Source organism: Acidovorax sp. 22279 (assembly GCF_052045435.1).
Classification (GTDB): Bacteria; Pseudomonadota; Gammaproteobacteria; order Burkholderiales; family Burkholderiaceae_C; genus Acidovorax; species Acidovorax delafieldii.
Window position 1 is genome coordinate 163344 of record NZ_JBQEOV010000004.1, and the last position, 56511, is coordinate 219854.

Genomic DNA, 56511 nt, shown 5'->3' on the forward strand with positions numbered 1-56511 from the left:
CGCCGTTGCCGGGTCAAACTGCCCCGGCGCCAGGGACTCCTGCAAATGGGCCAGCGCCTCGCGCACGGGCGGCCACAGGGCCAGTGCACGTGGCGTGGGCTCCACCCCCTGGCCGCTGCGCACCACCAGTTCATCGCCCACCACATCGCGCAGGCGCCGCATGGCATTGCTGACGGCCGGCTGGGTGATAGAGAGCTTGTGCGCAGCCCGGGTGAGGCTGCGCTCGGCCATCACTTCGTCAAAGACGCGCAGCAGGTTCAGGTCCAGGGAGCGGAAGTTCAAGGGAGTCATGGTCACCCGAGAGCATATTCATCACTGATATGAATATCAATGATTCAAAATATAAACTTGAACATGCAAAGGGTAAACCCTAGTATCACCGTATCGCCCGGCAATCTCGCCACAAGCGTTAGAAAAGGGAAACCGAAATGACCGCCTTTGCACACGTTGAGTACCCCACCGAACACCCCGGCGTTGTCCGCGCCGAAAACGCCGCTGCCGCTCTGAAGAGCGCTGCCGCCCATTTTGACGGCGCGCGTGGCGCAGCCTCCCTGCTGTTGGCCGCCGTGGTCTCCGCGCTGCTGGTGGTGGCCAACCAAGTCATCGACACCTGGACCGAAGGCCACCTGCTGGCTGCCTGGATGGTGCTGTGGCTAGTGGCCTTTGCGGCCCTGGCGCTCCTGACCAGCCCCGCGCGCCGCGCCGGTGTTGTGCTACGCGGCACTGCGCTGGCATGGGCTGAAAGCCGCCGCCGCGCTGCTGAAGATCAGCGCACCTGGCAAGTTGCCCTGAAGGACCCACGGATCATGGCTGAACTGAACCATGCCATGGGCATTCCCACGGTGAACAGCATCCGCAAGTACTACTGAAGCTTTTGCGCGGCGCACGCTGCGCAGAGACTCCGATTCAAAGCCGTGGCCAACGCCACGGCTTTTTTTATGCCCCGTTGCGCGCCGTGCAGTGTGCTTTTGCAGTGTCCGCACGCGAAAAAAAGCCGCCCCGCAAGAGCGGGACGGCTTTGAATGGTCAGCTTCCTTGACTCAATGTCGTAGCGTCAGGCTGCCAAACGCTTTTGCAGTTGCGCCTTGGTATCGAGCAACGCCTTTGGCAGGTGGTAAGCCAGCTGTTCGAAGTGCGCATCGTGCAGCTTGAACTCTTCGGCCCAGGCCGCCTTGTCGATGCTGGTCACGGCGTCAAACTTCTGGGCGCTGAAGTCCAGGCCCGTCCAGTTGATCTCTGCGTACTGCGGGGCCACGCCGAACATGGTTTCCTGGCCTTGGGCCTGGCCTTCGATGCGGTCAATCATCCACTTGAGCACGCGCATGTTGTCGCCATAACCGGGCCAGACGAACTTGCCGGCCTCGTCCTTGCGGAACCAGTTCACGCAGAACACCTTGGGCAGCGCCTTGCCGGTGGCGGCAATCTTGCCTTCCATGTTGAGCCAGTGCTGGAAGTAGTCGCTCATGTTGTAGCCGCAGAACGGCAGCATGGCAAACGGGTCGCGGCGCACCACGCCCTGGGCGCCAAACGCAGCGGCAGTGGTCTCGGAGCCCATGGTGGCAGCCATGTACACACCTTCGGTCCAGCTACGGGCTTCGGTCACCAGGGGCACCGTGGTCGAGCGACGGCCGCCGAAGATGAAGGCATCGATGGCCACGCCATTGGCGTCATCCCACTGGGCGTCCAGTGCGGGGTTGTTGGTGGCAGCCACCGTGAAGCGCGAGTTGGGGTGGGCGGCCTTGGCGCCAGTTTCCTTGGCGATCTGGGGCGTCCAGTCCTTGCCTTGCCAGTCGATCAGGTGGTCGGGCAGCTTGCCCGTGTCCTTTTCCATGCCTTCCCACCACACGTCGCCGTCGTCCGTCAGGGCCACGTTGGTGAAGATCACGTCCTTGTCCAGGCTGCGCATGCAGTTGGGGTTGGTGTGCATGTTGGTGCCGGGAGCCACGCCGAAGTAGCCAGCCTCGGGGTTGATGGCGTACATCTTGCCATCGGCATGGGGCTTGATCCAGGCGATGTCATCACCGATGGTGGTGACCTTCCAGCCGGCAAAGCCCGCCTCGGGAGGCACCAGCATCGAGAAGTTGGTCTTGCCGCAGGCGCTGGGGAAGGCCGCTGCCACGTGGTACTTCTTGCCGGCGGGGTTGGTCACACCCAGGATGAGCATGTGCTCGGCCAGCCAGCCCTGGTCGCGGCCCATGGTGGAAGCGATGCGCAGGGCCAGGCACTTCTTGCCCAGCAGCGCGTTGCCGCCGTAGCCCGAGCCATAGGACCAGATCTCGCGCGTTTCAGGGTAGTGCACGATGTACTTGACCTTGGGGTTGCAAGGCCAGCTGGTGGTGTCCTTCTCGCCTTCGGCCAGGGGCGCGCCCACGGTGTGCATGCAAGGCACGAACTCGCCTTCCACACCCAGCACGTCGTACACGGCCTTGCCCATGCGGGTCATCAGGCGCTGGTTCACGGCCACGTAGGCGCTGTCGGTCAGCTCCACGCCGATGTGGGCGATGTGGCTGCCCAGTGGGCCCATGCTGAACGGCACCACGTACATGGTGCGGCCCTTCATGCAGCCGTCAAACAGTGGCTGCAGCGTGGCGCGCATTTCAGCGGGAGCCATCCAGTTGTTGGTGGGGCCGGCGTCTTCCTTGGCGGCCGAGCAGATGTAGGTGCGGTCTTCTACACGGGCCACGTCCGATGGGTCAGACCAGGCCAGGAAGCTGCCGGGGCGCTTGGCGGGGTTCAGCTTCTTGAAGGTGCCAGCATCGACCAGCTGCTGGCACAGGCGGTCGTACTCTTCCTGGGAGCCGTCGCACCAGTAAATGGTGTCGGGTTTGCACAGGGCGGCCATGTCGGCCACCCAGGCGAGCAGCCGGGCGTTTTTGACGTAAGCGGGGGCGTTGAGATTCAGGCCCTGCATCGTGGGTGCGTTCATCGGGGAGCTTCCTAAGTTGAAAAAACGTTTTTTCAAAGGAAGCGGACCGGGCGGGTCACGGCGAGGCCTGGCGCAGTTGCGGTGCTGAGCGCTGCCTTTGAAAAAACGGCTTTCGTGCTCAGTCGGCGGGCGGGAGCGTGTGTCAGCCCCACGGGTGGAGGCTAGTTCCACGGATTCCGCGGGTCGGCTGGGATGTCAATTTTATGAATCTGCCGCCGGTTTGTCTGTCAGACAGGGGTCAAAACCATGCAAAAATAACATAGGTTTATGCATGGTTCTTGCCCCATATCCCTGGGCTCTGGGGCTAGGCGGTCGTGGCACCGTTCCAGCGTTCATAGCCGGTCTTGCGCAGCGCGCATGCCGGGCAGGTGCCACAGCCGTAGCCCCAGGCATGCAGCGTGTCGCGCACGCCGTGATAGCAGGTGTGCGAGTCGTTCACGATCAGATCGACCAGTGCCTGCCCGCCCAGCGACCGGGCCAGCTCCCAGGTCTCGGCCTTGTCCAGCCACATCAGCGGGGTATCGAAGGTGAAACGCTGTCCCATGCCCAGCGACACCGCGACCTGCAGCGCCTTGAGCGTGTCGTCACGGCAGTCGGGGTAGCCCGAAAAGTCGGTCTCGCACATGCCGCCCACCAGGGTGTGCAGGCCACGCCGGTAGCCCACGGCGGCCGCCAGCTGGAAGAACAGCAGGTTGCGCCCGGGCACAAAAGTGTTGGGCAGGCCGGCGGCGGTCATCTGGATCTCGGTGTCGCTCGTCAGCGCCGTGTCGCTGATGTGGCCCAGGACCGCCAGGTCCAGCATGTGGTCATCGCCCAGCCGGGCGTTCCACTGTGGAAACTGCGCGCGCAGCGATGACAGCACCGTCTGCCGCGCCTGCAGTTCGATATGGTGGCGTTGGCCATAGTCAAAGCCGATGGTTTCGACATGGACAAAGTTCTCCAGGGCCCAGGCCAGGCAGGTGGTGGAGTCTTGGCCTCCGGAAAAGAGGACGAGTGCGTGTCCGGGTCTCATGGGGGTTCTCCAGGTCAAACGAGGATGGGAGTGGGGGCTGGACGAAAAAAAAGCCCCGCACTGCGGGGCTGTGGTGGAGGCCTGCCGGAGCGGTCAGGCCATCATCACGGCGATGAACGCCAGCAGGAACATCATGATGCCGCCCACCACCGGCAGCACCACGGGGACCACGTGAACGACGTTTTCCACAGGGTCGTTCGATGGTGTTGCGGGGGCGTGCGAGGTGTTGTGGTCAGACATGGGGGGCTCCAGATGCTTAAAACTTGCGCAATTCTAGCCGCGAGAACCTGTGCAGGGACAAAACCCTGTGGTCTCTATGAACAGGCTCTCAGATCAGGTCGGCCTGCATGCCTGCCGCCCGCAACTGCCCCAGCACCTCATCCACATGGGTCTTGCCCCGGGTTTGCAGCACCAGTTCGATCTCCACGTTCTGCGCGGCCAGCATGGTGAAGGCGCGCTGGTGGTGCACCTCCTCGATGTTGGCCCCCGCGTCGGCCACGGTGGCGGTGATGCGCGCCAGCACGCCGGGCACATCGCGCGCGCTGACCTTGATGCGCGCCAGGCGCCCCGAGCGCACCATGCCGCGTTCGATGATCGCCGCCAGCAGCAGCGGGTCGATGTTGCCGCCACACAGCACCAGGCCCACGCGCTTGCCCTGGAAGCGTTCGGGGTAGCGCACCAGCGCCGCCAGGCCGGCGGCGCCTGCGCCTTCGACCAGGGTCTTTTCGATCTCCAGCAGCATCAGCACCGCCTGCTCGATGTCGCCCTCGTCCACCAGCACCAGGTCGTCCACCAGGCGCTTGACGATCTCCTGCGTGATCTTGCCCGGCGTGCCCACGGCAATGCCCTCGGCGATGGTTGATGTGCCCTGCGGGTGGTGCGTGCCCTTGACCGCGTTGACCATGGCCGGGAAGCGCATGGTCTGCACGCCGATGACCTCGATGCCGGGCTTGATCGCCTTGGCCGCCGTCGCCACACCCGAGATCAGCCCGCCGCCGCCCACGGCAATCACCAGCGTGTCCAGGTCGGGCACGGCTTGCAGCATCTCCAGGCCCAGCGTGCCCTGGCCGGCGGCCACGCCTTCATCGTCATACGGGTGCACAAAGGTCAAGCCCTGCGCATCGGCCAGCGCGTAGGCGTGGGCGCGTGCCTCTTCCAGGGTGTCGCCATGCAGCACCACCTCGGCGCCAAAACCGCGCGTGCGCTCCACTTTCACACCGGGGGTAAAACGCGGCATCACGATCACGGCGCGCAGGCCCAGTCGCTGCGCGTGGTAGGCCACGCCCTGCGCATGGTTGCCCGCACTCATGGCCACCACGCCGCGTGCGCGCTCAGCGTCCGTCAGCAGCGTGAGCCGGTTGCAGGCGCCGCGCTCTTTGAAGGACGCGGTGAACTGCAGGTTCTCGAACTTGAGGAAGACCTGCGCGCCCACGATCTGCGAGAGCGTCTTGGATTCCACACAGGGGGTGTCCAGCACCTGGCCTTGCAGGCGGGTGGCGGCGTCGCGGATGTCTTGGAGGGTCAGCATGGGCCGATTGTGGCGCAACGCGGGCCGGTGGAGCACTGTGGCGGGTGCCGGGCAAGAAATTGAATGAAAAGTGCCGCAAGCGCTAGAAATTCATGCACTGTTTGCTATCAATTTTGATTGTCTATTTGATTCCCAGCCTGCGCGCCAGTTTGTGCAGGTTGCTCGCGTCCACCTCCAGCGCACGCGCGGCCTGGGCCCAGTTGCCCTGGTGGCGCGCCAGGGCCTGCGTGATGGCGTGCCGTTGGCAGGCATCCACGGCATCGCGCAGCGGGCTGTCGGCGGTGTTTGTGGTGGTGGCGGTCGCGGGCAGCTCTGCCGCCGGGGTGGGGGCGCTGGTGTTCAGCGGGGCATGGGCCGCGCTGGCCGCGTCGGCGTCCAGGTCGAGCAGCGCGGGCTCCAGCGTCACGATGTCGGCGCGGCTCACGCCCCGGCTCAGGGCCTTGAGCGCCGCGCGGCTGACTACATGCTCCAGCTCGCGGATGTTGCCGGGCCAGGGGTAGCGGCGCAGTGCGTCCTGCGCGCTGGCAGACAGCCGCAGGCTGCGCAGGCCCAGGCGGGCACGGTTCAGTTCCAGAAAGCGGCCTGCCAGCAGCAGCACATCGTTGCCCCGTTCGCGCAGCGGCGGGATGGGCACGGGGTACACCGATAGCCGGTGGTACAAGTCAGCGCGGAACGCGCCGTCGCGCACCTGGTCGCGCAGGTTGCGGTTGGTGGCGGCGATCACGCGCACGTCCACGCGGCGCGGGCGGTCGGCGCCCAGGCGCTGGATCTCGCCGTTCTGCAGCGTGCGCAGCAGCTTGGCCTGCACGGCCAGCGGCAACTCGCCCACCTCGTCGAGGAACAGCGTGCCGCCCTCGGCCGCCTCGAAGCGCCCTGGCCGGTCGGCCACCGCGCCGGAGAACGCGCCGCGCACGTGGCCGAAGAGCTCGCTCTCGGCCAGTGACTCGGGCAGCGCCGCGCAGTTCACGTGCACCAGGGGCTTGGTGCGGCGCGTGGACTGGCGGTGCAGCAGGCGCGCGAACAGCTCCTTGCCCACACCAGTTTCGCCCAGCAACAACACGGGCAGGTCCGAGCCCGCCACCACCTCCAGCTCGTGCAGCAGGCGCAGCAGGGGCTCGCTCTGGCCGACGATCTCCATGTCGCCATCGCCCGCGCGGGTGGTGCGCTCGTCGTCGGCGCTGCGGGTGTGTGGGGCGCTGCGCAGCGCCTGCACCTCGCGCTCCAGCCGCGAGATGCGCACGGCCGCCTCCACCAGCACCTTGCAGTCGGCCAGCGCGGCGCGTGCGGCCTCGCCGAAGGTGCCGGTTTGCAGCGCGTCGAGCGTCAGCACGCCCCAGGCCTTGCCGTCCACCCACAGGCTCACGCCCATGCAATCGTGCACGGGCAGGGGCTCGCCCACCAGGGTGTCGAGCAGGCCGTCGTAGGGGTCGGGCAGGGTGCTGTCGTGGTCGAAGCAGGTCACCTCGCGCCGCGCCAGGATGGCCGCGAGCCGGGGGTGCTGGCTGACCACAAAGCGCCGGCCCAGCGCCTCGCGCACCAGACCCTCCACGGCCACGGGGCGCAGGTGGTCTTCTTCCAGCTGCAGCAGGGCCACGGCGCCGCAGTGAAAGCGGGTGCGCAGGTGGTCCACCAGCCGCTGCAGGCGCACGGCCTGGGGCAGGTCGGTGGCCAGGTCGGCCAGCAGGGGGCTATGGTCCATGGTGATATTTACCTTTAATGGGTGAATTAAACCCCATTTGAGAAGGGTCAAATAAACCATGACCGGTGTAAGTGGTTGATTTGATAGGCCGGCAGCCCTGGCCCGGCGCTTGCGATGTGGGCAGTGACACCGATTCACCCGTTCCAAAAAAGCCATGACCACAAGACCCCGACCCCATGCCGCCAGCGCACGCTGGCGCCGCCCCTTCATTGTTGTTCTGTTGAAGCAGGAGGCCCGCCATGGGTAACTACCGCAAGCTCTGGTTCACGCTGATCGGCGTGCTCATCGTCACCTTCAGCCTGCTGGGCTACTACGGCGCCGAGGTCTACCGCACCGCGCCCCCCATCCCCGCGAAGATCGCCACGGCAGGGGGCGAAGTGCTTTTCACCCACGACAGCATCCTCGACGGACAGACCGCGTGGCAGTCGGTGGGGGGCATGCAGCTGGGTTCCATCTGGGGCCACGGCGCCTACCAGGCGCCCGACTGGACGGCCGACTGGCTGCACCGCGAGCTGCTCAACTGGCTTGACGTCGCCGCCGAGCGTGCGCACGGCAAGCCCTTTGCCGAGCTCGACGCCCCAGCCCAGGCCGTGCTGCGCGACCGCATGAAGACCGAGTACCGCACCAACACCTACAGCCCCGAGACGGGTGTGGCCACGGTGTCCTCGGTGCGGGCCGACGCGATCGCGATGACCGCGCTGTACTACGACCAGCTTTTCAGCGACGTGCCCGCGCTGCACAAGACCCGCGAGCACTTCGCCATGAAGGAGAACACCCTGCCCAGCGCCGAGCGGCGCGCGCAGATGACGGGTTTCTTCTTCTGGACGGCCTGGGCCGCCGCCACCGAGCGCCCCGGCACCACGGCCACGTACACCAACAACTGGCCGCACGAGCCACTCATAGGCAACAAGCCCACGGCCGAGAACATGGTCTGGTCGGTGATGAGCGTGGTCGTGATGATGGCGGGCGTGGGCTTCCTCGTGTGGGGCTGGTCCTTCCTGCGCAAGCACGACGAGGTGGAACCCACGCCACCCCAGCACGACCCGCTCTCGCGTGTGCCGCTCACGCCGTCGCAGCGCGGGTTGGGCAAGTATTTGTTCCTCATCGTGGCGCTGTTCAGCTTCCAGGTGCTGCTGGGCGGCTTCACGGCCCACTACACGGTGGAAGGCCAGCAGTTCTACGGCATCAACGTATCGCAGTGGTTCCCGTATTCGCTGGTGCGCACCTGGCACATCCAGAGCGCGCTGTTCTGGATCGCCACGGGCTTCCTGGCCGCCGGCCTGTTCCTCGCGCCGCTCATCAACGGCGGCAAGGACCCGGCCTACCAGAAGCTCGGTGTGGACATCCTGTTCTGGGCGCTGGTCGTGGTGGTCGTGGGCTCGTTCACGGGCAACTACCTGGCCATCGCGCAGATCATGCCGCCCGAGTGGAACTTCTGGCTGGGCCACCAGGGCTATGAATACGTGGACCTGGGCCGCCTGTGGCAGATTGGCAAGTTCACCGGCATCGCCTTCTGGCTGGTGCTCATGCTGCGCGGCATTGTGCCGGCGCTGCGCACCCGCGGCGGCGACAAGAACCTGCTGGCGCTGCTGACGGCGTCGGTGGTGGCCATCGGCCTGTTCTACGGCGCGGGCTTCTTCTACGGCGAACGCACCCACCTGTCGGTGATGGAGTACTGGCGCTGGTGGGTGGTGCACCTGTGGGTGGAGGGCTTCTTCGAGGTCTTCGCCACCACGGCGCTGGCCTTCATCTTCTCGACGCTGGGGCTCGTGTCGGTGCGCATGGCCACCACGGCCAGCCTGGCCTCGGCCTCGCTGTTCATGCTGGGTGGTGTGCCCGGCACCTTCCACCACCTGTACTTTGCAGGCACCACCACCCCGGTGATGGCGGTGGGCGCGGCCTTCAGCGCGCTCGAAGTGGTGCCGCTGGTCGTGCTGGGCCACGAGGCCTGGGAACACTGGCGCCTGCAGCACCGCACGCCCTGGATGGCCCGCCTGCGCTGGCCGCTGATGTGCTTCGTGGCCGTGGCCTTCTGGAACATGCTGGGCGCGGGTGTCTTCGGCTTCATGATCAACCCGCCCATCTCGCTGTACTACGTGCAGGGCCTGAACACCACGCCGGTGCATGCCCACGCCGCGCTGTTCGGGGTGTATGGCTTCCTGGCGCTGGGCTTCACGCTGCTGGTGCTGCGCTACATCCGGCCGCAGCTGGTGTTCAGCGAGCGGCTCATGAAGACGGGCTTCTGGTGGCTCAACGCCGGCCTGGTGCTGATGATTGCCACCAGCCTGCTGCCCATCGGCTTGTTCCAGTTCCACGCCAGCGTGAGCGAAGGCCTGTGGTACGCCCGGGGTGAGGCCTTCATGCAGCAGCCTTTCATCCAGACGCTGCGCTGGGTGCGCACCTTCGGCGACGTGGTCTTCATTGTCGGCGCGCTGGCCATGGCCTGGCAGGTAGTAAGCGGCGTGTTTGGCTCGCGGGCCCCTGCTGCCAACGCTGGCGCCTACCTCGCGGAGACCCGCCGCTGATACGCCACCGACCTGCGCCGCGCGCCGCCACCCCTCGGCGGCAGCGCAGGTCCTTCATTCATCCCACAAGGACTGACCGTGAACCTCGACAAATTCAAGCACCAGCACACCAACATCCTGCGCAGCATCGCCACCTTGCGCGCCCTGGCCCACGCAGGCGTGGAGGCCAACGCCACGGCCATCGCCCAGGGCATTGTGGCGATGAGCGGCACCATCAAGCTGCACTTGGCCGTGGAAGACCAGGTGCTCTACCCCGCGCTGCAGCGCGGCGGCAATGTGGAACTGGCGCGCTTGGGCCGCCAGTACCAGAGCGAGATGGCCTCGATTGCCAGCGCCTACGACGCCTTCGCGCGCCGCTGGAACACGGCCGAGAACGTGCGCCGCGATGCGCAGGGCTTTCGGGACGAGGCCAATGTGGTGCTGCGCCGGGTGTTCGAGCGCATGCAGCGCGAAGACCATGACTTCTATCCCCGCATCGAGGAGGAAGAAACCGCCGCCTGCCATTGAGCTGCAGCTCTTCTACCCCACCGCAGCCAAAGCATGCACGTGAACCATCGGTAAGTCCTGCACGGATCTTCCTTGCGCCGGTCTGTACGCGGCTTTCTTTGCTTGCTTGCCGCGCAAGCCACGTTCGGTCGAACTGCCCACAGGGCTGATTAGGTGGGTTGCAGCCGATAGGTTCGGCGCTGCTCTACATCTGGCCCCACAACCCCACTAAGACGCCATCCTGGGTGTGAATTGCGGTTGCGGGTATTCCGACAGCAGGGCGCGCAGCCGCGCGGTGCGATTTGGCCAATGCGCAATCTGCTGACGCGACCCCAGGCGCTATAGGCATGCTGGGACCACCCCAGAGCACCCTGTGCAGTCACTCCATCAAAGGCGGACAGATGGAACTAATAATTGGTCCCCTTTTCACTTTGCAGGCAATAGAGTCGTGGCCGGGCTATATTGCCGCGCGCCAATCGGGCTTAGTTGAGAGAACCGCCAGTCGCAATGTTCTCCATGTGAAGCCGAAGCGCAGGATGTTCAATCGCAGGCTGTTGCTCGTCCGATTTGTAGACGAGGCCCGTGCCTACGCCCTGCGGAGTTGTCAGTCTTCGGATAGACAGGAGCTGTTGAGTTCCGGTACCTGAGCGCTGGGAATAGCCTTCGCCTTCATTCACGCTGTAGGCGAACACATAGGATCTTTGCAATTGGCCTTGCGCATTGATCTTGATACACAGCACGTTTCCAGCCAATCCACCAGAGGTTTGGTGTTCGCACCCGAAAAGTCCGTCCGAGGTTGCGACTAGGCCATTTCCGGTGGAGGTAGGGCCCAAGTTGCTAGTCAGCTGCACGGCATCCGCGATAAGCCCCTCCGAGCCCAAAGAGGTCAAGGCCCAGATTCCAACAAGGCTGGATGCTGCAAAGGCATATCCGAAATTGAACCGGGAGATGGCTTTCTCGGATTCACCCGGGAGAGTGATGTAGCCCGTGGCTCCGCTGGTGAAACGGAACCGTACCGTGCCAACGGTTCCCGCCTCTTTCCCTGACAGCGGGCCGCTGCCCAGGTAGCGCCCCCCGGTGTAACGAATCAAGGGCGCTGCGACCTGGTCATTCGCAATCTTGCCTGTTGCCAAATAAAAGGTGGGCTGTCCGCTGCTTTCATAGGCATACATCTGCATCACGAATGTGTCGTTCTGAACGTCGATCGCCAGCCCCCGCCCTGGTTTGCCATCCAGTTCCGAGCTCACGACCCAGGTCCCTGCTTGTGGTGCGAACGCTTGCGCCAGGCCCGCTCCCGACAGCAGCACAACAGCCATCAATTTCTTGGAATGCATCCCTCTCTCCCTCTCTTGAATACAGCAGTGGTTATTGAAAAATCCGATTGAATGTATCTCTTTTCGGTGGGCAAGCAACAAACTAAATTGCCAGCAGATTCAGGGCGATGTGCGTCACGGGCGTGACAGAAATCAACGACCTTCCACCACCCTAAGTACCTCTACCCCATACGCATCCAGCTTCTTCGCCCCCATACCGCTGATGCCCTGCAAGTCATCCAGCGACCCTGGGTTGCGCTCGGCAATCGCCGCCAGGGTGGCGTCGTGAAAAATCACATACGCAGGCAGGTTGTGCTCGCGCGCCACCTCGGCGCGCCAGGCCTTGAGGTTGATGAAGCGCACCTGTGCATCGGGGCCCAGATTGGCGGCAGCGGCTGGCGGTGCGCTGCCCTTGCGGGTGCGCTTGGCGGGGGCGGGGGCGGACGACACCGATTCGCGCAGCTGCACCGGCACCTCGCCCTTGAGCACGGCACGCGAGCCCTCGGTGAGGCACAGGGTGTCAAAGCTGTGGCCGCTGTCCAGCATCACCTTCTGCAGGCCCAGTGCGCCCGTGGCGATCAGCTGACGCAGCACGCCGCGCAGCTGGGGCTCGGTCAGGTTCGCGCCAATGCCGAAGGTGGAGATTTTTTCGTGCCCGAACTGCGCGACCTTCTCGGTCTTCTTGCCGCGCAGGATGTCCATGATGTGCCCCGTGCCAAAACTGATGCCGCTGGCCTGGTTCACGCGGTAGATGGTGGACAGCAGCTTGCGGGCGGCATCGGTCGCATCCCACACGGCGGGCGGGCTGATGCAGTTGTCGCAGTTGCCGCACGGCGTGGACTGCTCGCCAAAATAGGCCAGCAGCCGCACGCGGCGGCAGTCGGTGGCCTCGGCCAGCGCCAGCAGCGCGTCGAGCTTGCCGCGCAGCGCCTGCTTGAACTCCTCGCCAGCCGGGCTCTCGTCGATCATGCGGCGCTGGTTGACCACGTCGTTCAGGCCGTAGGCCATCCAGGCATCGGCATTCAGGCCGTCGCGGCCCGCGCGGCCGGTCTCCTGGTAGTAGCCCTCGATGTTCTTGGGCATGTCCACGTGGGCCACAAAGCGCACGTCGGGCTTGTCGATGCCCATGCCGAAAGCGATGGTGGCCACCATCACGATGCCCTCCTCGCGCAGAAAGCGGTCCTGGTTCTTCTGGCGCACCTTGGTGTCCAGCCCCGCGTGGTAGGGCAGGGCGGTGATGCCCGCGTCGCTCAGGGTGGACGCCAGCTCCTCCACGCGCTTGCGCGACTGGCAATACACCACGCCCGCCTCGCCCGCGTGCTCGCGCTCGATGAAGCGCAGCAGCTGGGTGGTGGCGTCCTTCTTCTCGACGATGGTGTAGCGGATGTTGGGCCGGTCGAAGCTGCTGATGAACAGCCGCGCATCTTCCAGCTGAAGCCGCTCGATGATGTCGGCGCGTGTGAGGTCGTCGGCCGTGGCCGTGAGCGCAATGCGTGGCACGCCCGCATAGCGCTCGTGCAGCACTGTGAGCGCGCGGTATTCGGGGCGGAAGTCGTGGCCCCACTGGCTCACGCAGTGCGCCTCGTCGATGGCAAACAGCGAGAGGTGACCGCCTTCGTACAGGCTATCGAGCAGGCCCAGAAAACGCGGCGTATTCAGCCGCTCGGGCGCGGTGTACAGCAGGGTGATGTCGCCAGTCTGCAGGCGCAGCTCCACATCCTGCGCCTCGTCAAAACTCAGCGTAGAGTTCAAAAAGGCCGCATCCACCCCCGCCTCGTGCAGTGCCCCTACCTGGTCGTGCATCAGCGCGATCAGCGGAGAGACCACGATGGTCACCCCGCGCCCCTGCCGCTGGCGCACGATGGCCGGCACCTGGTAACACAGGCTCTTGCCGCCGCCGGTGGGCATGAGCACCAGCGCATCGCCACCGGCGATCACGTGCTCAACAATGGCCTGCTGCGGGCCGCGAAACTGCTCGTAGCCAAAAACGTCCTGCAAAACGGCATGGGCAGGGGACAGCGCGGGAGACGGGCGAGAGGACAAGCGGATACTCTGAAATAGATAGCTACAAGCGCATATAAATCCAGCGCTTGGTGCCGATACGGCCAGTATTTTCTGGCGCGCCAGGGCTTGGCCCTGAGCGCGGCAGGCGCATATTGTGCGCTGCAAGGGCTTAGGGGCCGCACTTTCTACAATAGGGGCCTATGCAAGCCCTCCACTACACCCGCGCCGCGCAACTGCCCGACATCCTCGCCCAACGCATCGTCATCCTTGACGGCGCTATGGGCACCATGATCCAGCGCTTCAAGCTGGGCGAGGCGCAGTACCGGGGCGAGGGCTACACCGGGCCGGATGGCGCGGGGGACCGGTTCAAGGATTTTGCGTACGACGTGAAGGGCAACAACGAGCTGCTCAGCATCACCCGGCCCGACGTGATCCGCGACATCCACGAGCGCTATCTGGCCGCTGGCGCCGACCTCATCGAGACCAACACCTTCGGCGCAACCACCGTGGCACAGGAGGACTACCACATGGCCCACCTGGCGCGCGAGATGAACCTGCGCTCGGCCCAGCTGGCGCGCGCTGCCTGCGACAAGTATTCGACGCCCGATAAGCCCCGCTTCGTCGCCGGCGCTCTGGGCCCCACGCCCAAGACGGCCAGCATCAGCCCCGACGTGAACGACCCCGGCGCCCGCAACATCGACTTTGAAACCCTGCGCGCTGCCTACTACGAGCAGACTGAGGCGCTGGTCGAAGGCGGCGCCGACGTGCTGCTGGTCGAGACCATCTTCGACACCCTGAACGCCAAGGCGGCGCTGTTCGCGATTGACGAGTTCTTTGAGAAGAGCGGCGAGCGCCTGCCGCTGATCATCAGCGGCACCGTGACCGACGCCTCGGGCCGCATCCTGTCGGGCCAGACCGTCACCGCCTTCTGGCACAGCGTGCGCCACTCGCGCCCGCTGGCCATTGGCCTGAACTGCGCTCTGGGCGCCACGCTGATGCGCCCCTACATCCAGGAGCTGAACCGGGTGGCCGAGGACACCTTCATCAGCTGCTACCCCAACGCCGGCCTGCCCAACCCCATGAGCGACACCGGCTTTGACGAAACGCCCGAGATCACCAGCCGCCTGGTGCACGAGTTTGCGGCCGAGGGGCTGGTCAACATCCTGGGCGGCTGCTGCGGCACCACGCCAGACCACATTGGCGCCATTGCCAGGGCGGTGGCCGATGTGCCCACGCGCAAGATGTTCTACCCCGCAGAAGCCTGAATTTGAGTCGAATTGGCTGCTAGCGCCTGTTCCATATGCGCTGGTAGCTATAAAAATAGTAGTCAATGCCGTACCAGCGCAGTGCGGCAGCCCATTGCAAGGCGCCGCTGGGTGCGGCAACCTTGCAATCCCCCCTTCATTGCGCCATCCCGTTTCGCCGTCTGGTCCGTCCATTCCATGCTTGATACCGCCACCCCGCCCGCCTCTTCCTTTGTGGAGGGCGACGACGACGCTGCCGCAGCGGCTGCCAAGGCTGCCGCCCACGCCGCGCTCAAGCTCGAAAAGCGCCTGGTGCGCCAGGTGGCCCAGGCCATCACCGACTTTGGTCTGATCGAAGACGGCGACAAGGTCATGGTCTGCGTCTCGGGCGGCAAGGACAGCTATGCCATGCTCGACGTGCTGCGCATGCTGCAGCAGCGCAACGGCCACAAGTTCGAGCTGATCGCCGTCAACCTCGACCAGAAGCAGCCCGGCTTTCCGGCCCACGTGCTGCCGGAGTATCTGACGCAGGTCGGCGTGCCGTTTCACATCGAAACGCAGGACACCTACAGCGTCGTCAAGGAGCACATCCCCGAAGGCAAGACCATGTGCAGCCTGTGCAGCCGACTGCGCCGGGGCATCCTGTACCGCGTGGCCGACGAGCTGGGCTGCACCAAAATAGCGCTCGGCCACCACCGCGACGACATGCTGCAGACGTTCTTCCTCAACATGTTCTTTGGCGGCAAGCTCAAGGGCATGCCACCCAAGGTGCAGAGCGACCGCGGCGACCACCTCATCATCCGCCCCCTGGCCTACGTGGCCGAGGACGACCTCACGCGCTGGGCCGAGCACCGACTGTTCCCCATCATTCCCTGCACCCTGTGCGGCAGCCAGGAGAACCTGCAACGCAAGCAGATCGGCCAGATGCTGCGCGACTGGCAGCAGCTCTACCCCGGCCGCATCGAAAACATGGCCGTGGCGCTGCGCAACCTGGTGCCCTCGCACTTCATGGACCCGCGCCAGTTCGACTTCAAGGGGTTGGTACCCAATGGCGTGGCGGATGCCGATGGCGACAAGGCCTTTGATGCCGAAGAACTGCCTGCGCAGGCCGTCGGCATGCTTGCGGGCTTGCCGCTGATGCCTGCCGCGCCCCGCTGAACCTGACCCCGACGATTTTTAGATTGGGCCACCCCATGACCACCCTCAAAGCCCCCGAACTGCTCCTGCCCGCCGGCTCGCTCGACAAGATGCGCGCCGCCTACGACTTTGGCGCCGACGCGGTGTACGCAGGCCAGCCGCGCTACAGCCTGCGCGCGCGCAACAACGAGTTCCGCCTGGAGCAGATCAAGCAAGGCATTGACGAGGCCCACGCACGCGGCAAGAAGTTCTTTGTGACCAGCAACCTGATTGCGCACAACGACAAGATCCGCACCTACCTGCGCGACATCGAGCCCGTGATCGACTGCCAACCCGACGCGTTGATCATGGCCGACGCGGGCCTGATCATGATGGTCAAGGAAAAGTGGCCCGAGCAGGTGGTGCACCTCTCGGTGCAGGCCAACACCACCAACTGGGCGGCGGTGAAGTTCTGGCAGAAGATGGGCGTGGAGCGCGTCATCCTCTCGCGCGAGCTGAGCCTGGACGAGATCGAGAAAATCCGCCAGGAATGCCCCGACATGGAGCTGGAAGTGTTCGTGCACGGCGCGCTGTGCATCGCGTACTCGGGCCGCTGTTTGCTAAGCGGCTACTTTAACCACCGCGACCCCAACCAAGGCACCTGCACCAACGCCTGCCGCTGGAACTACGCCACGCACGACGCCGACATCGACCCGACCACCGGCGAAGCCATTGCCCAGAAGATGGAAGGTGACTTCAACTTCGAGGCCGCGCAGCAGAAGGCCGAGCAGTCCTTTGCATCGACCATCGGCAACGGCGAGCGCCACCCCAAGGCCGACAAGGTCTACCTCATCGAAGAGGCCGGCCGCCCCGGGCAGATGATGCCCATCATGGAAGACGAGCACGGCACCTACATCATGAACAGCAAGGACCTGCGTGCGGTGGAGCACGTGGCGCGCCTGGCGCAGATCGGTGTCGATTCGCTCAAGATCGAAGGCCGCACCAAGAGCCTGTACTACGTGGCCCGCACCGCTCAGGTCTACCGCCGCGCGATTGACGATGCCGTGGCGGGCCGCCCCTTCAACCCCGAGCTGCTGATCGAGCTGGAAGGCCTGTCCAACCGCGGCTACACCGGCGGCCTGCTGGAGCGCCGCCCCAGCAACGACTACCAGAACTACATCAACGGCCACTCGGCCACGCAGCGCAGCCAGTATGTGGGCGAGGTGCTGGGTGCCGAAGGACAGGCCGATGTGGGGCTGTCTGGAGAATGGGTACAGGTCGAAACCAAGAACCACTTTGCCGTGGGTGACCTCATCGAGGTGGTGCACCCCAGCGGCAACACCACCGTGCGCCTGCAGGAAATGCGCAACGTGGAAGGCCAGCCCGTGCAGGTCGCCCAGGGTAGCCCCGTGCGCGTGTGGATTCCGCTGCCTGCACGCTACAGCGGCGCGCTGCTGGCGCGGGTGGTCGAATCCCAGCCGCCTGCTGCAGCGGCAGAGCCTGCATTGGCGGTGTAACTCTTTTGCAGGGGCTGGAGCATGAAGACCTTGGTGCACGCCACACGGCCTCGCCACTGGACCATGGCTGCTTTACTGGGCGCAGTTCTCGTAGGCCCGGTCAATGCCCAGACGCCGGCTGTGGCGCCCGCCAAGCAGCGTTATGTGCAGGGCTCCTGGGTCAACCTGCGCGATGCTACCCAGTCGCAGGCCCGCATCGTGGCCCAGGTGCCTGCCAACACCGTGCTGCAACAGCTCACCGAGCGCGACGGCTGGTGCGCCGTGCTCTATGCGGGCGATGTGCGCCTGGGCCCGCCTTTGCCTGAGCCCCTGCAAGCCCATGTGGCCTGCAACCTGCTGGGCGACCAGCCCCTCACCCTGGCCCAGGCGGGCAAGGACGCTGCCCGCGCCTTCTGGGTGGCGCCGTCCGCCAACCGTATGCGGGCGTACGGCAATGCCCTGCCACGCCCGCCTGCGCTGCAACTGCCCGCGCTGGCCAAAAGCCACACGTCCCGGATGCCCGTGCAGTACCCCCTGCGCCCCGAATGGGAGGCTGCCAAAAAGCTCATGCGCGGCGGCGTGTTGCTGCGGCCCGAGCAGGAGATCGACCGGGGCCGCCCCGTCAACCCGCTGGACAACTTGAAGCTGGCCACCCGCGCCGTGGACCATATCCCGGCCGTGGCGCCCCTGGCATCCGCCCCCACGCTGCCTGCCATTGCCCTGTCGTACTTCCGCAGCCACACCAGCGTGGCCCTGCTGCACGAGACCGAGGCCGACGGCATCGCGGCCGTGGCGGGCAGCCGTATTGCCGTGGAGCCCACCGCTGTGCCCTATGGCAGCTTCAACCGCCACAGCGGACCCGAGATCGAGTTCGTGACTGGCTTCTGGGACGTGGGCGGTGCCGATCTGGCCTTTGCCCCGGCGCTCACGCTGTACGCCATCACGCACCAGGGCCTGGTGGGCGCCCGCACCTTGGGCCGGCGGTATTGGGACATCAGCAATGCAGACCACTATTGCGGCGGCCACTACCCGGACAAGGGCTTTGACGACCCGCGCAACGACGAGACCACTGCCGTGCGCGGCTATGCCAAGGTGTCAGATTCCGCTGAAGTGCTGGTGCGCCTGGTGGTGCCCGGCAGGCTGCCGCCCGAGGCGGTGAAGGTGCGCTCCAGGCGCTATGCCACCAGCTGGATGATGCCCGCCGACTCGCCCTACCGGCCCCAGCCCGAGCGCAAGAAAACAGCGGTGACGGTGCACGAGATCGACCTGGACCGCGACGGCGTGGCGGACATCCTGCGCATCGACACCCCCTCGCCGGGCGGCATGAGCTTTGAGCCCATCTTTGAATGGCGCTGGTACCTCAATATCAACGGCCAGTGGTTTCCGGCGGGGTATTGGGTGGATCAGGAGTGCACGTGAGGGGAGGCTGCTGGACAACGTTCGGCTGGGAGCAGCAGTCGGCGAGCCAGTGTCACCGTCCAATTCAATGCTTGAATGTTATTTTTCTCTTCAATTGAAGTTTGCCGCGCACTATGCGGTGAAAGCGTCGGTTCCAATTGACGTGGCCATTGACCGTTGTACTAACCTGCGACGCAGGCTGAACCTTTGGGGCAACGCCGGCGAGACTCAATGGAATCGCTTCTTGGCCAGAGTTCAAAGCACAGGCAGTGACCATGCTGCCCAACTCGCCTTGTGCGCCGAGTACCAGCGGCCCCACTCCTACCCCGAACTCGAACGGTCGTTTGGCTGCTTCTCGTACGACCCGCCCGATGCCACCGGTACCTTGCGCATCCACTTTCTACCGCCAAGTGGACTCAATTCCAGTCCATTGGCCGTTGAGAACGTCGGCGCGAGGATGTCAGACCTGCGCGACTTGTTTGCACATGTTCAGCGAAGTGCGCCAATGGCTACAACAGTGCGTGGCGTTTCGTGGCTCTACAACCTTCACGCCTACAGGCGGCTCTTTCCTCTGGCCTATAGCGCATCAGTGCAAGCTGTGCGGTTTCCATTGCATTTGAATGGGAGTTCAACCTGGGGCCAGGTCTTGAACTGGCGACAGGAAGTGAAAGCGGCTGTGCGGGATCAATTGTTGGCTCGCCTTGATGACATGAGCGTTGAAAATCCCTGGGAGATTTTTCCCCTCCAGGCCAAGGTCGCCACGAGCCCGATTGATGTGTTTTATGAGCAGTTCAGCTGAGTACTGCTGAACGTCGGGCATGGCTCTCATCCGTCTGCCAGCGGAGCTGCTCGGCGCCTCCCTCTTATCGCTGCCTTGGCTGACGCAACAACGCCCCCAGCACCAGCGCCTCAGCCACCACTTCCAGCCCTTCTTCCAGCGTGGCCAGAAGGGCGGGCAGCTCGGGCAGACTGGGCCAGCGCGCTTGTACTTCGGGCCATTGGTCCACACCAATCGCCAGCCAGCCCACAGCCAGGCCCGCCCACAGCAGGGCGCGGGTGCCGGTGTGTAGCAAGGCGCGGTGCAGCCAGGCCATGGTCAGCAGGCCCACCACCGCCACGGCGAGCATGGGGGCTTCGCGCACGGGAGCCCAGCGGCAGGCGTCCGTCCATTCATGGCAGCGGAACTTCCACAGCTCGTGCAGCATGAACTGCTCGTCCAGCGCCAGTACAAAAAACGAGAGCGCCAGCCAGGCACCCAGCCGCCGGGGCAAGGCGCGGTCCCCCACCATCCGCAGGGCCGTGATGCTGAGCGCCAGCAGCAGCGCACTCGACAGCCACGACACCGGCGAGCCGTCCGAGCGGAAGGCGCGCTCCCACTGCGGCGCATACATCCACCCACTGAACAGCAGGAAGCCCAGCACGGCCATCAGCAGTGCAGGCGCAACCCCGGTGTGGGGTGTGGGGTGGCGATCAACAAGGCGCGAGCGGGCGGTGGTGTGCGGGGGCATGGTGGCGAGGTGGCTGCGCGCTGAGAGGCAGCGCGGCGGGCGGTGGAACCGGATTGTGGGCAAAAAATGCTGGTAGCGCTGGACTTCATTGCACCTTTTGCTATGTAGTTGATAGCTGATGCGCGTGGCAGGTTTGCCCGCACCATGGCCTGTTCACGCCGGGCGAATCACTACAGAATCGGGCATCCCTTCCCCAGGCAACCCGGCATGACCCTCCCGATCGATCCGTCCCGCACGGCACTGCCGCCGGTGGCCCAGTTCCTGGCCGAGGCGGCGCTGCAGCGGCAGACGGCGTTGCTGGGGCTGGACAGACCCAAATCTGCTGCACCCGCACCGCTGCCCACGGCAGACCCCAGCGCGCCGCCGCCCTCGGTCACCTCACCCAGCCCGCCTGGCGGACCGTTGCCTACACCGGCGGACCAGGCCAGCATCTCGCCCCAGGCGCGCGAGCAGTTGGCGGCGGGCTTCGACTCGCGCCGGGCGGGCGGGGCCGATGGCAGCTTGCTGGGCGCAAGGGGTGAGGTGGCCGCGCGGGCTGCCCCCCCGGGGGCATCGGCGCTGCCCCGTGGCGCAACCCTGGGTACGTCTGGCAATGTCGCGGCGTCCGCTGCCTCCGCCACAAGTGGCACGGCCTGGCCTGCGTCGGGCCTGAGCGCACCGCTGCTGCGGATGGTGAGCGCACTGGTCGCACAGGTCACCGCCCAGGCCGGGGTGCCGCAGCGCGTGGTGGCCGCGCAGCCCTGGCCGATTGGCATGGCGCAGGCGCTGGAGAGCGGCGCGCTGGATGCCGACCAGCCGCCGCTGCAAACCTGGCTGGTGCGTCAGGGCGTGGTGTCGACGCCTGAGGGGCCGCGCGGGCTGGCGCTGACCTTGCGTGCCCCGGTGCCGTGGCTGGCGGCCCAGGCGTCACCTGCCGCTGCGGGCGCGGCGGCGGCGCAAGGCAGCGCAAGCCTGGGCGCGGGCGCCACCGCAGCGAGCGGCGCGCTGCAAGTGCCTTTTGCGGGCGGCGGCCAGGCGTTGCAATCGGGGGTGATGGCCTTGGTGTTGCAGGGCATGGATGCTGCCGCGCCGCGCACCAGCGCGCTGCTGGTGCTGGACCTGCAGCCCCAACTGGCCGCCACCGTGTACGGCCGCGACATGCTGCAGCAGGCCACAGGGCGCCTGGACCCCTGGACCCAGATGGCCGTGCTGCAAGCCAGCGGCCAGGTGCCGCGCGAGGACGCGCGGGCGCGCAACGGGGATTCGGGCCTGTGCGAGACCGTGGGCTGCCCGTACGCAGCGCGCGCTGAGTGTGCGCAGCCCTTCTGTCTGGCGCTGCGCGGCGTGTTGCCGCCCGAACCCGTCGGGCCAGCGCCGTCTGCCTGAGGGCGCTCCCGGATGTTCTCTAACGACTGTGTGCGAAGTCGTGCCCACCGCCGGGCAGGTTGCGTGAGGGCTCCCACGCAGGGCGGGTGGTGTGTTCGCTCTGGCGCACAGGGGTTGCGGCCACTGCTGCCGCACTGGCCGTCTCCGCCGGGGCGGCAGCGCCCACGCTGCGCACCAGGTCTGCATGGCGGGCGCGGGTGATGGGGTAGGCCATCAGCAGCGGGATGGCCAGCACCAGGCACAGTGCCGGCAGCAGGCCCGTCATGGCCGTGATGCCCTGCAGCGCCTGGGCAGACTGGGCCACGTTGGGCACGTAACCGGTCAGCTCCAGCATGCCGGCCACCAGCACCGTGGCCAGGGTGCGAGCCAGCTTGTCGACCAGGCCATACAGGCCGTAGTACATGCCGGTCTGCCGCTCGCCCGCTTGCATGTGGCCGTGGTCGATGGTGTCGGGCACCATGGCAAACGGCACGATCCAGTGCGCGCCCATGCCGATGCCCACCACCACCAGGATGCCCGTCACCAGGGCCTGCTGGCCTGGGCCCACCCAGTACAGCGCCACCAGCCCCGCACAGCAGAACACCAGCCCGAGGATGTAGGCCCGGTTTTTCTCCCAGCGGTCCACCACGCGCTTCCAGACGAACAGCGAGACGCCCACCACCGCGAGCAGGATGCCCATGAAGCGTGGCAGATCGCCCTTGTCGCCCTGCAGCTGGTAGATGACGAAATAAGCGAGCGAGGCCTGCACCAGCGTGAGGCCCAGCCGCACCAGCCCGGCTGCGCTCACCAGCATCACAAACGGGCGGTTGCGCAGCGTGGCCAGCAGGGTGCTGCGTACCGACGCCCAGCCGGGTGTGGCTGCTGGAGGGTTTGGGGCCGCAGGCGATAAGTCGCCGGTGGTGGCGGGCTCGCGCACGCGCCAGGCCACCACGGCCACGGCGACCCCGGCGGCCAGCCCGAAACAGGCGCCGGCCAGTGCGTAGCCCGTGCGTGCATCGGGCGCTGCCCGCACCAGCAGGGGCATGAACACGCTGCCCGCAAAAAACCCCAGCAGGGCACCCATGGATGCAAAAGCCGTGAGGCTGGTGCGCTCGTCGTAGTCCTGCGTCATGTTGGCGGCCATGGCCTGGTAGGGCAGCTGCACCAGCGTCATCACGGTGTCGAACAAGGTGTAGGTGACGGCGATCCACACAAACGCTGCCCAGGGGCTCAGGCCCGGCGGCACCATCCACACGGCGGCAGCCACCACCGCCAGGGGCAGGGCGCCGTAGATCAGGTACACGCGGTGGCGGCCGTGGCGCGAGCGCGTGCGGTCGGTCAGCCAGCCAAACAGCGGGTCGTTGATGGTGTCCCACACCTTGCCCACCAGCAGCGCCGCACCGGCCACGGCCGGAGGCACCAAGGCCACATCGGTGTAGAAGATCATGAGCAGGAAGCTCATGGCCGCAATCAGCATCTGCAGGCCGACGTTGCCCACGGCGTAGCCGAGCTTGGTGCCCAGGCTCAGCCGGATGTGTGGGGTGTGCTGCATGTTCATGGGGGCTGTCATGGGTGTGCGGATGCCATTGCTTCGGCCCGGGCAGCCATCGCCATCGAGCCCGCCACAGGCTCTGCGCGCGCCGTGTGCGCCGCGCTGCTGCGCGGCGGCATGGCTTCCAGCATCAGGCGCACCTCGCGCCGCAGCATCTTGTTGAGGAAGCTGCGCGGAATCTCGGTGACCAGGCGCACATCGTCGGGCCGCATCTCGGGCGGCAGGTGTTGCACCAGAAACTCTGCCAGATCGTGCTCCAGCGCCTGGGTGCCCCGGTCGTTGCGCCAGATCTGCCGCAGGCTGGACACCAGCACGGCGGCGGTGCCATGCTGCACCAGGCAGGCTTCCTTGACGGCAGGATGGCAGTGCGCCACTTCCTCGATCTCGCGCGGGTTGAGTGCCTGGCCGTGGCGCACCACGCGGTCGGCGCTGCGGCCCAGCACATGCAGATAGCCCGCAGCATCGAAATAGCCCAGGTCCCCCATCACCACCCAGCCGTCGCGCAGGGTCTCGCTGGTCTTTTCCGGGTCCAGCCAGTAGCCATCAAACCGCACCGGCGTCTGCACGGTGATCAGGCCCATCTGGCCCAGCGGCAGCGGCACAAACTGCTCGTCGCGGATGACCACGTCCACACCCGGCATCACGCGGCCCACGGTGGAGAGGATGTCGTTGCCCAGCGGGTTGCCTTGCGCGTCCACATGCTCGTGGGGCAGCAACCAGGTGATGGGGGGCAGGGCCTCCAGGCAACCGTAGCCCTGCTGGAAGATGGGCCCGAAGCGGCGGATGGCCTCGGCGATCTTGGGCGCGGGCATCATCTCCGAGCCGTAGGGCACATGGGTCAGCGACGACAGGTCGTACTGGCCCAGCGTGGGCTCGTCCAGCAGGTCGATGATGGCCGAGGGCGACAGGAAAGCGCGCGACACGCGGTGCTTCTGGATCAGCCCGGCCAGCGTGGTGGCGCGGAAGTCCTCGGGCATCACCAGCGCCGCACCCGCCAGCAGCGTGGGCAGCACCAGGCCCGAGCCCGGGCCGGTGAGCGGCAGGCCCAGCATGTTCACGTCCGGTCCGTTGGCGGGCGGCTTGAAGTCGATGGCGCGCGAGATCAACCGCACGCTGTCCAGGTACTTGCGGTTGCTGTAGCCAATGGACTTGGGCAGGCCCGTGGTGCCCGAGGTCATGTGCAGCGCGAACACATCGTCCTCGTGCACGTCGGCCGTTCCCGCAGAGGGGGTCTGCTGCGCCAGGGCGCGCTCGTATTCATCCCCCAGCGCCAGCACGCGCAGGCCGGGCAGCTGCTCGCGCACGGCCTGCAGGATGGGCGCGCTCAGCAGCGGGTCGTGGATGAAGACGGTGGGCTTGACGCGGCCCATGGTCGTGAGCGCTGCCTCGGCCGGCAGGTGCTTGTGAAAGCTGGCAAAGATGGTGCCGTTCTCGAACGTGGCCAGGCGGGTTTCGTACTGCTCACCGGTCTCTGGCAGCCAGGTGAAGACCACATCGCCTTTCTTCACGCCCTGGGCCTGCATCCAGGCCTGCAGGCGGTACACGCGATCCTGCAACTGCGCATAGGTGAGGGTGCCGCGCCGGTCGATGAGCGCGGGTTTGTGGGGATTCAGGCGGTACGCCAGACGGGCCACGGAGCGCGCGGTGCGCAGGCGGCTGAGCAGAAAGCGCGCCAGCAGGCTGCGCAGAGATGGAAGGGCCACCAGAATCTCCCGAAGACGGCGTGAATGCGAAGTCCAGGCAGTTTTTCACGCAAGGTCCGGGGGAAAGATCACCATTTGTATGTGTGCGTATCTTTTGGTTTCTGCGGCGGCTGCGCGGTCGTTCTGGGGCCTTGAACGGCCGTTGCGCGCGCTTGCTGCGTCGCCACGGCGCAACAGCCACGGTGGCTGCGCAAGGCCTGGGCAAAGAAAAACCGCCAGGGCTGGATCGCAGCGGCTGGCGGTGGTGTGACGGCCTGCCCCGGGTAAGGGGCAGGCCCGTGGGGCGGGCGAGGGCTTATGGATACAGGCCGCGCATTTCGCGGGCGTGCAGGATGCGCTGGCAGGCCACGATGAAGGTGGCAGTGCGCAGGCTCACCTTGTGCTCTTGCGCCACTTGCCAGATGCCCGCAAAGGCCTCTTGCATGATGCGCACCAGGCGGGCGTTGATCTCGTCCTCGCTCCAGAAGAAGCTGGAAAAATCCTGCACCCACTCAAAGTAGCTCACTGTCACGCCACCGGCGTTGGCGATCACATCGGGCAGCACCAGCACGCCCTTGTCGTGCAGGATGTCGTCGGCCTCGGTGGTCGTGGGGCCGTTGGCGCCTTCGATCACGAGCTTGGCCTTGATCTGGCCCGCGTTGTCCTTGGTGATCTGCCCTTCCAGCGCGGCAGGGATCAGGATCTCGCAATCCACGCCCCAGAACTCTTCGGCCTTCATCACATCGGCGCCGGCAAAGCCGCCCACGCCACCACGGGTCTTCACATGCGCCAGCAGTGCGGGCACATCCACGCCCTTGCTGTTGAAGATGGTGCCGGTGTGGTCTTGCACCGCCACTACCTTGGCCCCCGCTTCGGCAAACAGCTTGGCGGCAATGCCACCCACATTGCCAAAGCCCTGCACTGCCACGCGGGCACCGTCGAGCGCCAGGCCGGTCAGCTTGGCGGCTTCCACGCCCACGGTGAACACGCCACGGCCGGTGGCTTCCACACGGCCCAGCGAGCCACCCAGGTCCACGGGCTTGCCGGTGACAACGCCGGTGGCGGTGGCGCCCACGTTCATGGAGTAGGTGTCCATCATCCAGGCCATGATCTGGCCGTTGGTGTTCACGTCGGGTGCGGGGATGTCCTTGGACGGGCCGATCAGCAGGCCGATTTCGCTAGTGTAGCGGCGCGTCAGGCGCTCCAGCTCACCCATCGACAGCTTCTTGGGGTCCACGCGGATGCCGCCCTTGGCACCGCCGTAGGGCACGTTCACCGCGGCGTTCTTCACCGACATCCAGGCCGACAGGGCCATCACTTCCGACAGCGTCACGTCCTGGTGAAAACGCACGCCACCCTTGCCGGGGCCGCGGCTCAGGTTGTGCTGCACGCGGTAGCCTTCGTAGTGGGCGATGGTGCCGTTGTCCAGCTCGATCGGCACGTCCACGATCAGGATGCGTTTGGGGCGCTTGAGCGTTTCCACCCAACGCGCCAGGCTGCCCAGGTAAGGGGTGACGCGGTCCACCTGCTGCAGGTAGTTGCCCCAGGGGCCGAGGTGGTCGGCCTGCAGGTACGAGGGCAGGGGGTGGGATTGTGCGGCGGGGGCGCCGACGGGGTTTGACATGGTGAATTTCCTTGTGGGATCAGTTCAGGCTGCGAAGCTTATGCCTCGGCCCGGGCACTGTCCAAGGCCGGTGTGTTTGTGGGTTATGCATTTGATGCATAGTTGTGCGCAACCCCGTCCCATGCTGCAGTGCGGCAATCTACCGGCGGGATAGCGGCCCGTGGGTCCGGACCTTACCGGGCGGCCCGTTGCGCCTAGACTCGGCCAGCCCGGCACAGAACCAGGCGCAGCACCGGGCACACACCGGACGCACACCGGACCGCCGGGACCATGAAAAAAGAGAGGGAAATCCCATGAGCGTGACCTACACCGCCTGCCCGCAGTGCCAGGCGCCCAACCACCCTACGGCGCGTTGGTGCGTGAAGTGCGCCCACCCCCTGGAGGCAGAGGCCAACCTCGCCACCCCCGCTGCCCCGGCGCCGATGGAGTTTGTGTTCGATGACGACGAGCACCCTGCTGCGGGCCCGGCGCGCCAGCGACCGGCCATGGCCTACGCAGGCGCCGCAGTGGCCCTGCTGGTGGTGGCGGGCGCCGCGGCCTGGTACCTGCTGGGCCGACCCGATGCCGTGCCGCCCCCGCAGCAGGCCCCGGCCGTCGCAGTCCCTGCCGCCGTGCCCGGCACCGCAGGCACTGCGGAGTCTGCACCCGCCCGCCCCGAGCCGGCGGAGGAAATCATTGAATCCGAACGCGCACGCCCGGCAGCCGCTGCGTCCGCACCAGACAGTGCCGCTGCTGCACCGTCGTCTGCATCTGCGGCCTCTGCGCCGCCTTTCACGCCTGTCACCGCGCCCCGCGTGGCCGATGCGGAATCGCTGCCTGCCACCGGCAAGCCACGCACAGTGGCACCGGCCGACAACGCACCGTGGCCGCCGCCCGCAGCGCCCGCGCCGTCGCCCGGCGACAGCCTGGCCCGCTTGCGCGGCGCGCTGGCCCAGTGCGCGGCCATGAGCAACGAGCTGTCGCGCGCGAGCTGCCTCACCCGCACACGGCAGAACTTCTGCGGCGACGCCTGGGGCCGCATCCCCGAATGCCCGCCGGGCCAGTGATGGCATGCGCAGCCTGTCTCCGCACCACTCGCTGCCGTATCCGCAGCGGTGCGGGGCCTATTCAATGCGGATCTTTTGCAGCGCCGGGTCGCCCGGCGGGTAGCGCAGGTCCAGGCCGGTGAGCACTTCGCGCACCAGCGTGGCGATCATCAGGTTGCGGTGTGTCTTGGAGTTGGCAGGCACGATGGTCCACGGCGCCCAGGGCGTGTGCGTGGCGGCCAGCAGCATTTCGTAGGCCTTCTGGTACTGGCTCCACTGCTTGCGTGCCTCGATGTCGCTCATCGAGAACTTCCAGTGCTTGGCCGGGTCGTCCAGGCGCTCCTGCAGGCGTTCGCGCTGCTCGTCAGCGCTGATGTGCAGCATGAACTTGAGCACGATGGTGCCGGTGTGCGTGAGCATGCGCTCGAAGTCGTTGATGTGGCCAAAGCGCTGGTGGTGCTGCTCGGGGGTTATCCATCCGTTCACGGCGGGCACCAGCACGTCCTCGTAGTGGCTGCGGTTGAACACCGTGATCTCGCCCGCGCCGGGCACCTTCTGGTGGATGCGCCACAGGTAGTCGTGGGCACGTTCGGCCTCGGTGGGGGCGCTCCAGCCCACGGCGTGCACGCCCAGCGCGCTCATGCGGCCAAACACACCCCGGATGGTGCCGTCCTTGCCGGCTGTGTCCGTGCCCTGCAGGATCACCAGCAGCTTGTAGCGCTTGTCGGCGTAGAACAGGTTCTGCAGCGTGTCCAGCTCCTGCGCAATCGACTCGGTGGCGGCCTTGTCCTTGAGCTTGTCGCCCAGCGAAAACGGCTTGGCCGACGGATCAAAGTCCTTGAGCGCCACCGTGCGGCGGTGTTTGCCGGCCTTGCGCCGCTCGGGCTGGCCGTCGAGCCGCTTCTCGTCGTCGTGCTGCGGCGCGTCCGGCTGCCACTGCGACCAGCGCTGGGCCACGTCTTTGTTGCTGCTGTGAAACGGGTGGTTCATGCGGGCTCCTCGATGGGCCATCGTACGTCAGCTGTGGGGGCGCGGTCTCCTCTTCTACGAAAACATGATGCTATCAAGTTGATAGCTGATTGCGCATGATTCACTAGCGCTTGGAGCAGATTGGGCTTGAAAATTGCCGCGGGAGCCGTTGAGGGACCCTCTGCACAAATCACCGCGCCGTGTGCCGCTGCGGTCTCGGGCGGTCTGCGGCGTTGCAAATACTCGCAATAGCTGCGGCTATTGCTGCGTTTTGCGCCTTGCAGCCCATCCCGATCCGCAGCGCCCACTTGCCGCTCGATTCGTGCAGAAGATCCCTTAGCGCACGCCATGTGCCATGCGGTAGGCCAGCGGCGTCTGCCCCGTGGCCTGGCGGAACGCGCGGTGCAGCCCGGCCTCGCTGGCAAAGCCCAGGTCTTCGGCAATGCGCTTGAGCGGCAGCGGCGTGTCGCACAGCGCCTCGCTGGCCTGGCGCAGCTTGATGCGGCGCATCCACAAGGCCGCCGTCAGGCCCGTGTGGGCCTGCACCCGCCGCGCGAGCGTGCGGGGCGAGAGGCTCAGCGCCTGGGCCAGCGCAGGCAGTCGCAGATCGGTGGCGGGGCTGCGCTGCACCCACAGCAGGGCGCGGCGCAGGTCGGCGTCGGCCAGCGTCATCAGGTCATGCCCGGCAAATGCGGGGTGCGCCGTGCGGGGGCGGGGCAGCATCAGCAGCTCCTGCAGGTCGGTCAATGCCTGGGGCGGCAGGCGCGCGGCCAGCGCGTGCAGCATCAGCGGCAAATAGCCGTTGGCCCCGGCGGCGGTGGTGGCGGTGGGGCCAGCCACCAGCGGCTCGTCAAAGCGCCAGTCCACCGGCGCAAACTGCTGCTCCAGCGCCGCACGCAACCACCAGGTGGCTGTGGCGCCCTGGCCGCGCAGCCGCCCGCTGGCAGCCGCCAGCACCACGCCCGCGCAGTAGCTCCACAGCTGGGTGCGCCGGGGCAGCGCGCGCAAGGCCTGTACCACCGGGGCCAGCTGTTGCAGCGGCCCCTGCAGCTGGTCGGGCGACGAGAGCCACAGGCCCGGCACCAGCACCACATCGGCCTCGGCATGCTGCAGCGCCACGGTGGGGGCCAGCGCGGGGCCTTGCCAGGTGGGCACGGGCGACAGGTCCACCCCCGCCCAGCAGATGTCCATCACGCTGGCCTGCGCGCGCAGGTTGGCGGCGCGTGCCATGTCCGCCGCCGCAAACAGGCCCGCTGGCATGCAGCCCGGGTAGAGCAGCAGTGCCACGCGCAAAGGCGGCTGGTGTGGAGAGGGTGGCGAAACCATGGGTGGCACAAAAAGGCAAGAAATTGTCAATCTGCGCCATTTTCGGGGGAGGCCTGCTTTTCAACAATGGCAACACCCCTTCCCACTGAAAGCCCCCATGCTCATCACCCAATTGCGCAATGCCACCGTCCTGCTGGAGTTCCAGCACGCGGGCCGCCCTGTCGGCCTGCTGGTGGACCCCATGCTCGCGCCCCGAGGCAGCCTGCCTGCGCTGCGCTACCTGGGCACTCGGCGCCAGCGCAACCCCCTGGTGGATTTGCCCGCCGAGGCCGACGCGGCGCTGCAGCGCGTGACCCACGCGCTCATCACCCATTGCCAGCGTGGGCACTTTGACCACCTGGACCGCGCGGGCAAGCAGTTTTTGCGAGAGCGCCAGATTCCCGTCATGTGCATGCCGCACGACGCCGCCTACCTGGCGCAGCGCGGCCTGCAGGTGCTGCCGCTAGCGGGTGAGGGCCGCCAGCCCTTTGCGCTGGGCGGGCAGGTCACGCCCGTGGCTTGCACCCACGGCCGGGGCTGGGTGGCGCGCTTCATGGAGCACGGCCACGGCTACCTGCTGGAGCTGCCGGGCGAGCCCAGCGTGTACCTGGCGGGCGACACGGTGCTGACGCCCCCAGTGCGCGACTGCCTGCAGCGTCTGCACCCCGGTGTGGCCGTGCTGCCCGCCGGTGGCGCCCGGTTCGACCTGGGCGCGGACATCCTGATGGACGCCGCCGAGGTCGCACAGGCTGCCGCACTGACGACGGGCGCCGTGGTGGTCAACCACCTGGAGGCCCTGGACCACTGCCCCACCACCCGTGCCCAGGTGCGCGCCCTGGCGCAGCGCGGCGGGTGGGCGCACCGCCTGTGGGTGCCCGAGGACGGCGAGTGCCGCGAATACCCCGGACCCATTGTCCAAAGAAGTGCTATGAATTTGGTAGCTACAACAGCATGATCGACTAGCGCTACCGCCCAAAAAGGCCGTAAATCACGCCAGCTCGGCCTCCAGCGCCCGCTGGTCCCGCATCAGCGCCACAAACCGCGCAGCGCCCAGGCCCAGCGGCCGCTCCTTGGACCACACCACGTCCACCCACAGCGCGGTGCCGTTGCTCAGGTTCTCGAACGGCATTTCCACCAGCCGCCCTGCCTCGATGCGTGACTGCACCAGCGCGCGCGGCTGCCAGCCCCAGCCCATCCCGGCTTCGATGAGGCCCAGCGCGGCCAGGTGGTTGTCGGTGCGCCAGTGGTGGCGGGCAAATACAAAGCGCGGGTCGGTCTGTGCCAAGTCGCGGCTGGCCACCACGATCTGGCGCGTGGTGGTCAGGTGCTCTTCGCGCAGCATGGCGTCTTCTGATGGTGCGCCGCGCGCTTGGGCGGCGGCGCGGGCGGCCACCAGCACCGGGTGCTGCGGCGCCATCACCGCCACCAGGGTTTCTGTGCCCACTTCCTGAAAGCCCTCGCGCCCGTCGATGCTGGGCCGCTCGAACACCAGCGCCAGCTGCGCGCGGCCGCTGTGCAGCAGCGCCAGCGCATCCACCTGCGGCGCGGCCAGCACCTCGATCTGCAGCAGCGGGTGTTCTTGCGCCAGTGCCGCCAGCGCCTCCGTCCAGCGCGAGGCCAGCAGCTCGGGCGCAATGGCCAGCGTGAGCCGCTCCTCCAGCCCCTGGGTGAGCGCCAGCGCCTGGGCGTTGAGCTGCTGCAGCTGGCCCGCCAGCAGCCGGGCCTGGGGCTCCAGCGCGCGGGCGGCGGCGGTGGGGCGGGGCTCGCGTCCGCTGCGGTCAAACAGCTGCACATCCAACTCGGCCTCCAAGTGGGCAATGGTCATGCTCACGGCCGACGGCACACGCGACAGGGCCCGCGCGGCGGCCGAGAACGAGCCGTGGTCGAGCACGGTCAGAAACACCTGCACGCTGTCAGAGTTGAAGGCCATGGCGGTTTGATCTGTCAATAAAACTGAAATAAGCTGACTTTATGTGTCAGTACGACGAATATAAAGTACTGGCCATGGACAAGACACCCACTCTTTTTGGCTTGCAAGGCGTCAAGCGCCGCGTGATTTACGTGACCCTGTACGAGCTGATCGCCATCGGCGCCGCCACGGTGGGCCTTGCGCTGCTCACGGGCCAGGGCGCGGGGCATTCGAGCGTGGTGGCGGTGGTGGCCTCGGTGATCGCCATCGTCTGGAACATCGTCTTCAACTGGGCGTTCGAGCGCTGGGAGGCGCGCCAGCCCGTGCGCGGCCGCAGCGTGGCGCGGCGCGTGGCGCACGCCATCGGGTTCGAGGGCGGCCTGGTGTTCACGCTGGTGCCGCTGTTTGCCTGGTGGTTCGGCGTGAGCCTGTGGCACGCGTTTGTGATGGACCTGGGGCTCATCGTGTTCTTCCTTTGCTACACCTTTGTCTTCAACTGGGTGTTTGACTACCTGTTCGGCCTGCCCGCTTCGGCCATGGCGGCGTAGTAACAAGAGTCCAAGACGCGCTTCTTCAAACAATGTCAACCGCCGTTCTTCGGCGGTCAGAGGTGCTCACCCGCCACCCATAATCGGCCCCATGAGAGGGCCGTTTTTGTTGCTGCTGCTGCGGGGATTGCCGGGCCGGTGGGCTGGTGTGGCGGTGTCCTGCTGCGTATTGGCAGGCTGTGCCAGCAACGCCCCCACGCCGCGCGGCGAGGTGAAGGGGGCGCCCACCCATGCCGCCGAACTGGCCCAGTCCGACGCCAATCGCATGGCCACCCTGGCCATGCAAGAGAACCTGGAAGGCCTGCTGCGCCTGGCCGACAAGCTCTACCGCCGCAACCCCGCCGAATGGCGCAAGGGCACTGCCACCAACCGCGAGCAGGCGCTGGAGCAGCTGCGCACCGCCGTGCTGCAGCGCCAGCCCTGGGCCCCACTGCAGGGCCGCCGCGACATCGCAGCCATGGCGCTGGCCCTGGCGCCCGAGTTCGCGGGCGACCGCGTGGCGGCCTTCATCTACGCCACGGCCGACATGATCATCGCCGCCCACGGCGGCAAGACCGAGTTCTTCTTGCTCGATGGCATGGATGCCCAGCACCTCTACAACGCCGCGCGCAACGTCGAGACCGCCGTGTGGCTACTGGCGCAGCGCCGCAACGCCCAGGGTCAGCCCCTGCTGCTGGCCGACGAGATCGGCCAGCAGGGCCGCAACCTGAGCTTCGAGCGCGAGTTCGGCAAGATCATCGCGCGGCTGGACCTGCTGGCCGCGTTCACTACCGAAAAGTACCGCCGCGCTGCCATCAGCTATGTGCAGGGCATTGTGGGCGGTACCTTTTTGCAATTCCTGCCGGTGCGTTGATGCGGCGAACGCCAGCTCGTATCACCCGGTAAAATCCGCATCTGCCCAAGGAGCGTTGCAGCGGCCTCTCACCACGACGGGGCCGTCAGGCTTGGGTACCCAAAAGCTATTCAAGCCCCACCGCAACGACGCTCACCTGTTTTTCTGCTGCCCCTGCACAGGTGAGTCCTATGTCCGCGTCTGCCCCGTCCCTGCCCCCCATGAAGCTGTCCGGCCTGGAGCCCGTCTCCATCGGTGAGGGCACGCTGTTCGTCAACATCGGCGAGCGCACCAACGTCACCGGCTCGAAGGCGTTCGCGCGCATGATCCTGAATGGCCAGTACGAAGAGGCCCTGGCCGTGGCGCGCCAGCAGGTGGAAAACGGTGCGCAGGTCATCGACATCAACATGGATGAGGCCATGCTCGACAGCAAGGCGGCCATGGTGCGGTTTCTGCAGCTCATCGCGTCCGAGCCCGACATCGCCCGCGTGCCCATCATGGTGGACAGCTCCAAGTGGGAGGTGATCGAGGCCGGGCTGCGCTGCATCCAGGGCAAGGGCATCGTCAACTCCATCAGCATGAAAGAGGGCGTGGAGAAGTTCAAGCACGAGGCGCGGCTGGTCAAGCGCTATGGCGCCGCCGCTGTGGTGATGGCGTTTGACGAAGTGGGCCAGGCCGACACTTATGCCCGCAAGATCGAGATTTGCGAGCGCGCCTACCGCGTGCTGGTGGATGAGGTGGGCTTTCCGCCCGAAGACATCATCTTCGACCCCAACATCTTTGCCGTGGCCACCGGCATTGAAGAGCACAACAACTACGCCGTCGATTTCATCGAAGCCACGCGCTGGATCAAGCAGAACCTGCCCGGCGCCAAGGTGTCGGGCGGGGTGTCCAACGTGTCCTTCAGCTTCCGCGGCAACGACCCCGTGCGCGAGGCCATCCACACCGTATTCCTGTACCACGCCATCAAGGCCGGCATGGACATGGGCATCGTCAACGCCGGCATGGTGGGCGTGTACGACGACCTGGAGCCCACCCTGCGCGAGCGTGTGGAAGACGTGGTGCTCAACCGCCGCCCCGACGCGGGTGAGCGCCTGGTGGAGATCGCCGAAACCGCCAAGAGCGGCGCCAAGGACGAGAGCAAGAAGCTCGAATGGCGCGGAACGCCCGAGCACCCCAAGACGGTGGGCGAGCGCCTGTCGCACGCGCTGGTGCACGGCATCACCGACTTCATCACCGAAGACACGGAAGAGGCCTACCGCGCCATTCTCGCCAAGGGTGGGCGCCCGCTGCACGTGATCGAAGGCCCGCTCATGGACGGCATGAACGTGGTGGGCGACCTGTTCGGCGCGGGCAAGATGTTCCTGCCCCAGGTGGTGAAAAGTGCGCGCGTGATGAAGCAAGCCGTGGCCCACCTGATCCCCTACATCGAAGAAGAAAAGCGCCAGGACGAACTGGCTGGGCGCGATGTGCGCAGCAAGGGCAAGATCATCATCGCCACCGTGAAAGGCGACGTGCACGATATTGGCAAGAACATCGTCACCGTGGTCCTGCAGTGCAACAACTTTGAGGTGGTGAACATGGGCGTGATGGTGCCCTGCCACGAGATTTTGGCGCGCGCCAAGGTCGAGGGGGCCGACATCGTGGGCCTGTCGGGCCTGATCACCCCCAGCCTCGAAGAGATGCAGTACGTGGCCGGCGAGATGCAGAAGGACGACCACTTCCGCATCAAGAAGATCCCGCTGCTCATCGGCGGCGCCACCACCAGCCGCGTGCACACCGCTGTCAAGATCGCGCCGCACTACGAAGGCCCTGTGGTCTATGTGCCCGACGCCTCGCGCAGCGTGAGCGTGGCGCAGAGCCTGCTGGGCGACGGCGTGCAGAGCTACGTGGATGAGCTGAACGCCGACTACGACAAGGTGCGCACCCAGCACGCCAACAAAAAGGCCACGCCCCTGTGGCCCTTGGCCAAGATCCGCGCCAACAAGACGCCCGTGGACTGGTCGGCCTACCAGCCCGCTGTGCCCCGCGCGTTGGGCCGTCGCGTGTTCAAGAACTTCGACCTGGCCGAGCTGGCCAAGTACATCGACTGGGGCCCGTTCTTCCAGACCTGGGACCTGGCCGGCCCGTACCCCGCCATCCTCACCGACGAGATCGTGGGCGTGGAAGCCACGCGTGTGTTTGCCGATGGGCAGGCCATGCTCAAGAAGATCATCGAAGGCCGGTGGCTCACGGCCAGCGGCGTGATGGCCCTGCTGCCCGCCAACAGCGTGAACGATGACGACATCGAGTTCTACACCGACGACACCCGCACCGAAGTGGCCATGACCTGGTACGGCCTGCGCCAGCAAGCCGAGAAACACACCATCGACGGCGTGACCCGCCCCAGCCGCTGCCTGGCCGACTTTGTGGCGCCCAAGTCCAGCGGCATTGCCGACTACGCCGGTATGTTTGCCGTGACGGCGGGCCTGGGCATCGAGAAGAAGGAAAAAGCCTTCATCGACGCGCTGGACGACTACTCCGCCATCATGTTCAAGAGCCTGGCCGACCGCCTGGCCGAAGCCTTTGCAGAAGCCCTGCACCACCGCGTGCGCACCGACCTGTGGGGCTACGCTGCCGGTGAAGCGCTGAGCAACGACGACATGATTGCCGAGAAGTACCAGGGCATCCGCCCCGCGCCCGGCTACCCCGCCTGCCCCGACCACAGCGCCAAGACCGACCTGTTCCGCGTGCTGCAGGCTGGCGAGATCGGCATGTCGCTCACCGAAAGCCTGGCCATGATGCCCGCCGCCAGCGTGAGCGGCTTCTACATCGGCCACCCCGACAGCGTGTACTTCAACGTCGGCAAGATTGGCGAAGACCAACTGCACGACATGGCTCAGCGCCGGGGCATGGACGAGAAGGTGCTGGAGCGGCTGCTGGCGCCGAACCTGTGATGCTATGAATGAAATAGCTGCTAGCGCTTGATCAATAAGCGCTAGCGGCCTATTTGATTCAAAAATCGACCATCAACCCGCGCTTTCCGGCAGCTTCGCAATCACCTTGATCTCGAACTGAAAGCCGTACAGCCAGGTCACCCCGATGCCCGTCAGCGTGGGGTAGGGCGCCTCGCCCCAGAACTCGGGCACGACGCCCCAGACGGTCTCGAAGTTCGCCTCTGGGTTGACCACGAACATCGTCACGTCCACCACGTCGTCAAACGTGCAGCCTGCAGCGTGCAGCACGGCGTTGAGGTTGCTGAACGCCAAGCGCACCTGTGCGGCCAGGTCGGGCTCGGGCGAGCCATCCTCGCGGCTGCCCACCTGGCCCGAGACAAACAAGAAGCCGTTGGCGCGCACGGCGGGCGAATAGCGGTTGCGCTCGTACAGCGCCTGGCGGCCTGCGGGGAAGACAACATCACGCTGGGGCATGGGATTCCTTTCGTTCTGCAGGGAAGATGATTGCGATGCAGGCACTGTAGGAGCGCGCGTTGTTTCGATAAACCGGCTAATCTGCGCACCACTGTTCCTGATCGCCAAACAATGGCGGGCATGCCGCCCCTTCGGCACGCCTCAACTACCTGTACGCCATGGACCGTTTTGACGCCCTGCAGGCCTTTGCCCGCGTTGTGGAATCCGGCAGCTTCACCAAGGCTGCCCTCACCCTGCACCTTAGCCGCACCACCGTCACGCAGCTGGTGCAGCAGCTCGAAGCGCGCCTGCGCGTGAAGCTCCTGCACCGCACCACCCGGCGCGTGCAGGTCACGCCCGATGGTGCTGCCTACTACGAGCGCGTGGTGCGCCTGCTGGCCGACCTGGACGATGCCGATGCCAGCGTTTCCACCGCCGCCGCCGCGCCCCGGGGCAGCCTGCGGGTGGACGTGCCCAGCCCCCTTGCGCGCCTGGTCCTCATCCCCGCGCTGCCCGCGTTCCACGCGCAGTACCCCGACATCCTCCTGCACATGGGCGTGAGCGACCGCCCAGTGGACATGGTGGGCGACAACGTGGACTGCGTGGTGCGCGGCGGCGCCCTCACCAACCCGGCGCTTATCGCACGCCATGTGGGCGACCTGCAACTGCGCGTGTACGCCGCCCCCAGCTACCTGCTGCGCGCGGGCTCGCCCGAGCACCCGCAGGCGCTGGAAGGCCCGCACCACCGCACCGTGGGTTTTCTGTGGGCGCGCACCGGCCAGCCTCTGCCTTTCGAGATGCGCCGCGGCACCGAACACGTGCGCGCCCAGGGCCACGACATCTGCGCTGTGGACGACGGCAACGCCTACCTGGCCGCAGGCCTGGCGGGCCTGGGTGTGCTCTGGCTGCCCGACTACATGGCCCGCCCCCACGTGGCGGCTGGCGAGCTGGTGCCCCTGCTGCAGGACTGGACGTTGGAGCCGATGCCGCTGTACGTGGCCTACCCACCCCAACGGTATGTGAGCGTCAAGGTGCGGGTGTTCATTGAATGGGTGGCGGGGTTGATGGCGCTGCATGCGCCGGTGATGGGGCGCAGCAGGTAAATTGCTATTGAATAAATAGCTAAAAGAGATTGCTGGACAGGCGCAAGGAAGGGTTTTGAGTCAAAAATTCACCACACAAAGTGAAAAATCTGCGGCACCGCCATCACCCACGCCATGCCGCCTCAATGGCCGCCACATCAATCTTGCGCATGGCCATCATCGCGTCAAAGGCCCGCTTGGCCGCCGCGCGGTCCGGGTCGTTGATGGCCTGCGTCAACACCCGTGGCGTGATCTGCCACGACAGCCCCCACTGGTCCTTGCACCAGCCGCAGGCGCTCTCCTGCCCGCCGTTCCCCACAATCGCGTTCCACAGCCGGTCGGTTTCGGCCTGATCGTCCGTCGCGATCTGGAACGAAAACGCCTCGCTGTGCGTGAAGGCCGGGCCGCCATTCAGCCCCAGGCACGGGATGCCCAGCACCGTGAACTCGACCGTCAGTACGTCACCCTGCTGGCCTGCGGGGTAGTCGCCGGGCGCATGCATCACCCGCCCCACGGCACTGTCGGGAAAGGTGGCTGCGTAGAACGTCGCCGCCTCCAGTGCCGTGCCGTTGAACCAGAGGCAGATGGTGGTTTTGGGGGACATGGGGTGCTCCTGTTGGGAACCGGAGGATGATCCGGCTGAGCGGGATGGAGCCGAGATTTTGGCAGTTTGTGCGGTGTCGAATAGCTCTTTGAGATTGGGCTGGAATGGGCCCTTCGCCGTCGTTCAGAGGTGCTATCCGGAAGCCTCTGTCGACTTGCTGCACGCCGTTGTTGGAAATCCCGGTGTACGCCTACGGCAAGCTATAGTTTGCTGACTTCACGCGTGCCGGGTTTCATGGAATTTTTATACCTAGATATTCGAACAGATCACCCCTTGCAAACCGATTCTGCAAGCCGCCTCCATGAGCAACCAGTGTCCAGAATATCCCGCATGGGGCAGTTTTTCCGGCAGTTTTTGTTGCCTAAATTGCGTTAAACGTCAAAACAAGGATCACCATGGATCGTAAGACCCTAAAGCTCCCGTTCTCGGAAGATCGAATGCCTGACTGGGCTTGCCCGACCTGTGAAAAGGGTGTGCTCCAAATTGCCAAGGATTCATTCAAAAAGGATGAGCGCTTGCATTCGCGGGATCATTCCCACGAGGCATGGGATCCTGATTGGATTGAATACGTGTATTCCTGTTTGCTTCAATGCTCAAACGACAAGTGCCGCGAGACGGTTTGTAGTGCCGGGACAGGGACCGTCGATACCTTTCAGTACGAAGACGAGCAAGGGCGTTGGGCGCAAGAGTATGTGGATGTTTTCAGGCCAAAGTTCTTCGAACCTCATCTGAAGCTGATTGAAATTCCATCAAAGTGCCCGAAGCAAATAGTCGACCCGTTGAACGAATCTTTCAAGCTCTACTTCTCGGCGCCAGGTGCGGCATCTAACTCTGTGAGAGTTGCTATCGAGGAGCTGCTCACGGAACTGAAGGTGAAACGCTTTGATATCGTAAAAAAGAAGCGAAGGATGATTAGCCTGCATCAGCGAATTAGCCTGCTGCCGGCAAAGCATGTTGAGCTAAAAGAGATGCTCACGGCCATCAAATGGATAGGCAATGCCGGAAGCCATGGCGGCGAAAGAATTACGCATGATGACGTGCTTGATGCTTTCGAGTTGACCGAACACGTCCTTGGTGAAATCTATTCGCCGAAGGCAAAGCTGGCAGCTCTTGCAAAGAAGGTGAATAAGAAGAAGGGGCCAGCGAAATGACGTCTAACCAGTCGACTCAGCTTCTAAGTTGAGCGTCCGCGTTCACCTGTCACCACTGACTACTACTGGCCGAATTCTGCCTGCACACTAACCACCTAACTCTTGCAGACAGGACAGCTCCCCAAGCTTGTAAAAGACCTCCGGGGATACATCCCGACGGGAATAAACTGCACCTGCATATTCATTGATGGTGCTGCGCTTTACTCCCTGCTGTCCATAACGTTTGTAAATAAGGTCGACAACTTTTCGTTGAGGCACCCCCTTATCACGTTCGACCGCCATTGCCGCAAGCATCTTCCCACGCCACTGACAAATTTCTGCGTTTGTCATCGCGTGTGATGCAGAAGTAGAGGACAGCAGAACACTTACAGAAAAAGCTATCTTGATTAGATTGGTGCACATAGTTCAAATACTTGGGGAGCTCTTTGGTTAAGTTGTTAAGACTGAAGCGGTGGGATGAAGGCACTTGCCCGACACTTGCTGCCCCCTTTTTTTGAATGCTTGGCGGCCGGTTGCCAGGGACTGCTTCTGGCCGTTGTCTGCCGTTGGCTGTCTGAAACGATAGGCCTTTAACCGTGCTTGGAGCCGCGCATTGTCTTGCCCTTCAGCGCGACCCCGTCCCACCCGCACTCTCCGCCATCTCCAGCTGCATCATCACCATGTTGACCAGCGTGTGCACCGATGGCCGCCCGGTCTCGATCACGTAGTGGGCGGTTTCGCGGTACAGGTGGTCGCGCTGGGCGTAGAGGTCGCGCAGCTTGTCCATGGGGTTGCCGCCTTGCAGCAGGGGGCGGGTCTTGTCGTGTTTGACGCGCTTGAAGATTTCTTCGGGCGAGGCGCGCAGGTACAGCACATTGCCGAACTGGCGCAGCACCTCGCGGTTCTCCGGGCGCAGCACGGCGCCGCCGCCGGTGGACAGCACCATGCCGCCGGGCTGCTGGGCCACGTCGGCCAGCACCTGGGATTCGATGTCACGGAAGCGGGCTTCGCCTTCGGCCTCGAAGAAGCTGCGGATGGTGGTGCCCAGGGTCTGTTCCAGCCGGTGGTCCAGGTCGATGAAGGGCACACCCGCCCGGTGGGCCAGTTGCCGGCCGACGGTGGATTTGCCCGAGCCGGGCATGCCGACCAGTGCGCAGCGAATCTGCATAGGTTCAAAAAAGAGGTCTGGGGGAGGGCCAGCGCACTGCGGGTGGGGCTGTGTTGCGTGCCGTAACTGGACGCTGAGTGTAAGCCTGCCCCTCTGGCGCCGGGCGTAGAGCGTAGCCTTTGCAACTGGCGCTGCCCCCGCCAGGGACGCCGAGCAAGGGCCGCCCCGCAGCGAGGGCGTCGTCCCCCTGCCCGCGCGCAGCGCGAAGCGGGGGGCTGAGGGCCGCGGCTCCAAGCCTGCCTGCGCAGGCTTGGACGGCCTGAAGAGCTGTCGCCTCTGGTGGCTGCGCGGTGGCGTGCGCTCAGGGGGGTGTCCTAATCACAGTGCGGCGTACACCAGCGCCGGGTACAGCTCGCACAGATACCTGAGCTGGCCGGGCGCCTGGGTGAGCAGGATCGCGAACAGGTCTTCCGCAGGGTCCACAAAAAAGAAGGTGCCGCCCAGGCCGCTCCAGCTGTAGTGCCCGGCCGATCCGGGGCGGGTAGCCTGGCCGGTGGCGGTGCGCACGGCCACACCCAGACCAAAGCCGTAGCCGGTGGGCAGGATGTCACCCGCCACGGGCAGGGCGCCCAGGTGGTCGGCGGTCATGAAGTCCACCGTGGCGCGGCCCAGCAGGCGAACAGGGGCGCCAAGGCCATCGGGCCCGGGGGCGGTGCCCCGGCCCAGCATGAGCTGCAAGAAGCGCGCGTAGTCGCTGGCGGTTGACACCAGCCCGCCACCGGCCGACTCGAACACGGGCGGCGCGGTCACGTCGATCAGTGGCATGCCGATGCCGGTCTGCGGGTCGCGCTCAAAGGCTTCGGCCAGGCGGTACTGCTGCGCGGCGGGCACTGAGAAGCCGGTGTCGTGCATGCCCAGCGGGCCGAACACGCGGCGCTGCAGGAGGGCGCCCAGGCTTTCGCCCTCGATCACCTCCAGCACCGCGCCCAGCACGTCGGTGGCGCGGCTGTATTCCCAGCGGGTGCCGGGCTGGTGGACCAGGGGCAGGGGGCCCAGCGCCGCGACCAGATCCGCATTGCTGTGGCGGCGCGAGCCGACGCGGGCGGCGCGGTAGGCGTCGGGCACGGTGCCGGCCTCCCACGCGTAGCTCAGGCCGGCTGTGTGGCGCAGCAGGTCGTGCACTGTGGCCTCGCGCTGCACGGGGGCGGTGGTGCCGGTGGCTTCGTCGTACACGCGCTGGCCGGCAAACGCGGGCAGGTAGTGCGCCACGGGGTGCGACAGCAGCAGGCGGCCTTCTTCCATGAGCATCATCGCCACCAGCGAGGCGATGGGCTTGGTCATGGAATAGATGCGGAACAACGTGTCGAGCGCCATGGCGGGCACCGCCGACTCGGCGCTGGGCGGGCGCTGGTGGCCCACGGCCGTGTGCAGCACGGTGTGGCCCTGGTGGTGGATGAGGGCCACGGCACCGGGCAGCAGGCCCTGGTCCACATGGGTTTGCAGCACAGAGCGCAGGCGGGCGAGGGCAGAGGGGTTCATGGCGGCTGGAGGAGGGTTTTGAGGCAATTTGGGCCGGTAGCGCTAGTGCATATTGCGCTAATAGCTATCAAAAACAGAGCAAGTCTGGCAGACCTTTGATACGGGTTTCATGGCGTTGCACCGGCCGCGCGGCTGCGTTCCTGCTCTTGCAGCTCGCGCCACTGCACCTTGCCCGTGCCGGACTTGGGCAGGCTGTCCACCAGCTGCACGATGCGCGGGCTTTTGTAGGCGGCCATGTGTTCGTGGCTCCAGTCAATGATGGACTGCTCGCTGACCTGGCCCTTGAAAGCGTCGCGCAGCACGACCAGGGCCTTCACCGTCTCGCCACGGCGCGCGTCGTGCGCGGCGATCACGCACACCTCCTGGATCGCAGGGTGGGCGTACATCATGGCCTCGACCTCAGCGGGCCAGACCTTGAAGCCCGACGCGTTGATCATGCGCTTGAGCCGGTCCACCATGAAGAAGTAGCCGTCCTCGTCCACCTGCGCCAGGTCACCCGTGCGCAGAAAACGCTTGCCGTCCAGTGTCACGAAGCTGTCGGCCGTGGCCTGCGGGTTGTTCCAGTAGCCCAGCATGACCTGCGGGCCGTGCACCACGATCTCGCCAATCTCGCCCGGTGGCAGTTCGGCGAACGTGGCCGGGTCCACCACGCGCGCATCCACGTCGAACACCGGGATGCCCAGGCACTGCGGCTTGGGGCGGTGCGGCGGGTTGATGTGGGTAGCGGCCATGGTTTCAGACATGCCGTAGCCCTCCACGTAGTCCAGTCCGGTCAGGTCCTTCAGCTGCTGCGCCACGGCCTTGGGCATGGCCGCGCCGCCGCCGCGTATGGCCTGGATGCTGCTGATGTCGTAGTCGGCAATGCGCGGGTTGGCCAGAAAGTCCACCACCATGGTCGAGATGGCCTGCCAGATGGTGACCCGGTAGCGCTGGATGAGCTGGGCGGCCGCGTCACGGTCCCAGCGCGGCAGCACGACCACGGTGGCGCCCACAAACAGCGGTCCGTTCATGCTGCCCGACAGGCCGGTGACGTGGAACAGCGGCAGCACCGCGAGGTAGGTTGAATCTTGCGTGCGCGCAAACCACTGCACGCCGCCCACCAGCGTGCTCATCGCACTGCGGTGCGTGTGCATGCAGCCCTTGGGGTTGCCCGTGGTGCCCGAGGTGTAGGGCATCACGCACAGGTCGTCGGGCCCGGTGGTGATGGGGCCGGGGGCGCGCTGCTGCGCGAGCATGTCGCTCCACAGCGTGACGCCCGGGGAATCAATGGCCTGGCGCGGTGCCGACACGAAAGCGGGCACGGGCAGGTCGGTGGGCACCTGCAGGTAGTCGCTGTACGCAGCCACGATGAGGTGCTGGAGCTTGCCCTTACCAGACTCCTCGCCCCCTACATCCACCAGCGGCTGGGCCTGTGCATGCAGGTCCTGCGGCACAAAGGCCACGGTCGCGCCGCTGTCGTGCACATAGTGGCGCAGCTCGTCGGTGCGGTTCATGGGGTTCACCGGCACCACCACCGCGTTGGCGCGCAAGATGCCGTAGAACGCCAGGATCCACTGCGGGCTGTTCTGCATGTACAGCAGCACCCGGTCGCCCGCCTTCACGCCACACACCTGCTGCAAGAAGCCCGCAATGTGCTCCGCCTGCTGCTGGAACTGCCGGAAGGTCACCAGCGTGTCGTAGAACACCAGAAAAGGCTTGTCCGGGTAGCGCGCGGCCGACACCTCGGCGTTGTGGAACAGATGGGTCTGCGGCAGCGTGAGGTGGCGCGACAGGCCGGGCGGCCAATGGGCGAGGTGGCGGTCGGACATGGTGACGGAACTCTGGGTTGGTTCGTGCAGGGTACAGGCCGGGCAAAACAGGGCGCAACTCAGGCGAGGGACGGCCAGCAAGGGCCGCCCCGCAGCAAAGGCCGTCGTCCCCCGGAGGGGGAAGGCGCGCAGCGCCTCATGGGGCTCAAATCAAACTGGCACCACCGTCCACCACGATGCTTTCACCCGTGATGTGCCGCGAGGCATTGGACGCCAAGAACACCACCGCGCCCTTGAGGTCCTCTTCGCCGCCAATGCGGCGCAGGGGCGTGCGCTCAATCATCGCAGGGCCCAGCTTTTCAATCAGGCCACTGGCCATCTTGCTGGGGAAGAAGCCGGGGCAGATCGCATTGACGCGAACGCCGTAGTGCCCCCATTCGGACGCCAGCGTGCGCGCAAAGTGCAGCGCGGCGGCCTTGGAGGTGTTGTAGGCAATGGTGTTCATGCCAGGGGGCGTGCCCTTGAGCGCGGCCACCGAGGCCGTGACGATGATCGAGCCCTTGCCGCGCGGGATCATGCAGCGCTTGCCCACTTCGCGCGACAGGAAGAACGGCGCGCTCACATTCAGGTCCATCACCTTGTGCCAGGCGGCGTCGGGGTAGTCCTCGGCCTTGGCGCCCCAGGTGGCGCCAGCGTTGTTGACCAGGATGTCAATGGTGCCAAAGCGCTGGACCACCTGGTCCACCAGGCCGGGGATGTCCTCGGTCTTTTGCAGGTCGTTCACCACGGTCAGCACCTCGTAGCCCTGCGCCTCAAGGTGCTTCTTGGCCTCGGCCAGCTCATCGGCCTTGCGCGCGGTGATGGCGAGTTTGGCGCCCATTTCGCCCAGGGCCTCGGCCATCTGCAGGCCCAGGCCGCGCGAGCCGCCGGTGACCAGGGCGACCTGGCCGGTGAGATCGAAGAGTTGCTTGACGCTCATGGAAAAAACGCTTTCGTGCAGAGAGGGGTGAAGGTGAATGAATGCCAAGACCAGCCCAGCGGCTTGTGGCCCGCAGGGTGGGTGAGGAGGTGCGGCTGGGGCGGCGGTGGCCGCTGTGTCAATGGCGGTCGAGTCAACCGACAGCGCCCCATGCTAGCCCTGCCCAGGCACCGTGTAAAACCGGTGCTGTCACCTTTGAAACTCTGTGCGCTACGCCCGGCACGCTGCCTGTGGGACAGCGCCTACCCCGCCTCGCGGCTGCGGCGGATGGATGGGGCCGCCGCCAGGCCTTACGCTCGCGGGGATGACCGCGTCCCCTCCGTCCCTGATGGCGACTTCGCTTGCCCGCATCGCCCAGCCCCTGCAGCCCCTGTGGCGCCTGGTGCAGCCGTTCTGGCGCGCCGCGCAGATGTGGCTGGACGCCGATGGGCTGCGCATGAGCGCGGCCATGTCGTTCTACGGCATGCTCAGCCTGGCGCCCCTGCTGCTGCTTTTGGTGGGCGTGCTGGGCTGGTGGGTGGACCGCAGCTACCTGGAGAGCAGCCTGGTCGCCCAGGTGCAGTCGGTGATGGGCCAGCAGGTGGCCGATGTGGTGCGCCAGGCCATGGCCAGCGCCCAGGCCCCGTCCGAGGGGCGCCTGGCATCGGCCATCGGGTTTGTGGTGCTGGTCTCGGGCGCCACCGGCGTGTTTGTGGAGCTGCAGTCCGCGCTGGAGCGGCTGTGGCGCCGGGATGGCTACACACCGCCCCAGCGGGCCGCGTGGTGGCGCATGGCGTCGCTGCGGCTGCGGGGGCTGGCCTATGTGCTGGCGCTGGGCTTTTTGCTCATGGTGTCGCTGGCGCTGTCCACGCTGATCCACCTGTTGGCGGGCTGGGCGGGAGAGCGGCTGACCGTGGCACACATGCCCACCTTGGCGCCCCTGGCACCGCTGCTGCAGGTCGTCAACGAAGCCATTGCCTTCGGGTTTGCGGTGGCCCTGTTTGTGGGGCTCATGCGCATCGGCGCGGGCCCCAAGCCGTCGCTGCGCTACCTGGTGATGGGCGCCGTGGTGGGGGCCACGCTGTTCACGGTGGGCAAGCAGCTGCTGGCGTGGTACCTGTCCACAGCAGCCGTGGTGTCGGCCTATGGTGCGGCGGGCTCGCTGGTGGTGCTGCTCATGTGGATCTATTTTTCATCGGCCATCCTGCTGTTTTCTGCCAGCTGTGCGCAGGCGCTGGAGCAGGCCTTGCACCCCGGGCCGCGCCAACCGGTGGGCTGGGCCCGGTGGACGGCCGCGGCCCGCGCGCGGGTGCAGGAGCTGTAAATGTTGGCAACAGCGCACAACAAGCCGGGGCTGGCGCGGCGGCCGGATCATTCGGGCCGCTGTGATGGTGCCCGTTGCGCTGCCGGGCTGTGCGGGCAGGGCCCATGCGCGGGGCCTGGCGCCGCAAGTGCTGGCCAAGGTGGTTTACCGCTGCTTACTGCCACTTACAAACCGGCCACACCGCAGCGCCCCCCGCTGTGTACCTTTGCACCATCCAGGCCGTTGAAACACCACGGCCCCATTCCGTAGCGGACATGCAGCACACATCTACCTGCCACCCCGTGCGGATTTCTCCGACATGAACAAGGACATGACCATGAACCTGACAGTTTCTTCTCCTGCCTCGCCCGTACCCGCTGCAGCCCCCGCCGGACCAGCCCTGAAATGGATGTGGGCGGCCATTGGCGCGCTGGGCGTGAGCGTGCTGGCCTTGGGCGCCACCCTGGTGATGCAAAACCGTACGCCCTCGGCAGCAGCCGATGCGACAGCCCCCGCCACCCTGGCGGCGGCCCCCCGCACGCCCGAATCCGAAATCATTGAAGAAAAACGAGCCCAAGCGCCGGTTGTACCTGCCCAGAATGCTATGAATAGCGGAGCAAACTACCGTCCGCAGTCCGGCGGCAGCGCAGGCCGGTCCGGTGACATGGCGGGTGGCATGGCCCCCGGGGGCGCTGCCCAGCCTGTGCGTGCGGCAGCCCCCGTGTGCCGCAGCTGCGGCCGTGTCGAATCGGTGCAGGCGGTTCAACAAGCTGCCCCCGCCACGGGCGTGGGCGCCGTGGCCGGCGGTGTGCTGGGCGCCGTGGTGGGCAACCAGATCGGCAAGGGCAGCGGCCGCACCGCTGCCACCGTGCTAGGTGCCGTGGGCGGTGGTTATGTGGGCCACAAGGTCGAAGAGCGCACCCGCACCCACACGGTGTACCAGGTGGCGGTGCGCATGGAAGACGGCTCGCTGCGCCACTTCCAGCGCGCTGAACCCACTGCTGTAGGCACGCCCGTGGTGCTGCAGGGCAAGGGCTTCCGCGTGGACCAGGGCGGCTCGGCCCGTGCTGCAGGCCCCTATGCGCAGCCGCAGCCCCAGCCGGGTGCGGTGCGGGTGTCGGACACCTACTGAGTCAGGTAGGGAAAAAGCAAAGCCCGCGAAAGCGGGCTTTGCTTTTTGTGTGCGGCGCGGGCTACAGCACCACAGGGATTTCAGTGGCAGGCGGCGTATTGCGGCTGCGCCCGCAGCGCACCAGGCCGTCGATCATCACCATGCCAATGCCCGGGATGTCGCCCAGCTGCACGCTTTCGAGCAGCGTGGCGCCGGCGGTGTGCTGGGCGCGGTCCATGAAGACGAAGTCGGCTGCGCGGCCCACCTCGATCAGGCCGCAGTTCAGGTTGCGGATGCGCGCCGTGTTGCCCGTGGCAAAGCAGAACACCAGTTCGGCGGGGATGTCGGCAAAGCTCGATATCAGCGCAATCATGCGCAGCATGCCCAGCGGCTGCACGCCCGAGCCGGCCGGGCCGTCGGTGCCCAAAATCACGCGGTGCGGGCACTTGAGTTCGATGGCCGCGCGCGCGGCCTGGATGGCGATCTTCTCGTTGCCGTTGTGCACCAGCTCGATCGCGCGGGACGACTTCTCGCACAGCTCGCACACATGCTTCCAGGGCAGCGAGGTGTGGCCGCCGTTGATGTGGCCGATCACGTCGGCATCGGCCTCCAGCACCACGTCCTTATCGATCAGGCCCGAGCCCGGGATGGACGGGCCGCCCGTGTGGATGGTGCTTTGGATGCCGTGCTTGCGCGCCCACGCCACCATTTGCTGGGCCTCGTAGCCCGCCTTGACGGAGCCCAGGCCCACCTCACCCAGCAGCGTCACGCCCGCGTCGGCCAGGTCCTTGAAGTCCTGCTCGGTCATGCCTTTCTCGATCACTGGGGCGCCTGCAATCACCTTCACGCCGCCGGGGCGGAAGTTGTCGAACGAGCGCTGCGCGGTGATGGCCAGCGCCTTCAGGCCCACGATGTCCTTGGGCCGGCCGGGCAGGTGCACTTCACCGGCCGAGACCATGGTGGTCACGCCGCCATTCATGGTCGAGTCGATCCAGCCGATCTGGTTCTGGCGCGGCGTCCAGTCGCCAAACACCGGGTGCACGTGGCTGTCGATCAGGCCCGGCGCCACACAGGTCTGGCGTGCGTCGATCACGGTGTTGGCGTGGTCGGTATCGCAGTCCTTGTAGCGGCCCACGGCCACGATGAGGCCGTCATTCACCACGATGGTGTCGGCGTCGAGGATGGGGTGGTCCAGGTCGCCCGACAACAAAAGACCGATGTTCTGGATGACGACCTTGCCCGATTTGCCGCCTGCTGCTGCTTCTGCCATGGATTCTCCTCGTGGGGTGGTGGGCGGGGCACCACGCGGCACCCCGCAGGGAAAAATCTCTTGTTGATTCAGGCCGCTGCCCTGCCCTTGGGCAGGCTGGGGCCGGGTGCCACGGTGCGCAGCACGCTGTCGATGACAAACGATTCCCAGTGCGCCAGCGCGTCGGGCGTCTCCAGGTCTTCACCGAGAAAGGCCGACAGCGTGTGCCGGTTGGACATGTAGAAGTAGCCCGTGGCGGCGATCAGCAGGTACACATCGCGCGCCGACACGTCCTTGCGGAACAGCCCTTGCGCCTGGCCGCTTTCGAGCACGCGGCGGATCACCTCGATGGCGGGCGACGAGTATTCACGGGCGCGCATCGACTTGGAGATGTGCTTGCCCTTGTGCAGGTTCTCGGTGTTGAGCAGCGTGATGAACTCGGGGTTCTTGCGGTAGTAGCCCACCACAAAGCGGATCACCGCTTGCAGCGCCTCCACCGGCTTGGCGGTATCCAGGTCCAGTTTGGACTCCGCGTCGTTCATGCGCCGGTAGGTTTCCTCCAGCACCTCGATGAACAGGCCTTCCTTGCTGCCGAAGTAGTAATAGATCATCCGGTCGAAGGACTTGGCCGCCTTGGAGATCTTCTCCACGCTGCCGCCTTCGTAGCCGTAGCGGGCGAACACCTTGGTCGCCGCCTTCAGGATGTTGTCGCGCGTGGTCTGCGCGGCCTGCTCGCGCACGCCCGTCTTGCGGGCAGAGGCTGCGCGGGGGGACGCGGTCCGGGTCTTGGTGGGAGTAGCAGACATGGCGGGTCCTGGTGGATGAGGCGGGCCCCCGGTAAGGGGGCCGCCGGGGGATCACTGCTCTGCGAACGCGCGCTCGATCACGAAGTCGCCGGGCTTCGTGGTGTTGCCTTCCTTGAAGCCACGCTCTTCCATCATGTGCTTGAGGTCGCGCAGCATTTCGGGGCTGCCGCAGATCATCACGCGATCTTCGGTGGGGTTGAGTGCGGGCAGGCCCAGGTCGCGGGCCATCTGGCCGTTTTCGATCACGGTGGTCACACGGCCCTGGTGCTTGAAAGGCTCGCGCGTCACGGTGGGGTAGTACTTGAGCTGCTTGGTGACCATCTCGCCCAGGAACTCGTGTTGTGGCAGCTCCTGCGTGATGTAGTCGTGGTAGGCCAGCTCCTTCACCTCGCGCACGCCGTGCACCAGGATGACTTCCTCGAACTTCTCATAAGTCTCGGGGTCGCGGATCAAGCTCAGGAACGGGGCCACGCCCGTGCCGGTGGAGAGCATGTACAGGCGCTTGGCGGGCAGTAGGTAGTCGATCAGCAGGGTGCCCGTGGGCTTCTTGCCGACCACGATGGTGTCGCCCACCTTGATGTGCTGCAGGCGCGAGGTCAGCGGGCCATCGGGCACCTTGATGGAGAGGAACTCCAGGTGCTCTTCATAGTTGGGGCTCACGATGCTGTAGGCGCGCAGCAGGGGTTTGCCGTTTTCGCCGCGCAGGCCAATCATCGTGAAATGGCCGTTGGAGAAGCGCAGCGCGGTGTCGCGCGTGGTTGTGAAGGAGAAAAGGCGGTCCGTCCAGTGGTGGACCGTCAGGACGCGTTCGTCAAGAAAGGCGCTCATGGTGCGTTAGATGGAAAAGTTGGAAGCAAATAAGGAATTTGGCTGAAGAGCAGGGCCCCATGCGCTCTACAGCGCAATGTTCAGGCCTGAAAGCTTGTGGCTCACAACCCTCCATTGTTCCGCATCTGGCAAAGCCGCTTTTCTTTTGGTGATTGTGGGGAGCGTGGGCGCCAGCTTTTTGTTGAACTGCAGGAAGATTTCCATGCCCTCGGGCAGGTCGTCTTCGGCATAGATGGCGTTGGCCGGGCACTCCGGAATGCACACCGCGCAGTCGATGCATTCGTCCGGGTCAATGACCAGGTATTCCGGCCCTTCCTTGAAGCAATCGACAGGGCACACATCGACGCAGTCGGTGTACTTGCACCGAATGCAGGCGTCTGTCACAACATGCGTCATTTTGGGGCTCCTCATGCACCATTTTTGGGGGCGCAAAAACACCATTGCAGAGTCTGGTTGATTCCGCTACATTGACATCAAATGTAGTGTTCACAACATTTAAGTTAAGTGAATGCTACACAAAATGCAATGCGCGTACAAGCACTTGCCACAATGCAATGAATGGGCCGCCACGATGACTGAACACACCAAGACCGACGGGCTACCTGGCATGGATGCGCCGGATCTGCCGCAGGTGCTCGAGCGCGCCCGGCCCCGCAACGAGCGCATGAACGCTGCCAAGGTCGAGTGCAATGCGTGTCCGGTGCTGTGCCAGATTTCCGAAGGCCGCGCAGGGGCTTGCGACCGTTATGCCAACCACGCGGGCGTGCTCGTGCGGCTGGACCCGGTGGTGCTGCTGCGCAAGACCCTGGAGGCGGGCGAGGCCACGCTGGTGCCGTTTGCGGGCCGCGCCCCGGCTGCACAAGACGCTGAAACCGCAGTGGCTCCAGCACCCACATGGAACGGCGATCTGCTGCTGTCTGAAGAGGTGTTCGTGACGGGGGTGGGCTCGTCCACCACCTACCCCGACTACAAGCCGGCGCCCTTCATCGTGGGTTCCCAGACCGATGGCGTGGACATGGTCACCGTGGTCACCGAGGGCATCTTCAGCTACTGCAGCTTCAAGGTGAAGATCGACACCGACCGCTTCCTCGGCTCCGAGCAGGCCAACGTGCGCTGCAAGGGCGAGGTGGTGGGCCATGTGACTACGGCAGAGTACGGCTCGCAGATGCTGTCGCTGGGCGGTGTGCACCACCTCACGGGTGGCACCAAGAAAGAAGGCCGCATCACCGCCGAGATGATGCAGGCGCTGGGCAACAAGCAGGCGGTGGAGTTCACCATCGACGGCGGCTCGCAGCTCGTGATCCAGGCGGGGCGTGCGCCCATCGTCAACGGTGTGGCCGAGCAGCGCATGCGCGTGGGCTGCGGCTCTGCGGCCATTGGTATCTTTGCGCGCCAGTTCTTCGGCCATGCCGACGAGGTGGTGGTGGTGGACGACCACATCACCGGCGTGCTCACCGAGCATCAGGCGGGGCGCTGTCTGGACATGAAGCCCTCGGGCATCCAGATGCGCGGGCGCAAGTCCACGCCGGGCCGCTATTTTCAGGTGGCGAACCCGGGCACCGGCTGGGGTGGCACCGACATTGCCGACCCGCTGTCCATCATCGAGGGCTGGGACGAATCCGTCGCCTGGCCGGGGTTGCGCCTCTTGATGACCTCCACCACGGGGGAGCACGCATCCTGGTACGTGCTGGACGAGCAACTCCATCCGGTCGAAGCCGAAATGCCGGCCGAGGTGCGCCGCATCGTGGACCGCATCGGCGAAAACTGCGAGCCCTCGCTGGCGTCTGTGCTGTTCCTTGGCGGAGCCGGCGGTAGTCTGCGCGCAGGGGTCACCGAGAACCCGGTGCTGCTCACGCGCTCCATCAAAAACGCGCTGGTCAACGTGACCTGTGGCGGTGCCCCCGCCTATGTATGGCCGGGCGGCGGTATTACCGTGATGGCCGACGTGCTGCGCATGCCGGACAACAGCTTTGGCACCGTGCCCACCCCCGCTATCGTGGCGCCCATCGAGTTCAGCATGCGCCGTGCGGACTACGAAGCGCTGGGCGGGCACACCGAACAGATCCGCAGCCTGCGTGAAGTGCTGGAGCGCGGTGCGTGGCACAACGACGGTGCACCGCAGGCGCGCGTGTGGCAGACCTTGCCCGCCGCCAATCCGTGGCCGCTGGGTCGCCCACCTCTGCTGGGTTGATATGAAACACCCCCTGAGTCGCTTTGCGCCTTCCCCCTCCAGGGGGACGACACCCTCGCTGCGGGGCGGCCCTTGCTCGGCGTCTCTGGCGGGGGCCGCGCCGGTGTTTGCGGCTGCGGGCGGTGCGCCCTGCGTTGAGTACTGAAACGCACATGCAAGCCGCTCGCAAGCTCCTGTCCGATGGCCGCTGGCATTTCCAGCATGGTCCGATGGACCTCATCCTCCAGGCCGAAGGGGTGCGCGACGCCGTGGCCCAGGCGCACGAACGCGCGTGGCAACGTTTTGAAGGGCTGCTGCAGGAGCTGGTGAATGAACTTCCCGGCCTGCGGGCGCCGGTGGGTGCGCACTGCACGTTGCAGGGCGTGGTGGCGCGCCGCATGTGGGCCGCCTGCAGTCCCTACCGCGCAGGCTTCATCACATCGATGGCGGCGGTGGCGGGTGCGGTGGCGCAGGAGATTCTGGCCTGCTACGAGCAGCCGGGCATAGACCGCGCCTGGGTCAACAACGGCGGCGACATTGCGCTGCACCTGGCGCCCGGCCAGTCGGTCACGGTGGGGGTGTACGCTGACATCGCCGCACTGAATGCTGCACAGTTGCGCAACGGTTTGGTGCTGGATGGGCAGATCCGCATCGACAGCGCCATGCCGGTGCGCGGTGTGGCCACCAGCGGCTGGCGGGGGCGCAGCCAGTCGCTGGGCATTGCGGACAGCGTGACGGTGCTGGCGCGTACGGCGGCGCAGGCCGATGCGGCGGCCACCATCGTGGCCAACGCGGTGGATGTGGCCGATGCGCGGATTGTGCGCAGGCCCGCGTGGCAGGTGCGGGACGACAGTGACCTGGGGGCCATTCCAGTCACCGTGGATGTCCCTGCCTTGCCCAGGGAGCTGGTGGCCCGGGCATTGCACCAGGGGCTGCAAAAAGCGCAAGAATTGCAGTCCAACGGCCTGCTGTGGTTTGCGCTGCTGGCGTGCCAGGGGCAGTTGGTGGCGACCTCGGCGCCCCAGGCGCTGGCGGATGCGGTATGGCCCCGAGATCCGGCGGTGGAATCGGAAGTTGGTTCAGTATTTGCTTAACGAAATGCACAGGTCTCCAGAATGATCCAGATACGACGCGTTTTCACCCATCTTGAGGAAATCCGGCACGAATTCGGGCCGGTGGCCGATGTGCCGCTGCTGCGTGGCGCCATTGGCGCGGTGCTGACCAACCCCTATGCGGGGCGGTACGAGCCCGACATCCTCCCCATGATGGACGCGCTGCAGGACGTGGGGCTGGACATGGCCCAGCGCCTCCTGAAGGCCATGGCGGTGCCTGCCGAGCGCATCGAGACCTATGGCAAAGGCGCCATCGTGGGCGCGGCTGGTGAGCTGGAACACGGCGCGCTGTGGCATGTGCCCGGCGGCTACGCCATGCGCGAACTGCTGGGCTGGAAGGGCGACCGCAACGCCTACGCCAAGGGCCAGGCCGAAGAGAAGACGGGGCAGCCCGCGAATGCGCTGTCCATCGTGCCCTCCACCAAGAAGGTGGGCGGCCCCGGTGCGGCGCTGGATGTGCCGCTGACCCACATCAACGCCAGCTACGTACGCAGCCATTTCGACGCGATCGAAGTGCGTGTTCCGGGCGCGCCATCCGCTGATGAGATCGTGTTCATACTTGCCATGACCACGGGCCCGCGCATCCACGCCCGCGTCGGAGGGCTCAAGGCCGCAGACATCAGCCAGTGGAACGGCCTGCGCTGAGCCGCCCGCCGACCCGCACACCATCGAACAAGACAAGATCCCAAGGAGCCAAAAAATGCCAGCCAAGATTCGAAAGATCATCGTCCAGACCGACGAGGTCCGCGTGGAAATGGGGCGTGACGTTCAGCCCCCGGTGCGAAAGGCGCTGGCCATGGCCGTGATCGAGAACCCCTTTGCCGGACGTTATGTGGAAAACCTCGACGAACTCATCGCCATCGGTGAGGAGCTGGGAGGCCTTCTGGGCGCCCGCTGCGTGCAGGCCCTGGGCATTGCCCCGGGCGATGCGCACAGCTACGGCAAGGCCGCCATCGTGGGCGAGGCGGGCGAGCTGGAGCACGCCGCCGCCATCCTCCACCCCAAGCTGGGCGCACCACTGCGTGTGGCTGTCGAGAAGGGTGCCGCGTTGGTCCCATCCAGCAAGAAGATGGGCGGCCTCGGCACGGCCATCGACGTGCCCCTGGGCCACAAGGATGCGGCTTACGTGCGCAGCCATTTCGATGCCATGGAAGCCCGTGTAGCCGATGCCCCGCGGGCCAATGAAATCGTGGTGGCCGTTGTCGTGACTGACAGCGGGCGGCCGTTGCCACGTGTCGGCGGCCTCACGGCCTCTGAAATAAAAGGCGTTGACGGCCTGCGCTGAGCCCGGCGCGCGTACAACACACACCTGTCCTGTCTCACCCCCGTTCGATCTCTCTGCAACCATCCTTCAGGAGTCTCCCCATGACGATGCGACGAAACCTCATGCGTGCCACGGCTGCGGCTGCATTGGCCCTTACCCTGGCCCCTGTTTTTGCCCAGGGCGTGATCAAGATTGGCGAGGTCAACAGCTACAAGGCGCAGCCCGCTTTCCTGGAGCCCTACAAGAAGGGCATGGAGCTGGCGGTCGATGAGATCAACGCTGCGGGCGGCGTCAATGGCAAGAAGATCGAACTGATCACGCGCGACGACAACGCCAACCCCGGCGACGCCGTTCGTGTGGCCGAAGAGCTGGTGTCGCGCGAGAAGGTCGATGTGCTGGCTGGCACCTTCCTGTCGAACACCGGCCTCGCAGTGGCCGACTTTGCCAAGCAGAAGAAGTTCTTCTTTCTCGCAGGCGAGCCTCTGACCGACAAGATGACCTGGCAGGGTGGCAACCAGTACACCTTCCGCCTGCGTCCCGGCACCTACATGCAGGCCGCCATGCTGGTACCCGAGGCCGCCAAGATGAAGAAAAAGCGCTGGGCCGTGGTCTACCCCAACTACGAATACGGGCAGTCTGCCGTGGCGGCGTTCAAGCAACTGCTCAAGGCCGCCCAGCCCGACGTGGAGTTTGTGGCTGAACAAGCCACGCCACTGGGCCGGGTGGATGCCGGCAGCGTGGTGCAAGCGCTGTCGGATGCCAAGCCCGACGCCATCTTCAACGTGCTGTTTGGCGCAGACTTGTCGAAGTTCGTGCGCGAAGGCAACACGCGCGGCCTCTTCAAGGGCATCGAGGTGGTCAGCGTGCTGACGGGCGAACCCGAATACCTGGACCCCCTGAAAGACGAGGCCCCCAACGGCTGGCTGGTGACCGGCTATCCCTGGTACGGCATCAACACCCCCGCACACAAGGCGTTCGAGCAGGCGTACCAGGCCAAGTTCAAGGACTACCCGCGCCTGGGTTCGGTGGTGGGCTACAGCATGATCAAGTCGGCTGCGGCCGGTATTGCCAAAGCCAAGAGCACCGACACCGACAAGCTGGTCGCTGCCTTCAAGGGACTGCAGGTGGACACCCCATTCGGCAAGATCACCTATCGTCCTGAAGACCACCAGGCCACCATGGGCGCGTTTGTTGGCCGCACCAAGAACGAAGGCGGCAAGGGCGTGATGGTGGACTACGTCTACCTGGATGGCGCCGATGCCAAGTACCAGCCGTCCGCTGCCGACGTGAAAAAGTCACGAAGCGCTGAATGATTCCCCTAGGAGTCTGAGGCGCCTGCTGCGCCTCGGTCCCAGCAGACGCTACCGGCAGTCCGGCACAGCCGGATTTCTGGTGGCGCTGGCGGGGGCGCGCCTGGCTTCTTTCATGTGCTGCGAGCGATGCGCAACACGGGTGGTGATGACTTGAGGGTTTTTCGAACATGAGTTTTTCGGGTTTCATCGTTCAGCTCATCAACGGGCTGGCGAGCGCGTCGTCGCTGTTCCTCGTGGCGGCGGGTCTGTCGCTGATCTTTGGCGTGACCCGCATCGTGAACTTTGCCCATGGCTCGTTCTTCATGGTGGGCATCTACGTCGCGTACTCGCTGGTCGAGCGCCTGAGCGGTGCGCTGGGCTTTTGGGTGGCCTTGCCGCTGGCCGCTCTGATCGTCGGCGTGCTGGGGGCGCTGATCGAGGTGGTGCTGCTGCGCCGCATCTACAAGGCGCCCGAGCTGTTCCAGCTGCTGGCCACGTTTGCACTGGTGCTGGTCATCAAGGACGCCGTGCTGTGGCTCTGGGGCCCCGACGAACTGCTGGGCCCGCGCGCGCCGGGCCTTTCGGGTTCCGTCAGCCTGCTCGGGCGGCAGTTTCCCAGCTACGACCTGTTCCTCATCGTGGTCGGTCCGCTGGTGCTGGGTGCGGTCTGGCTGCTGCTCACGCGCACCCGGTTTGGCACGCTGGTGCGTGCCGCCACGCAAGACCGCGAGATGGTGAGCGCCCTGGGCGTCAACCAGGCCTGGTTGTTCACG

At 65.9% G+C, this 56511-nt stretch carries 50 protein-coding genes and 1 riboswitch (2 of these 51 running past the window's edge); of the genes, 24 read left to right on the forward strand and 26 right to left on the reverse strand.

Features of this window, described 5'->3' with window-relative positions:
- Nucleotides 1–291, reverse strand: the beginning of a protein-coding gene (locus tag ACTJKQ_RS07050) for a LysR family transcriptional regulator (protein WP_440596423.1). 687 nt of this gene lie to the left of the window's left edge; 291 of the gene's 978 nt are visible here — the first part of the coding sequence; its start codon is at nt 289–291; the stop codon falls past the left edge of the window.
- Between the two features lie 137 nt (nt 292–428).
- Here ACTJKQ_RS07050 and ACTJKQ_RS07055 point away from each other — a divergent pair, with 137 nt between their 5' ends.
- Nucleotides 429–869: a hypothetical protein gene (locus ACTJKQ_RS07055; protein WP_440596424.1), complete on the forward strand. Its 441-nt coding sequence runs from the start codon at nt 429–431 to the stop codon at nt 867–869.
- Between the two features lie 185 nt (nt 870–1054).
- Here ACTJKQ_RS07055 and ACTJKQ_RS07060 read toward each other — a convergent pair whose 3' ends face one another.
- From ACTJKQ_RS07060 to norR, 5 genes are all read right to left on the reverse strand, one after another.
- Nucleotides 1055–2926: a phosphoenolpyruvate carboxykinase (GTP) gene (locus ACTJKQ_RS07060; protein WP_440596425.1), complete on the reverse strand. Its 1872-nt coding sequence runs from the start codon at nt 2924–2926 to the stop codon at nt 1055–1057.
- A gap of 304 nt (nt 2927–3230) precedes the next feature.
- Nucleotides 3231–3938 (reverse strand): 7-cyano-7-deazaguanine synthase QueC, encoded by a 708-nt coding sequence (gene queC / locus ACTJKQ_RS07065; protein ID WP_440596426.1) that lies wholly within the window; start codon nt 3936–3938, stop codon nt 3231–3233.
- A gap of 93 nt (nt 3939–4031) precedes the next feature.
- The gene (locus ACTJKQ_RS07070; RefSeq protein WP_165836532.1) at nt 4032–4178 is read right to left on the reverse strand and encodes a hypothetical protein; all 147 of its coding nucleotides are present in this window, start codon (nt 4176–4178) and stop codon (nt 4032–4034) included.
- Between the two features lie 88 nt (nt 4179–4266).
- A complete protein-coding gene (locus ACTJKQ_RS07075; RefSeq protein WP_288852468.1) occupies nt 4267–5466 on the reverse strand; it encodes a threonine ammonia-lyase in 1200 nt (399 codons plus the stop codon).
- Nucleotides 5467–5587: 121 nt separating this feature from the next.
- The gene (norR, locus tag ACTJKQ_RS07080; RefSeq protein WP_440596427.1) at nt 5588–7165 is read right to left on the reverse strand and encodes a nitric oxide reductase transcriptional regulator NorR; all 1578 of its coding nucleotides are present in this window, start codon (nt 7163–7165) and stop codon (nt 5588–5590) included.
- A gap of 239 nt (nt 7166–7404) precedes the next feature.
- Here norR and ACTJKQ_RS07085 point away from each other — a divergent pair, with 239 nt between their 5' ends.
- A complete protein-coding gene (locus tag ACTJKQ_RS07085) occupies nt 7405–9690 on the forward strand; it encodes a nitric-oxide reductase large subunit (RefSeq protein ID WP_440596428.1) in 2286 nt (761 codons plus the stop codon).
- A gap of 78 nt (nt 9691–9768) precedes the next feature.
- Complete coding sequence (locus ACTJKQ_RS07090) at nt 9769–10197, forward strand: hemerythrin domain-containing protein (RefSeq protein ID WP_440596429.1); 429 nt, start codon at nt 9769–9771, stop codon at nt 10195–10197.
- Nucleotides 10198–10658: 461 nt separating this feature from the next.
- On the opposite strand, the gene ACTJKQ_RS07095 is transcribed toward ACTJKQ_RS07090, so the two are convergent.
- Together ACTJKQ_RS07095 and recQ are read right to left on the reverse strand one after the other, a co-directional pair.
- Entirely contained in the window at nt 10659–11510 is an 852-nt protein-coding gene (locus tag ACTJKQ_RS07095; protein WP_288853644.1) for a hypothetical protein, read from the reverse strand.
- 132 nt (nt 11511–11642) lie between these two features.
- Nucleotides 11643–13508, reverse strand: a complete 1866-nt coding sequence (recQ, locus tag ACTJKQ_RS07100) for a DNA helicase RecQ (RefSeq protein ID WP_440596527.1) — start codon at nt 13506–13508, stop codon at nt 11643–11645.
- 185 nt (nt 13509–13693) lie between these two features.
- Between recQ and ACTJKQ_RS07105 the strand changes: the two genes are divergently transcribed.
- The 5 genes from ACTJKQ_RS07105 (at nt 13694) to ACTJKQ_RS07125 (ending at nt 19546) form a co-directional block, all read left to right on the forward strand.
- Entirely contained in the window at nt 13694–14758 is a 1065-nt protein-coding gene (locus ACTJKQ_RS07105; protein WP_440596430.1) for a homocysteine S-methyltransferase family protein, read from the forward strand.
- A 177-nt stretch (nt 14759–14935) separates the two neighbouring features.
- On the forward strand, nt 14936–15895 hold the full coding sequence (gene ttcA, locus ACTJKQ_RS07110; protein ID WP_440596431.1) for a tRNA 2-thiocytidine(32) synthetase TtcA: 960 nt from the start codon (nt 14936–14938) through the stop codon (nt 15893–15895).
- 35 nt (nt 15896–15930) lie between these two features.
- Complete coding sequence (trhP, locus tag ACTJKQ_RS07115; protein WP_440596432.1) at nt 15931–17370, forward strand: prephenate-dependent tRNA uridine(34) hydroxylase TrhP; 1440 nt, start codon at nt 15931–15933, stop codon at nt 17368–17370.
- Nucleotides 17371–17391: 21 nt separating this feature from the next.
- Nucleotides 17392–18768, forward strand: coding sequence for an SH3 domain-containing protein (locus ACTJKQ_RS07120; protein WP_440596433.1), 1377 nt, complete (start codon nt 17392–17394; stop codon nt 18766–18768).
- Between the two features lie 49 nt (nt 18769–18817).
- Nucleotides 18818–19546: a hypothetical protein gene (locus tag ACTJKQ_RS07125; protein WP_440596434.1), complete on the forward strand. Its 729-nt coding sequence runs from the start codon at nt 18818–18820 to the stop codon at nt 19544–19546.
- Nucleotides 19547–19610: 64 nt separating this feature from the next.
- On the opposite strand, the gene ACTJKQ_RS07130 is transcribed toward ACTJKQ_RS07125, so the two are convergent.
- The gene (locus tag ACTJKQ_RS07130; RefSeq protein WP_440596435.1) at nt 19611–20255 is read right to left on the reverse strand and encodes a hypothetical protein; all 645 of its coding nucleotides are present in this window, start codon (nt 20253–20255) and stop codon (nt 19611–19613) included.
- A 207-nt stretch (nt 20256–20462) separates the two neighbouring features.
- On the opposite strand from ACTJKQ_RS07130, the gene ACTJKQ_RS07135 reads away from it, so the two are divergent.
- Nucleotides 20463–21620 carry a hypothetical protein gene (locus tag ACTJKQ_RS07135; protein WP_440596436.1) on the forward strand — a complete coding sequence of 386 codons (1158 nt, stop codon included), beginning with the start codon at nt 20463–20465 and terminating at the stop codon, nt 21618–21620.
- Between the two features lie 19 nt (nt 21621–21639).
- On the opposite strand, the gene ACTJKQ_RS07140 is transcribed toward ACTJKQ_RS07135, so the two are convergent.
- From ACTJKQ_RS07140 to ACTJKQ_RS07150, 3 genes are all read right to left on the reverse strand, one after another.
- Nucleotides 21640–23169 (reverse strand): MFS transporter, encoded by a 1530-nt coding sequence (locus tag ACTJKQ_RS07140; protein ID WP_440596437.1) that lies wholly within the window; start codon nt 23167–23169, stop codon nt 21640–21642.
- Nucleotides 23166–24854: a class I adenylate-forming enzyme family protein gene (locus ACTJKQ_RS07145; RefSeq protein WP_440596438.1), complete on the reverse strand. Its 1689-nt coding sequence runs from the start codon at nt 24852–24854 to the stop codon at nt 23166–23168. The genes ACTJKQ_RS07140 and ACTJKQ_RS07145 overlap by 4 nt, the downstream gene beginning before the upstream one ends.
- A 295-nt stretch (nt 24855–25149) precedes the next feature.
- Nucleotides 25150–26457, reverse strand: a complete 1308-nt coding sequence (locus tag ACTJKQ_RS07150) for a Glu/Leu/Phe/Val family dehydrogenase (RefSeq protein WP_056057120.1) — start codon at nt 26455–26457, stop codon at nt 25150–25152.
- Nucleotides 26458–26750: 293 nt separating this feature from the next.
- Here ACTJKQ_RS07150 and ACTJKQ_RS07155 point away from each other — a divergent pair, with 293 nt between their 5' ends.
- Nucleotides 26751–27503 (forward strand): hypothetical protein, encoded by a 753-nt coding sequence (locus ACTJKQ_RS07155; RefSeq protein WP_440596439.1) that lies wholly within the window; start codon nt 26751–26753, stop codon nt 27501–27503.
- Between the two features lie 57 nt (nt 27504–27560).
- Here the strand turns inward: ACTJKQ_RS07155 and ACTJKQ_RS07160 are convergent, their stop codons facing one another.
- Nucleotides 27561–28472 (reverse strand): PPK2 family polyphosphate kinase, encoded by a 912-nt coding sequence (locus ACTJKQ_RS07160; RefSeq protein ID WP_288852966.1) that lies wholly within the window; start codon nt 28470–28472, stop codon nt 27561–27563.
- A 315-nt stretch (nt 28473–28787) separates the two neighbouring features.
- Nucleotides 28788–29777 carry a GlxA family transcriptional regulator gene (locus ACTJKQ_RS07165; protein WP_440596440.1) on the reverse strand — a complete coding sequence of 330 codons (990 nt, stop codon included), beginning with the start codon at nt 29775–29777 and terminating at the stop codon, nt 28788–28790.
- 97 nt (nt 29778–29874) lie between these two features.
- On the opposite strand from ACTJKQ_RS07165, the gene ACTJKQ_RS07170 reads away from it, so the two are divergent.
- Nucleotides 29875–30711, forward strand: coding sequence for an MBL fold metallo-hydrolase (locus ACTJKQ_RS07170; protein ID WP_288852968.1), 837 nt, complete (start codon nt 29875–29877; stop codon nt 30709–30711).
- Nucleotides 30712–30744: 33 nt separating this feature from the next.
- Here the strand turns inward: ACTJKQ_RS07170 and ACTJKQ_RS07175 are convergent, their stop codons facing one another.
- Nucleotides 30745–31686 carry a LysR family transcriptional regulator gene (locus ACTJKQ_RS07175; RefSeq protein ID WP_288852969.1) on the reverse strand — a complete coding sequence of 314 codons (942 nt, stop codon included), beginning with the start codon at nt 31684–31686 and terminating at the stop codon, nt 30745–30747.
- A 74-nt stretch (nt 31687–31760) separates the two neighbouring features.
- Here ACTJKQ_RS07175 and ACTJKQ_RS07180 point away from each other — a divergent pair, with 74 nt between their 5' ends.
- The 3 genes from ACTJKQ_RS07180 to metH all read left to right on the forward strand — a co-directional run bounded on the left by ACTJKQ_RS07180 (nt 31761) and on the right by metH (nt 35981).
- On the forward strand, nt 31761–32213 hold the full coding sequence (locus ACTJKQ_RS07180; RefSeq protein ID WP_440596441.1) for a PACE efflux transporter: 453 nt from the start codon (nt 31761–31763) through the stop codon (nt 32211–32213).
- A 91-nt stretch (nt 32214–32304) separates the two neighbouring features.
- Nucleotides 32305–33066 carry a hypothetical protein gene (locus tag ACTJKQ_RS07185; RefSeq protein WP_440596442.1) on the forward strand — a complete coding sequence of 254 codons (762 nt, stop codon included), beginning with the start codon at nt 32305–32307 and terminating at the stop codon, nt 33064–33066.
- A gap of 41 nt (nt 33067–33107) precedes the next feature.
- Nucleotides 33108–33207: riboswitch (S-adenosyl-L-homocysteine riboswitch) on the forward strand.
- A gap of 20 nt (nt 33208–33227) precedes the next feature.
- Complete coding sequence (gene metH, locus ACTJKQ_RS07190) at nt 33228–35981, forward strand: methionine synthase (protein WP_440596443.1); 2754 nt, start codon at nt 33228–33230, stop codon at nt 35979–35981.
- Between the two features lie 72 nt (nt 35982–36053).
- Here the strand turns inward: metH and ACTJKQ_RS07195 are convergent, their stop codons facing one another.
- Nucleotides 36054–36455, reverse strand: coding sequence for a RidA family protein (locus ACTJKQ_RS07195; RefSeq protein ID WP_440596444.1), 402 nt, complete (start codon nt 36453–36455; stop codon nt 36054–36056).
- A gap of 158 nt (nt 36456–36613) precedes the next feature.
- Here ACTJKQ_RS07195 and ACTJKQ_RS07200 point away from each other — a divergent pair, with 158 nt between their 5' ends.
- A complete protein-coding gene (locus ACTJKQ_RS07200) occupies nt 36614–37537 on the forward strand; it encodes a LysR family transcriptional regulator (protein ID WP_440596445.1) in 924 nt (307 codons plus the stop codon).
- 103 nt (nt 37538–37640) lie between these two features.
- On the opposite strand, the gene ACTJKQ_RS07205 is transcribed toward ACTJKQ_RS07200, so the two are convergent.
- Nucleotides 37641–38120, reverse strand: coding sequence for a VOC family protein (locus tag ACTJKQ_RS07205; RefSeq protein ID WP_440596446.1), 480 nt, complete (start codon nt 38118–38120; stop codon nt 37641–37643).
- Between the two features lie 395 nt (nt 38121–38515).
- Here ACTJKQ_RS07205 and ACTJKQ_RS07210 point away from each other — a divergent pair, with 395 nt between their 5' ends.
- Nucleotides 38516–39271: a DUF4145 domain-containing protein gene (locus tag ACTJKQ_RS07210; RefSeq protein ID WP_440596447.1), complete on the forward strand. Its 756-nt coding sequence runs from the start codon at nt 38516–38518 to the stop codon at nt 39269–39271.
- 87 nt (nt 39272–39358) lie between these two features.
- Here the strand turns inward: ACTJKQ_RS07210 and ACTJKQ_RS07215 are convergent, their stop codons facing one another.
- The 5 genes from ACTJKQ_RS07215 to ACTJKQ_RS07235 form a co-directional block, all read right to left on the reverse strand.
- The gene (locus ACTJKQ_RS07215; protein ID WP_440596448.1) at nt 39359–39601 is read right to left on the reverse strand and encodes a hypothetical protein; all 243 of its coding nucleotides are present in this window, start codon (nt 39599–39601) and stop codon (nt 39359–39361) included.
- Between the two features lie 274 nt (nt 39602–39875).
- Nucleotides 39876–40418 carry a shikimate kinase gene (locus ACTJKQ_RS07220; protein WP_099731564.1) on the reverse strand — a complete coding sequence of 181 codons (543 nt, stop codon included), beginning with the start codon at nt 40416–40418 and terminating at the stop codon, nt 39876–39878.
- A 318-nt stretch (nt 40419–40736) separates the two neighbouring features.
- Entirely contained in the window at nt 40737–41897 is a 1161-nt protein-coding gene (locus ACTJKQ_RS07225; protein WP_440596449.1) for a serine hydrolase domain-containing protein, read from the reverse strand.
- Between the two features lie 107 nt (nt 41898–42004).
- Nucleotides 42005–43705 (reverse strand): long-chain fatty acid--CoA ligase, encoded by a 1701-nt coding sequence (locus ACTJKQ_RS07230; RefSeq protein WP_440596450.1) that lies wholly within the window; start codon nt 43703–43705, stop codon nt 42005–42007.
- 145 nt (nt 43706–43850) lie between these two features.
- Nucleotides 43851–44624, reverse strand: coding sequence for an SDR family oxidoreductase (locus tag ACTJKQ_RS07235; RefSeq protein ID WP_440596451.1), 774 nt, complete (start codon nt 44622–44624; stop codon nt 43851–43853).
- A gap of 328 nt (nt 44625–44952) precedes the next feature.
- Here ACTJKQ_RS07235 and ACTJKQ_RS07240 point away from each other — a divergent pair, with 328 nt between their 5' ends.
- Nucleotides 44953–45927, forward strand: coding sequence for a YihY/virulence factor BrkB family protein (locus tag ACTJKQ_RS07240; protein WP_440596452.1), 975 nt, complete (start codon nt 44953–44955; stop codon nt 45925–45927).
- Nucleotides 45928–46243: 316 nt separating this feature from the next.
- Nucleotides 46244–47038: a glycine zipper 2TM domain-containing protein gene (locus ACTJKQ_RS07245; protein ID WP_440596453.1), complete on the forward strand. Its 795-nt coding sequence runs from the start codon at nt 46244–46246 to the stop codon at nt 47036–47038.
- A gap of 61 nt (nt 47039–47099) precedes the next feature.
- Here the strand turns inward: ACTJKQ_RS07245 and ACTJKQ_RS07250 are convergent, their stop codons facing one another.
- From ACTJKQ_RS07250 to fdxA, 4 genes are all read right to left on the reverse strand, one after another.
- Nucleotides 47100–48287, reverse strand: coding sequence for an amidohydrolase family protein (locus ACTJKQ_RS07250; protein ID WP_121941659.1), 1188 nt, complete (start codon nt 48285–48287; stop codon nt 47100–47102).
- Between the two features lie 68 nt (nt 48288–48355).
- Entirely contained in the window at nt 48356–49072 is a 717-nt protein-coding gene (locus ACTJKQ_RS07255; RefSeq protein ID WP_056742275.1) for a TetR/AcrR family transcriptional regulator, read from the reverse strand.
- A gap of 51 nt (nt 49073–49123) precedes the next feature.
- On the reverse strand, nt 49124–49900 hold the full coding sequence (locus ACTJKQ_RS07260) for a ferredoxin--NADP reductase (RefSeq protein WP_056742273.1): 777 nt from the start codon (nt 49898–49900) through the stop codon (nt 49124–49126).
- 66 nt (nt 49901–49966) lie between these two features.
- Nucleotides 49967–50296, reverse strand: coding sequence for a ferredoxin FdxA (gene fdxA / locus ACTJKQ_RS07265; protein ID WP_056057161.1), 330 nt, complete (start codon nt 50294–50296; stop codon nt 49967–49969).
- 175 nt (nt 50297–50471) lie between these two features.
- Here fdxA and ACTJKQ_RS07270 point away from each other — a divergent pair, with 175 nt between their 5' ends.
- The 6 genes from ACTJKQ_RS07270 to ACTJKQ_RS07295 all read left to right on the forward strand — a co-directional run.
- Nucleotides 50472–52091 carry a 6-hydroxynicotinate reductase gene (locus tag ACTJKQ_RS07270; protein WP_440596454.1) on the forward strand — a complete coding sequence of 540 codons (1620 nt, stop codon included), beginning with the start codon at nt 50472–50474 and terminating at the stop codon, nt 52089–52091.
- A gap of 152 nt (nt 52092–52243) precedes the next feature.
- Complete coding sequence (locus ACTJKQ_RS07275; protein WP_440596455.1) at nt 52244–53164, forward strand: UPF0280 family protein; 921 nt, start codon at nt 52244–52246, stop codon at nt 53162–53164.
- Between the two features lie 21 nt (nt 53165–53185).
- Nucleotides 53186–53827, forward strand: a complete 642-nt coding sequence (locus ACTJKQ_RS07280) for an amino acid synthesis family protein (RefSeq protein ID WP_440596456.1) — start codon at nt 53186–53188, stop codon at nt 53825–53827.
- Nucleotides 53828–53882: 55 nt separating this feature from the next.
- Nucleotides 53883–54467, forward strand: a complete 585-nt coding sequence (locus ACTJKQ_RS07285; RefSeq protein ID WP_063461058.1) for an amino acid synthesis family protein — start codon at nt 53883–53885, stop codon at nt 54465–54467.
- 80 nt (nt 54468–54547) lie between these two features.
- Complete coding sequence (locus tag ACTJKQ_RS07290) at nt 54548–55759, forward strand: ABC transporter substrate-binding protein (protein ID WP_440596457.1); 1212 nt, start codon at nt 54548–54550, stop codon at nt 55757–55759.
- Between the two features lie 167 nt (nt 55760–55926).
- Nucleotides 55927–56511, forward strand: the 5' portion of a protein-coding gene (locus ACTJKQ_RS07295; RefSeq protein WP_440596458.1) for an ABC transporter permease. 1323 nt of this gene lie beyond the right edge of the window; only the first 585 of its 1908 coding nucleotides appear in the window; its start codon is at nt 55927–55929; its stop codon lies beyond the right edge, outside the window.

Bases quoted from the DNA above. Each gene is read 5' to 3' on its own strand.
- ACTJKQ_RS07105 (WP_440596430.1), top strand. From the start codon at position 13,694: ATGCAAGCCCTCCACTACACCCGCGCCGCGCAACTGCCCGACATCCTC.
- ACTJKQ_RS07235 (WP_440596451.1), bottom strand. From the start codon at position 44,624: ATGAGCGTCAAGCAACTCTTCGATCTCACCGGCCAGGTCGCCCTGGTC.
- ACTJKQ_RS07245 (WP_440596453.1), top strand. From the start codon at position 46,244: ATGAACCTGACAGTTTCTTCTCCTGCCTCGCCCGTACCCGCTGCAGCC.
- ACTJKQ_RS07205 (WP_440596446.1), bottom strand. From the start codon at position 38,120: ATGTCCCCCAAAACCACCATCTGCCTCTGGTTCAACGGCACGGCACTG.
- ttcA (WP_440596431.1), top strand. From the start codon at position 14,936: ATGCTTGATACCGCCACCCCGCCCGCCTCTTCCTTTGTGGAGGGCGAC.
- ACTJKQ_RS07075 (WP_288852468.1), bottom strand. From the start codon at position 5,466: ATGCTGACCCTCCAAGACATCCGCGACGCCGCCACCCGCCTGCAAGGC.
- ACTJKQ_RS07095 (WP_288853644.1), bottom strand. From the start codon at position 11,510: ATGCATTCCAAGAAATTGATGGCTGTTGTGCTGCTGTCGGGAGCGGGC.
- ACTJKQ_RS07160 (WP_288852966.1), bottom strand. From the start codon at position 28,472: ATGAACCACCCGTTTCACAGCAGCAACAAAGACGTGGCCCAGCGCTGG.
- ACTJKQ_RS07280 (WP_440596456.1), top strand. From the start codon at position 53,186: ATGATCCAGATACGACGCGTTTTCACCCATCTTGAGGAAATCCGGCAC.
- ACTJKQ_RS07270 (WP_440596454.1), top strand. From the start codon at position 50,472: ATGACTGAACACACCAAGACCGACGGGCTACCTGGCATGGATGCGCCG.
- ACTJKQ_RS07250 (WP_121941659.1), bottom strand. From the start codon at position 48,287: ATGGCAGAAGCAGCAGCAGGCGGCAAATCGGGCAAGGTCGTCATCCAG.
- ACTJKQ_RS07230 (WP_440596450.1), bottom strand. From the start codon at position 43,705: ATGTCCGACCGCCACCTCGCCCATTGGCCGCCCGGCCTGTCGCGCCAC.
- ACTJKQ_RS07200 (WP_440596445.1), top strand. From the start codon at position 36,614: ATGGACCGTTTTGACGCCCTGCAGGCCTTTGCCCGCGTTGTGGAATCC.
- ACTJKQ_RS07240 (WP_440596452.1), top strand. From the start codon at position 44,953: ATGGCGACTTCGCTTGCCCGCATCGCCCAGCCCCTGCAGCCCCTGTGG.
- ACTJKQ_RS07130 (WP_440596435.1), bottom strand. From the start codon at position 20,255: ATGCCCCCGCACACCACCGCCCGCTCGCGCCTTGTTGATCGCCACCCC.
- ACTJKQ_RS07170 (WP_288852968.1), top strand. From the start codon at position 29,875: ATGCTCATCACCCAATTGCGCAATGCCACCGTCCTGCTGGAGTTCCAG.
- ACTJKQ_RS07285 (WP_063461058.1), top strand. From the start codon at position 53,883: ATGCCAGCCAAGATTCGAAAGATCATCGTCCAGACCGACGAGGTCCGC.
- ACTJKQ_RS07210 (WP_440596447.1), top strand. From the start codon at position 38,516: ATGGATCGTAAGACCCTAAAGCTCCCGTTCTCGGAAGATCGAATGCCT.
- ACTJKQ_RS07120 (WP_440596433.1), top strand. From the start codon at position 17,392: ATGAAGACCTTGGTGCACGCCACACGGCCTCGCCACTGGACCATGGCT.
- ACTJKQ_RS07255 (WP_056742275.1), bottom strand. From the start codon at position 49,072: ATGTCTGCTACTCCCACCAAGACCCGGACCGCGTCCCCCCGCGCAGCC.
- fdxA (WP_056057161.1), bottom strand. From the start codon at position 50,296: ATGACGCATGTTGTGACAGACGCCTGCATTCGGTGCAAGTACACCGAC.
- ACTJKQ_RS07180 (WP_440596441.1), top strand. From the start codon at position 31,761: ATGGACAAGACACCCACTCTTTTTGGCTTGCAAGGCGTCAAGCGCCGC.
- ACTJKQ_RS07070 (WP_165836532.1), bottom strand. From the start codon at position 4,178: ATGTCTGACCACAACACCTCGCACGCCCCCGCAACACCATCGAACGAC.
- ACTJKQ_RS07225 (WP_440596449.1), bottom strand. From the start codon at position 41,897: ATGAACCCCTCTGCCCTCGCCCGCCTGCGCTCTGTGCTGCAAACCCAT.
- ACTJKQ_RS07150 (WP_056057120.1), bottom strand. From the start codon at position 26,457: ATGTCAAACCCCGTCGGCGCCCCCGCCGCACAATCCCACCCCCTGCCC.
- ACTJKQ_RS07185 (WP_440596442.1), top strand. From the start codon at position 32,305: ATGAGAGGGCCGTTTTTGTTGCTGCTGCTGCGGGGATTGCCGGGCCGG.
- ACTJKQ_RS07055 (WP_440596424.1), top strand. From the start codon at position 429: ATGACCGCCTTTGCACACGTTGAGTACCCCACCGAACACCCCGGCGTT.
- ACTJKQ_RS07260 (WP_056742273.1), bottom strand. From the start codon at position 49,900: ATGAGCGCCTTTCTTGACGAACGCGTCCTGACGGTCCACCACTGGACG.
- ACTJKQ_RS07290 (WP_440596457.1), top strand. From the start codon at position 54,548: ATGACGATGCGACGAAACCTCATGCGTGCCACGGCTGCGGCTGCATTG.
- ACTJKQ_RS07275 (WP_440596455.1), top strand. From the start codon at position 52,244: ATGCAAGCCGCTCGCAAGCTCCTGTCCGATGGCCGCTGGCATTTCCAG.
- ACTJKQ_RS07165 (WP_440596440.1), bottom strand. From the start codon at position 29,777: ATGGTTTCGCCACCCTCTCCACACCAGCCGCCTTTGCGCGTGGCACTG.
- queC (WP_440596426.1), bottom strand. From the start codon at position 3,938: ATGAGACCCGGACACGCACTCGTCCTCTTTTCCGGAGGCCAAGACTCC.
- trhP (WP_440596432.1), top strand. From the start codon at position 15,931: ATGACCACCCTCAAAGCCCCCGAACTGCTCCTGCCCGCCGGCTCGCTC.
- ACTJKQ_RS07155 (WP_440596439.1), top strand. From the start codon at position 26,751: ATGAGCGTGACCTACACCGCCTGCCCGCAGTGCCAGGCGCCCAACCAC.
- ACTJKQ_RS07195 (WP_440596444.1), bottom strand. From the start codon at position 36,455: ATGCCCCAGCGTGATGTTGTCTTCCCCGCAGGCCGCCAGGCGCTGTAC.
- ACTJKQ_RS07175 (WP_288852969.1), bottom strand. From the start codon at position 31,686: ATGGCCTTCAACTCTGACAGCGTGCAGGTGTTTCTGACCGTGCTCGAC.
- ACTJKQ_RS07215 (WP_440596448.1), bottom strand. From the start codon at position 39,601: ATGACAAACGCAGAAATTTGTCAGTGGCGTGGGAAGATGCTTGCGGCA.
- ACTJKQ_RS07135 (WP_440596436.1), top strand. From the start codon at position 20,463: ATGACCCTCCCGATCGATCCGTCCCGCACGGCACTGCCGCCGGTGGCC.
- norR (WP_440596427.1), bottom strand. From the start codon at position 7,165: ATGGACCATAGCCCCCTGCTGGCCGACCTGGCCACCGACCTGCCCCAG.
- ACTJKQ_RS07060 (WP_440596425.1), bottom strand. From the start codon at position 2,926: ATGAACGCACCCACGATGCAGGGCCTGAATCTCAACGCCCCCGCTTAC.
- ACTJKQ_RS07140 (WP_440596437.1), bottom strand. From the start codon at position 23,169: ATGACAGCCCCCATGAACATGCAGCACACCCCACACATCCGGCTGAGC.
- ACTJKQ_RS07085 (WP_440596428.1), top strand. From the start codon at position 7,405: ATGGGTAACTACCGCAAGCTCTGGTTCACGCTGATCGGCGTGCTCATC.
- ACTJKQ_RS07220 (WP_099731564.1), bottom strand. From the start codon at position 40,418: ATGCAGATTCGCTGCGCACTGGTCGGCATGCCCGGCTCGGGCAAATCC.